Raw genomic sequence first — 47132 nt, 5'->3', positions numbered from 1 at the left:
ATATGGAGCATAATTGATGTCTCCTAAGAATCTCCCGAGCTCATCTTGATTAACCGCGTAAGGTTCTATTTTCGTGTCTCGTATGAACAACCCCGGAACTTATGTTGAATCGCGGGTTGCCCCTCCTCGCGTTCTGCCTCTTCTGCTTGCCTCTGGGTCCGTAACACGCCTTGGAAGAAGGCTGTGTAGAGAAGCGCCTCGCGTTCTTCGGGCGTCCTGATGTGTTTCGGCGACTGCGTGCTTTGCCGTCGGACAAATGTGGTGCTGGAAGTGGGGGTCTGTTCTTGCCCTATTAGCAAAAGTGGCGCTGCTAACAGCGCCACGACTAGAGCAGATATGAATGCCTTCATCAGTATGTCTCCAAGGTTGATCTTTGCTGCTACACAGCAACCAGCTTGGCCGCGAGAGCGGCTGGTCTGACACAACAACTGGAAACGGATCGGAAACATCGGCGAAAGACTACCAACCGTGGTGTCAACGCACAACCTTCAGCTCACAACACACTATTTCCTTTCCCGTAATGGGCCGCAACTCATTTCGAAATCGAGGTGGAGCGCGTGCGCCATTTGTTTCGTATTGACTAATCGTATTCACTGATCACGTACCCGCCGAGGCTGCCGCTTGCAGCGAAAAGCAGAGTTGCTGCACAATGCTGACTGGGCGCTTTTTTGTCCATGCTGCCTCACACCCACATGCGTTCACGCAAATTGCTGATCGTTATTGCCGCGCTGGTTCTGTGCACCAGCACTCTGGCGGGCCAGTCGCACCCGAAGCGCAAACACATCAATCTGCCGAATCGGCCGCCAAATGCGCCGTTCAGCGACGCCGTTATGGTGGGTGACTCGTTGTATCTGGCCGGGAGAATCGGTCTGGATGCGAAGACCGGCAAGCTCCCAACGGATGTGGACGTGGAGATTCGGAACTTGCTGGGCAGCTTCCAGGCATTGCTGGCGCAAGTTGGCATGTCCATGGACGACCTGGTGACGGTGCAGGTCTTTTGCCCGGATGTTTCGCTTTACGAACGCTTCAACGCCGCGTATCGACACGAATTCAAGAAAGACCTTCCGGCGCGCGCGTTCATAGGGTCGGGTCCGCTGCTCTTCGGGGCGCACTTCGAGATGCAGGGAATCGCCGTCCGGAACGCAGTGGAGGCACAGAAGAAGACCAACCGAAAGAACCGCCAGCCCTAGGGTACCCAGGTTAGCGCCGTGCTGTCCGGCGTTAACCTGGAGAACTTACTGGCCAGCACCGAGCAGGACTTAGCGTTGGGTGAACTGGCCGGATGCGTATTGGCCTGCTCCGTTCGGGGGAAGATCTGTCGGACTCGGCTTCCCGGCTGTGCTCTCATTTAAAATCAAGTTGTGCCTCTCTTCCGCAATATTGGAATCACGCTGGAAATGATCAAGTGGGAGCATTCGTTTCTGACGCTCCCGTTTGGTTTGACCGGCGCTGTAATCGCCGCGCAGGGAGTCCCGTCTGGGCGTGTTCTCCTCTGGATCTGTGTGGCCCTGGTCGCGGCGCGTTCGGCGGCGATGGCTTTTAACCGCCTGGCCGACGCCGACATCGACTCCGGCAATCCTCGCACGGCGGCGCGCGCTCTGCCGGCGGGCTTGCTCTCGCGGCAATTCGTTCTTGGGTTCGTGCTCGTGTCTTCGGCCGTGCTAATGCTCGCCGCCTGGCAGTTGAACCGGTTGGCCTTCTATCTATCGCCGCTAGCGCTGATCATCGTCTTCGTATACTCGTACACGAAGCGTTTCACGCGATGGGCGCACCTGTTTCTGGGACTGGCCATGGGCGTCGCGCCGGCGGCGGCATGGGTAGCGGTGCGCGGCACTTTCGACGCGCGCATATTGATCGTCACCGGGGCGGTGATGTTTTGGGGTGGCGGTTTCGACGTGCTCTACAGCTGTCAGGATTATGAGTACGACTGTCGGGCGAACCTGTATTCCGTGCCATGCGTCTTCGGTATTGAAAGGGCGCTGGTGATTGCGCGCGTGTTCCACGTCATAACGTTCGCGTTGTTTGCGTGGATGCTGGTCGCATTTGGGATGGGAACGTTCGCTGTCGCCGGTGTGGTGATCGTGGGACTGTTGCTGGCGTATGAGCATTCGCTGGTGAAGGCCGACGACTTGAGCAAGCTGAACGCGGCGTTCTTCACGACGAACGGATTCATCTCGATGTTGTTGCTGTTGGCGGTAGCGGGGGATTATCTCGTGCGGTAGGGGGCCGCGTGGCGTCGGGTTTACATATTCGCCAAATAACTTCGTGACTTCTTCTAGTTCACATCGCACCCTTGCGATTGCATGCCGTAGGTGAGTTGGCCCACCCAGAGCCCGAGTGGGTAAATGATCCGCTAGAATTCGGATATGGGCGCGACCGAAAAGGAAAAGATGCTCTCGGGCCAACTTTACCGGGCATCAGATCCTGAGCTGAAGCAGGCGCACGCTTCCGCGCAAAGGCGCATGCGGCGCCTAAACGCAATCGCAAATGAAGACGCCGTTGCGCGTTATGATCGGCTTCGTGATCTGCTGGGTAAAATCGGTGAAGACACAGTTTTCATGTCTCCATTTTGGTGCGATTACGGTGTTAATATCCGCATCGGCCGCAATGGCTTCGTCAACTACAACTGCATCTTTCTTGACTGCGCGTTGATCACCATCGGCGATGACGCTCAGATTGCGCCTTGCGTGCAGATCTACACCGCGCACCATCCGCTTGACGCTGCAACTCGCCGTAGCGGATTGGAGATGGCAACACCGGTCACAATTGGGAACAACGTGTGGCTGGGGGGCGGCACGATTATCTGTCCCGGCGTGACAATTGGGGACAACACGGTCATTGGGGCAGGCAGTGTAGTCACACGGAGTATTCCCGCAGGAGTGATTGCCGTGGGCAATCCCTGCCGCGTGCTCCGTCCGGCATCGCTGAAATAAACACATGCCGCAGACGTCGCCTCCTGCTGTGATTCCTTATTGCCGTGCGTTATCATCGAAGGGCAATGGCAGAATCTACGGTTGACACGGTTTCCGGTATGCACCCTTTCCAGACACATGATGCGCGGCTGGCGCGAATCGCCGAGAAGGTGATGGCGCGTGAGCGCCTGGACTTCGACGAGGCGGTTGCGCTGTATCGGTCGCCTGACATTCTTGCCGTGGGCTGGCTGGCGAATCACGTTCGCGAATGCATGCACGGCAATGTCGCGTACTTCAACGTTAACAGGCATATCAATCCCACGAACGTCTGTGTGGCGGCTTGCAGGCTGTGCGCCTTCGGACGAAAGAAGGACACGCCAGGCGCGTACACGATGTCGCTGGAGCAGGTGTGGGAGTCCGCTGCGTCCGGGTACACGGAAGCGATTACGGAATTCCACATCGTCGGCGGACTCCATGCGGAGCTGCCGTTCCAGTATTTTCTTGACCTGGTAACTGGCCTGAAGGAGCGCTATCCGGACGTACACATCAAGGCATTCACGATGGTCGAGGTGGCTTTCTTCGCAAAGCTGTACAGGATGTCGATCCGCGACGTGCTGCTCAAACTGAAAGCTGCAGGCGTGGATTCGTTGCCTGGAGGCGGCGCAGAAGTTTTCAGCGAGCGCGTACGCTCGATCATCTGCGATCACAAGATTGATGGAACAGAGTGGTTGGATACGGCTCGCGTCGCGCATGAGATCGGGCTGAAGTCGAATGCGACCATGCTCTACGGTCATATCGAAAATGACGAAGATCGCGTCGATCACTTGATTAAGTTGCGAGCTTTGCAGGACGAGACCGGCGGCTTTCAGACGTTTATCGGGTTGGCGTTCCATCCTGACAACACTCCGCTACAGCATCTGCCGAAGACGACAGGGATGCTGGATCTGCGGCAGATCGCGGTGTCGCGACTGGTGCTGGACAACTTCCCGCATATCAAAGCGTACTGGCAGATGCTCACGCCGAAGATTGCACAAATCGCGCTCAGGTTCGGCGCGGACGATATTGATGGAACCGTGGTGGAAGAGAAGATCTATCACGACGCAGGGGCTACGACTCCGCAGGGAATGACGCGACATGAACTGATACGGTTAATCACGGAAGCCGGAAGAGTGCCGGTCGAGCGCGACACTTTGTACAGACCGGTGACCAGGACGGAGACTTCGGTCACAGTAGCGGTATAAGAATCAAAGAAGAGTTTGTACTTGAAAGCCGCTGCCCATGGGATGTTTCGGGCAGCGGCTTTTTGCATTTAACCGTCGGTAAGAGCGACTTGGGAACCTGAGCTGAAGTGCTGCAAAAACGCGGTTAGAGCACGTTTTATGCCGCATTTGGGCGGGGCAAAAGCAACTCCCGTTTTGCCCCGTGCCTCTCTATAAGCGGGTGTAAAATTCCGCTTTAGGACAGTAGCTGCCGGGGATTGGACCTGTATTCCCAGCCGAGGCTTACGCATGAATGTGCATTTCAGCTACAAGCTGCCTAAAACCCCCGCCCTTGAGCAACACATTCAACAGCAGATTGACAAACTGCGCAAAAGGCTCCAGGTTTTTCGCCCCGAGCTGATTTCGCTGTACGGGACTGTCGAGGCAAACCAGAAGACAGGGACCGTAGTTTCTCTGAACCTGCGTCTCCCGTCGGGGCAGATGGCCGCACAAAGGATGGCCGACAGCGACGTAGGTGCAGTGAAGCGCTCATTTGAAGACTTGACCGAGCAGTTGACCAAGCACAAAGACCACCTTCGCAGAAAGCACACTTGGCCGCGAGAGCGTGGCGTGGAGCGAGAGCGTCTCGAGCCGCAGGTGCCCTTTGAGGAGACGATCGCGGCAATTCGTCCGGAGATGGTTTCTGTCGCGGACATCAGCAGCTACGTGGATGCGAACCTGCCTCGTCTGCAAAGATATGTCGAGCGCGAGTTGCGATATCGCGAGAACAACGGGCAGCTTCGCCCGGGAGAGCTGACGCCAGAAGAAGTTATCGATGAGGCGATTGCGAGCGCGCTCGATGACCGCTCGGAGAAGCCGGAAAAGATAACCTTGGAGCCGTGGCTGTATCGGCTGGCGAACAGCGCGGTCTCGCGGCTGCTGAACCAGACGAGGCAGGAGATCGGATCGGTACGGCTTGAGTCCACCCCGCGCAGCAGGGAAGAGCCGGGCAGCGATGAGCCGGTGTTGCAATTCCACCAACCGGACGAGTCGCTGACGCAGGAGAACCTGATCGCGGACTCGCGGCTTTCGACGCCCGAAGATGTGGCGGCAAGCGACGAGATGGTGGCGATGGTGGAAATGGCGCTACGCCATGCGAAGCCGCACGAACGCGAAGCTTTCATCCTGTACACGATGGAAGGTTTCACGGCGAATGAGATCGCGGTGATTACAGACCGCAAGTTGGAGGAGGTGCGCGCGTCGATCAAAGCTGCACGCGAACACCTGCGCAAGTCCTTTCCTGCCGCCAGTCCGATCAAGGACAAGCTGATCGAACACTCTAGAACGGCTTGATTTACGCGCACGACCCTTCCTACGGAATCATGAACGGCGTTGCTGAGGAGATGTACCTATGATTACGCGAGAAGCTATTCGCGAGCTTGCACAATTCGAATCACCAGAAGGTTGCGCCATCAGTTTCTTCTATCAGCCTGGGACTCCGCAGAACCAGTCGCATCGTGAGGAGGCGATCCTGGTTAAGGACCTGGTGCGCGCCGCACTGAAAACGGCGGAGAAAGAAGGCAGGAACGGCTGCGCGCGAGACGATCTGCAACGCATCCTGGATCTAGCTGATCAACTGCACGGAAATGGAGGACGCGCAAAAGCTATCTTTGCGGATGCAAAGCGGGGCGTCTGGAAAGAGTTCAACCTTCCGGCATGGCTTTCCGGAACTCAGCTCATTGTGAACAACCGCTTCCATTTAAGACCGCTTGCTCCCGTCGTGGAGAGACATCCGCGAGTGGTGGTATGCCTGCTGGACCGCACGAAGGCGCGACTGTTCGCTTTTCGCCATGATGAAATACGGGAACTCGTCGACTTCTTCAATGACCTGCCGAGGCGCGGGCGCAGTGATGGTTGGGCCGGTTACGATGCTGGACACGCCGAGCGCAAGGTTGCAAACGACGCAATGCAGCACTACAAATTTGTTGCCGATGCGCTGCTCGAGATGCATGACCGCGGCGGTTTGGATTCGCTCGTGATCGGTTGTCGCGATGAGAACTGGAACGAAATTGAATCGCAGTTCCATCCCTATGTACGCCAGAAGCTATCTGGGCGTTTCCGCATCGATCCCGCGACGGCAAGTCCAGAAATGATTCGTGAGCAGGTGCAGTTGATTCTCGACGAGCACGAGTTGAATCGGCGGCATGGATTGGTACACGAGGTGCTGGGGGAGGCGCAGCGAAACGCGAGGGGCGCAATTGGACTGCGTCGCGTGCTGCGATCGCTGGAGAAGGGCGAGGTTCAAACAATGTTAATCGGCGAGCACCTCAAGGCCCCCGGGTCGGAGTGCAGCAACTGCGGACATCTGGGTCTGAAACAGCACTCCGAATGCTCGATTTGCGGGCAAGAGACACGCGCGTTGGAGGACCTGGCGGATGCGATGATCGGAAACGCGCTGCGAAATGGGATTGAAGTGGTGTACATCCAGAACGATCCAGATTTCGAGAAGGCAGGAAATGTCGCGGCGTTGCTGCGGTTCAGGGCAGATCAGAACACGGCGATGAAAATGGCAAGCTAGGAGGATGTGAAATCGGACAATTGCGAATCTGATAAACGAAGGGCACGGCAGAGCGCCGTGCCCTTAACTGCAGGACCCGACTGCAAACGAATTCCTTCCATACTGCATACAACCAGACTTTAGCAGCCCCAGAGCTTATGCGCCCTCTGAAACGGTGACCGGGCTCCGTTGCTACTCTCAGGGCTTTTCAAAGATTCGCTGCGCTGTTATCGTGCCTTGTAATTTTCGAGCGCGTACAGAGACGCGCAATGCAAAACACTGGAGGCACGATGACGTTTTCTCGCCGCGATTTTCTGGCTACGGCGGCCATGGGTTCGGCTTCGCTGATGACGCTTGACGTTGAAGCACAGATTACGAAGACAGTCGATCATCAGGTGGCCAAGACAGAGCAACAGAAGGGCGGCGCGTGGAAGAAGCCGGTCATCATCAGTGCCGCAAACGGGTTCAACTTTATCGATGCCGGATACGAACGGTTGCGGCGTGGCGGCGATACGCTGGACGCGATCAACGAAGTGATTCGCGGACCGGAAGACGATCCGAACGACGATAGCGTCGGCTTCGGCGGCCTGCCCAACGAAGAGGGAGTGGTGGAACTGGATTCGTGCTGCATGCACGGGCCTTCGCGCAGGGCCGGCGCTGTGGCGGGCGTACACAACATCAAGAATGTTTCGCTGCTGGCGAAGACCGTGATGGAGCATACGGGACACGTGATGCTGGTCGGCGAAGGCGCGGAGCGCTTTGCTGTAGCTCATGGTTTTTCGAAGGAGAATCTGCTGACGGAACGCTCGCGCAAGACGTGGATGTTATGGAAAGAAACGATGTCGAACTCGGACTGGTGGGGCCCGGGGCTGGCCGACCCGAACTTCAAGTTCCCGGACGAGCAGACGAGCGCGGAGTGGCAGGAACAGCACATGAAGAAGATGGAAGAACTCGCGGCCGAGATCGGCATTCAGCCAGAGTTTCGCGTTGCGGCGATCAAGCGCGTGCTGAATCCGCCGACGGGAACCATCAACTGCTCGGCCCTCAGCGAAAAAGGCGAGATGAGCAGCGCGACCACGACCAGCGGGCTTGCGTGGAAGATTCCTGGACGCGCTGGCGACTCACCCATCATCGGCGCGGGCTGTTATTGCGATCAGGAGATTGGTGCTGCCGGCGCGACGGGCAACGGCGAAGAGAACATTAAAATCGTCGGCGCGCACACCATTGTAGAGAACATGAGGCATGGCATGTCGCCGGTAGATGCGGGCATGGACGCTCTGAAGCGCATTGCGCGGAACTACAACAACGACATGAAGAAGCTCCGTTATCTGAACATGATCTATTACATTCTGCGCAAAGATGGCGCCTATGCCGGCGTGACGCTTTGGAGCGGCCCCGCGGAACGACGCCGGAAATTCGCGGTGCATGACGGAGAAAAGCGCCTGGAAGAGTGCGCGTTCCTGTTCGAGGGGACAGCGCTGGGCTGGCCGCCGATGCCTGCGCGAAAAAGATAGCGTGATTTGGGGAACCATCGAGACCGATCGTTCGTAGAGATGACATAGGCGGTGCTCTGCCCTCCGTACAAGAACAGCGTACGGTGGGCTGGGTGTCTTGGGTGTTTGCTTTGGGAGGTTTGCTTTGGGTGGGTGTACACTACCGCCAATTCAGAATCCAGTCGGGGGAGTGAATGCGAAAAGCTCTAGTGTGCATCGCGCTTCTATCATTGGCGATGCCTTCCGCGGTCGCAGATCCCAGGGGTCCGTCCACGCCGGAAGAGCGCAAGCGCGCGCTCGACGTTATTGAGAAACTGGAGCAGAGCCCAATGGATCCGGCCCTGAAAAGGGACCGCGAATGGGTGTTCCAGTGGATCAAAGAGGTTCCCGATGTTCATGCGAATATGTGTTCGGCGATTGTTGGGCCACTGCTGAACGAGAAGAACACAGACGCTCGCAAGGCATTCACGCTCCAAAACATCCTGGCAAGCGCGGCCTTCCGCATGCAGCATCCGGAAGACAAGGACTCGGTCAAGATTTACCTGGCTGGCACACAAGGCATGCTGCGCGCCTATGAGAACGTGACCAGGCAGGACCCGACCAAGAAGTCTCCATTTCTTGAGCAACTAAAGAGCAAGGAGCAAATCGGGCAGTTGGAAGATTATGTTCGCCGAGGTGCCCGTCAGTGCAGTAAGCATCCGGCGACGACGCTGGCGCCCTAAGGGCGTGATTATGAAGGCCTTCCGCCATGGGCGGGAGGACCTTTTGCTTTGGTTGTCTGATGTGCGCGAGTGGGCCCGATGCCAGCCGGTTTGCGCTGCTGGCCGGGTGTTCGGCGGTGACTCTCGACATAGCGTCGAGCGAATATTGAACGGGAGATCTGAAACTGAGACGGCCTCCATGGCGGAGGCCGTTCCAGTGTGCTGCTTGATGGGCTGTTTACATGAAGCGAACTTTGACGTCCGGCCTCTTCTCCAGGTGGATGGTTTCGATGAATCGCACCTTGCCATTGGACATCTTCATGATCAGGGATGAGGTTCGAGTGCCTTCGCCGAAGAAGCGCACGCCTCTGAGCAGGGAACCATCGGTCACGCCGGTAGCGGCGAAGATGATGTTCTTGCCGGGCGCGAGTTCGTCGGCGGTGTAGATCTTCTTGATGTCATTGATGCCCATGCCCGCCATGCGCTCGCGCTGCTGTTCGGTGTAGCCGGTAAGGCGTCCGACCATGTAGCCGTTCAGGCAGCGAATGGCAGCCGCGGTGATCACGCCCTCCGGCGCGCCACCAGCGCCCATCACGGCGTGTACGCCGGTTCCGATAACGGCCGAGGCAATTCCGGGCGCCAGGTCGCCATCAGTAATCAGGCGAATGCGCGCGCCAGCCTTGCGAATGTCTGCGATAAGCTTTTCGTGGCGCGGACGATCCAGCACGATGACGACAAGGTCTTCTACGTCGCGATCGAGGCGCTTCGCGACGTTCTTAAGGTTGTCCTCAACGGGAGCGTCGAGATCGACAGCTCCGTGGCAGGAGGGGCCGACAACGATCTTCTCCATGTAGCAATCGGGCGCGTGCAGCAGGCCACCGCGTTCGGACGCTGCGAGCACGGTGATGGCATTCGGCGAACCTGTTGCGCAGAGATTCGTGCCCTCGAGGGGATCAACCGCAATGTCCACTTCCGGAAAGGTGAGTCCTTGAACGCGCGCTCGGCCAACCTTCTCACCGATGTAGAGCATGGGTGCTTCGTCACGTTCACCTTCGCCAATGACAATGGTGCCCTGCATGGGAACAGTGTCCATCACCTGGCGCATGGATTCGGTAGCGGCCTGGTCGGCGCGCTTTCGATCCCCCTGGCCCATCGTCTTGGCGGAGGCGATCGCGGCAGATTCTACGACGCGTAGAAATTCGAGTGCGAGATCGGCCTCGAGGTTGGTGGACGTTGACTGTGCCAGGTCTGTTGGTTGCACCTTTGTACCCATGAAAGCCTCCGCGAAGGCGCTTGCTGACCGCACGGCGATAACTGCCGGTACGATGCCAGCGAATGCGCAGCTTCGATTTTCCAGACTTCGACTTGCCAGACTTCGAGCCCGAGTTGACGCGATTGCCGTGGACCGGATTACCCCAGAATCAAAAACCCGGTCCTATGAGATGGGAGAAACATCTTTGCACCAGAGGTCAGAAAGCGTCAATGCCGGTGATCGACGAGCCCACAATCAGAGTATGGATGTCATGGGTGCCCTCGTAGGTTTTCACCGATTCCAAATTCATTATGTGACGCATGATCGGGTAGTCGTCAGCCACTCCGTTCGCACCCAGAATATCGCGTGCCATGCGGGCACACTCAAGGGCCATCCAGACGTTGTTCCGTTTCGCCATGGAGATGTGTTGGTGAGCGACGGTGCCGGCGTCCTTCAGGCGACCAACCTGCAAGACGAGTAGCTGGGCCTTGGTGATCTCATTGATCATCCATACCAGCTTCTCCTGCACGAGTTGATGGCCGGCAATCGGCATATCGCGGAACTGCTTGCGCAGCTTCGCGTATTGGAGCGCCGTGTCATAGCAGGACATGGCAGCGCCAACGGCTCCCCAGGCAATTCCGTAACGCGCCTGGTTGAGACACATGAGCGCGTTCTTCAGGCCTTCAGTCTTGGGCAGAATGTTGCCGGCCGGAATCCGTACGTCCTGAAGCGAGAAGCCGGACGTGACGGACGCACGCAGGGACCACTTGCCGTGCACGTCTTGTGCGCTGAAGCCCGGACGATCGGTTTCAACCAGGAAGCCGCGGATGCGGTCGCCTTCGTCCTCTACCTTGGCCCAGACGACGGCTACATCGGCGATGCTGCCGGAGGTGATCCACATCTTCTCGCCATTGAGAATGTAGTCGTTGCCGTCCTTCTTTGCGCGGGTGCGCATGCCATTGGGGTTAGAACCGAAATCAGGTTCGGTAAGACCGAAGCAGCCGAGCTTGTCGCCCTTTTGCATGGCGGGCAGCCACTTGTCTTTTTGCTCGTCGCTGCCGAACGCCCAAATGGGATACATGACGAGCGCCGACTGTACGCTGACGAACGAGCGAACGCCACTGTCGCCGCGCTCCAGTTCCTGCATGACAAGTCCGTACTCGACGTTGGACATCTCGGCACAGCCGTAGCCCTTGAGGCTGGCCCCGAAAAAGCCGAGGTCGGCCATGGGCTTGACCAGTTCGCGCGGGAAGCGTCCGTCGCGATTGCACTGCTCGATGATGGGGACGAGGTTGTCTTCGATGAACTGGCGCGCGGTATCGCGCACCATGCGTTCTTCGTCGGAGAGCAGCGAGTCGAACTGAATGAAATCGACGCCTTTGAACTTGATCGCGGACATGTGAATTCGCCAGTGGCCAGTTGCCAGTTTTGGGCAGCCGCAGAAATCTTTGCGGCGCTCAACGAGAACGCTTGAAGGTAGCAAGCGGGGAAGAATGGGTCAAACGGAAGGAGCACGAGTCGGCATACGCGATAGCCGGAGCGCTACCAACCCATACGGTTCCGCAACTCTGTTATGTGCGCGACATGGTGCTTGCCGTGCCAGGCGTACATGGCCACGTACCGGTCGAGTACAACTTCGCCGAGTTCAGGATGCCGGAGTTTACGGTCAAAGTCAGCGGGCTTCATGGAGCGCAGAATGGTGGTGAAGCGCTGATGCAAGCGGTCGAAGAGCTGCAGAGAGACTTCGACGGGCAGCTTGGAGTCTGGCTGTTCGGCCCACGCCTTCTCGTCGTACGGCTTCACCGTGGGCTCGTTCTCAGTCAGTGCGAGCTTGAACCGAATGTAGGCGTTCATGTGACTGTCGGCCACGTGATGCACAACTTGACGCACGGTCCATCCGCCTTCGCGGTAGGGCGTATCGAGTTGCTGGTCGGTGAGTCCGAAGACAGCGGCGCGAAGCTGAACGGGTGCTTGCTCGATTTGGTCGATATAGCACTTGCGGTCGGACTCGGTGTTCGGGCCGGCCCAGGTGAACTTGCCGATTGGGTAGCGAGCGTCGGTAGTTGGGTGCGTGCTCATGAAAGGGATTGTAATCGGGTAGTTTGGAAATTGTCGTTTGAAAACAAGGAGCACCTCTCGTTCCAGCGATTCTGTTTCAGTCGAATGCGAAAGCCATCCGCCTCTACAGGCCCAGCATCCGCTTAGAGCAACAAAATCCTCAGTGAGGCGACTCCGATGAAATTTCACTTGATCTCAGCCCTGCTTATTGGATTCTTGGCATGTACGATGGCGTTTGCGGCGGATAGCAATGTATGCCAAAAGACCTCCCAGGCAGCGTTACGTTCCTGCAATCGAGGAGCACAAAGCGATTATTGGCAAAGAGTGGGAACCTGCGACAACATTCCCGGGTGGGGCAAGCGAAGACAATGCAATGAGACAGCAGCCGCAGAAGCGAAGGATGCGTTTGATGAGTGCAAGTCTCAATTATCGGGACGTCAACAAGCTTGCCGACGGCTTGGTGGCGAGGCGTACGATCCTGTCATTGATCCTGCAAATTTTTCGACCGAGATAGACAATCCATACTTCCCATTGAAGCCAGGGACGATCTTCATCTATGAGGGGAAGACTCCTGACGGTGTTGAGCATAACGAAGTTGCTGTCACGCGCAAGACCAAGGTGATCTTAGGCGTCACCTGCGTTGAAGTCCATGACACGGTAAGGGTAAATGGCGAGCTCACCGAGAATACGCTCGATTGGTATGCCCAGGACAAAGAGGGCAATGTCTGGTATTTCGGAGAAAACTCGGAGGAATTGTCCGAGGGCTTGGTCGTCAGCCTGGAGGGTTCCTGGACAGCAGGCGTCGACGGCGCGAAGCCAGGAATCATCATGGAAGCTCATTCCGTAGTTGGGGATTTCTATCGTCAAGAATTCTCGCTGGGCACGGCCGAAGATCTGGCGGCCGTAGTCGGTCTGGACAAGACGGTCAGCGTTCCAGCCGGCAGCTTCCACCATTCCCTCGAGACAGAGGAGACCACGCCCCTTGAGCCGGGCGCCCGAGAGCACAAGTTCTACGCCCAAGGGGTCGGAAATACTCTGACCGTTGATCTGGTTACTGGTGAGCGGCTCCGGCTCATTCAGATCAAGACCGAATGACGCAGGCGGTTTGAAATTACAAATTCCAAATTTCCAATTACAATGAAGCTGCTACCCGGCGAGTGAGATTGGCGCAGTGCGCCCGTTGACTCGGATCGGCTCGTATTCTGGCGTCTTCCAAGGCGCTGGGCCGTCCCCGAAAATTGCTCCCGCAACAGCAAAGAACCGCTCCCGCAAGGGTTGACGGCACATTTCTGTCAGGAGAACCAGAATGGCGAAGATCGCAAAGACGGCGGACCGTAAAAAGGTCATGGATACCCAGAAGAGCACGGACTGTCCAAAGTGCGGCAAGGCGACCCGTATCGTGAAGCGAGTCAAGGACCGCGAGCGCAATGTTCCCGGCGGTGTTTACATTTCCTGCTCGGCCTGCGAATTTTTCGAAAAGCTTTAAAATCTAGTCGTATTCAAGAAATTCTGACGCGCCCATTTTGGGCGCGTTTTGCTTTGAAACGAGAAAACTAATCAGACGCTCGCGGCAGTGATTTCGGCAAGGATCTGGCGTGCGGTTTGGGCGGGATCGACGGCCTCGGTAATGGGACGTCCGACGACGATGTGGCTGGCCCCCGCCCTCATGGCTTGGGCTGGCGTGACTACGCGGGCCTGGTCGTCCTTCGTGCTGCCTCCCGGGCGGATGCCGGGAGTGACGATTGCGAAACCCGTACCGAGTTCACGGCGCAGTTCCCGCGCCTCGTGGGCAGAGGCGACGATCCCCCCGCATTTCTGCTCCAAAGCTAGGTTCGCCAGCCGGAGCACCTGCGACTGGACCGTGCCCGAGACGCCTACCTCCAGCAGGTCCTCGTCGGAAAGGCTGGTCAGAACGGTGACGGCCAGAATGAGTGGCTGCGTAGGAGAGGATTCGGAGGCTTCGGCTGCGGCGCGAAGCATCTTGGCTCCGCCGGATGCGTGGACCGTCAGCATGGCGACGCGCAACTCGGCGGCTTGCCGAACTGCGGCAGCCACTGTGTTTGGTATATCGTGGAACTTGAGATCCAGGAAAACTCGGCGGCCGCTGGCAACGAGTTCTCGGACGATCTGCGGGCCTTCCGCGGTGAAAAGCTGTTTGCCGACTTTGAACATTGAGACGGAGTCGCTCACGGCGTCGATGATGCGGTGGGCTTCCACGGCAGAGGAAACATCGAGCGCCACTATGAGGCGGTCGCAAGAAGCAGTCATGTACGCATGGTAATCGTGGGAGGCTTAATCGGGGAATCGGAAATGGTGAGAGGTTGATTCCCCCATCCACAGAAGCAAGTGATGGCGGCCACGAAGGGTAGTCCTTCGCTCGTGGAAGTCGATAGATAAAAGAGAAAACGCACCAGAGGTCGAGCTCTGGTGCGAATCATCTACGGGCCAGTTCTGGGCCGATTGGCGGGAGTCGAAGCCTCTAATGGCTTCCGATAACTTCCTGGGCCTGGGCGAAGGTATCGGGTTCCTTGACGACGTCGAGCCGCACGCGCTCGACGCCTTTGCGACGGAACTCGAGAATCTGCGCTGCTCCGTAGGAGAGGTCAATAATCCGACCTTCCACTACAGGGCCGCGGTCGTTCACTCGGACAATGACCGAACGGTCATTGCTTAGGTTCGTTACTCGAACCCAGGTTCCCAACGGTAGATTGGGATGGGCGGCGGTAAACCGGAACATGTCATACGACTCGCCGCTGGCGGTTGCTTTCCCGTGGAAAAACTTGCCGTACCAGGACGCCCTGCCGACTTGGTAGGGCTTGGCCGCCTTTTGTTTTGCGACCTGTTTGACGTGAACCGAGGTTCCCTTGGCCGTGGAGTCTGATGTTTTCTGTCCGGGTGCCGCTCCCAGGGTGCTGGCCAGAAGAACAGCCATCACGAATTGGGTCAGTACTCGTCCCATTAAACACCTCGCTTCAATGTCAAAGTCAACTCCTCGTCTTTCGCGTTCTCTCTGTACCCAGCTGGCTGGGCGGATTCTGTAATTGTATGAAGCTGCTGGACTTAGAGTCAATGACTAAAGCGCATACCCTAACTTTATGGTTGCGCTTGGGGCCGGTCCGTGTTAGGGCGTTGCGGGCGATGGACCTAGTCCCGAACAACGGCGAATCACCCCGTTTTGGAAGCGTTTCACCCTAGAACTGGGTTTTGGCCAGCTCAAAGCCGATTTGCCGCCTTCCCCTGCGACCCAAAGTTAGATGCGCCAGTGCTGGTTGTGAATAAGAATCTTGCTTTCGGAGGCACTTATTTTACGTGGGCAATCTCGACAGCATGCGCTCGGACGCCTGAGTTTATACGGGCTTGTGCTCGCGGTAGTGACTCGCGGCAGCAGGCGCACGGGTCTGAGCGGGGTAAGCTAGATGTTACCTAGTGTTACGCGGCTTGTTCCCCTCTTTAGACGTTCGGAGCTTTTCAGGCGGACAGCTTTGGAGTAGTTTTGGCGCATGAACATGAAGCAGACCGGCCCTGTGGTGCTCAGTATCGCTGGCTATGACCCGTCATCCGGGGCTGGCGTGACTGCCGACGTAAAGACGATAGCTGCCCATGGCTGCTACGCCCTGACCTGCATCACGTCGTTCACGGTCCAGAGCACGACCGGCGTTCGCAGGGTCGAGCCGCTGGCCCCTGCAATGGTTGCCGAGACGCTGACAGAACTGGAGTCGGATTTCAGGATTGCTGCCGTGCGAGTGGGAATGCTGGGGTCGCCGGGGGTGGCTGAGGCAGTCGCTGAGTTTCTGGACAGGGCGAAACTCGCGAACGTAGTGCTGGATCCCATTCTGAAATCCTCCTCCGGGGCAGACCTGCTGGAGCCACAAGGTTTCGAGGTGTTGCGGAGCAGATTGCTGCCGCTAAGCGAAATCATTACACCGAACATCGATGAAGCTGGCGTGCTTCTCGGGCGGGATGTTTCCAGCCTGGATGAGGCGAGGGCAGCCGGTAGAGATCTGCTGAACATGGGGCCGAAGGCCGTTGTCGTCACAGGCGGGCATTTGCCGGAAGCGGTCGAGGTGCTGGTATGGCGGGCACCGGGCGGCGCGGTCGAAGAACGGCTGTTCCGTTCCGAGCGTCTGAAGACGCTATCAACACACGGAACCGGTTGTGCGTTTGCCTCCGCGGTAGGCTGCGAATTAGCGCTGGGCAGGGAGCTACCCGAGGCAGTCGCCGGGGCCAAGGAGTACGTCAGGCGGGCGATCGAATCGGCCGAGCCGCTTGGACATGGCAACGGCCCACTCAACCACTTCTGGAACTTATAGTCTGATATTCGAAGGGAAGGCAGAAGTCGTAGGCGGTTAAGCCGCCTTTTCGGACGGAAGGACTGTGAACAGCAGATCCTTCGCTCCGCTCAGGATCACCCCGCTTGTTGCACGTGGTTTCTACTTTTCCGGCAGCCTCTTTCGCCAATTTGGTGGGCAGAAGCTTCAATTGGTTTGTCTAATCGTCTAGCGAGGAAGCTGCTGAGGCGGTTGCTGGTTCTGCTCTGGAGTCCGCTGGTCCTGCGTGGTTCCGCCTGTGCTACCCGAGTTCGCGGAAGGAGCAGCGGACGACGATGGCTGAGGCGTCCGGTCGGGATCGACGACCGGTGTGTTGTCGCGACGCCGCAGGAGAGCAGGGCCACCTTCGCGGCGCTTGGCCTCCAGGTCGGCTTCGGTCGCCGCAGCTACGGCGCGACCATTGCTGTCGGCTACGGTGCCAAGCCGCAGGCCCTCCAGTTCGCGGCGCGTCGCGATGGCCACCCTGGCATCCGAGCCGTCGGCTTCGCGTGCGCGCGAATAGAAGAAGTCAGCGGTTTCGCGGTCGCCATCCAGTTCGGCAAGGTAGCCCATGTTGTTCAGCGTGAATGCATTGCTCTCATCCAGTTTGTATGCCTGATCAAAGTATTGGCGCGCGAGGCGGCGATCATTGCGATTGATGGCCGAGACACCGCGCAGGTTCAATCGTGCGACTTTGGTGAGCACGTCCTCCTGCCTATCCATGGCATCGCGAACCTTTTCAGCGTTTTCTTCCGCAATTTCGCTGATGGGCTTGCCGCGCCACTTGCTGTTGACGGTGACGACGACGGGTTCGTTCGACTTGGCGTTAGCGGCCTTGGCATAGAAGTTCAGCGCCTGATCGAGTTCTCCTTCCTTCTCTTTGGCGAAGCCAAGATTGTTCAGTGTGAATGGATTCCTGGGATCGAGCGCGAGTGCCTTTTGCAAGGTGACGTCAGCCTCGGGAGCCCGATCCTTGAGCAACAGACCCATGGCATAGACGTTCATGCGATTGATCTGCATCTGCTGGTCGGCTGCGATACCGGCAACCTGGTTGACGGGCTTGCCTCTCATGTCCTCGCTGGTGGAGCGATCGACAACGGCGTCGGAGTGCTGCTCGGCGGCGAGCGCGTAGTAGCGTTGCGCACGATCGATCTCGCCTTCCAATTCCGCGATGTAGCCTAGATTGTTGAGCGTGAACGGGTCATTGGGGTCGAGAAGGTAGGCCTTATAGAAAAGCCTCTTCGCCTTGTTGTAATCGTGCTTCTGGACCGCTTTTACGCCATCCTGGTTGAGCTTCTGTACGGGTGTTGGTTTGCTGCGCTTTGGGATCTTGAGGCGAAAATCACCGGCACTGGCCGTGGTGGCAAGAGCGAGAACAAGACCACAGACCGTCAAACGCAGGGAACGGTGCGCTTGCATAAAAGGCATCCAACCTCCGAGAGCGAGGGCAAAGAGGCTGCGCACAAAACCGGCGCGCCTCTGCCCAATCACTTGGATGGAAATATTCGTGGCGGTGTTGCAGCCACTTGGGTTCCGTGATGGTTTTTGCACCCCGTGATGCCACCTGTCCGGACGGTTTGGGCATCCAACTCAGCCCAGAAACAGTTCTGCAAGCTTCGGCGTTTGCTCTTATCCGAATCCGAGGAGCGCGATGAAACGCAATTACCTGTTCAGGGTTGGGGCGCTGGCCCTTGCCAGCATGGCTGCCGTCGCACAAGAGGCAGGGCCGAAATCCACCAACAACTGGAACGAACCGGCAACAAAGATTCAATCGCAGAAGACGGGGCAGGCCGGAGCATCGACCACACAAGCGAGTCAGGCGGGTGCTCAGCCCGAAACGAAGCCTGTGGCGCAATCTGGAAACCAGCCGCAGACATCGGACGGACCGCAAACCGTGATTCTCCCGGCCACCGACGCGCCTGTGAGCGCGGACCCGTTGATAGAAGCAGCCGAGTCTCCGAAAGGGCCGCTGACGTTGATTGGTGGGACGGCTGTTAAGGTGGATCGAGTGCGCAACCGGCTCGTACTGCAACCCTTCGGCGGCGGCAAGAAGATGAGAATCGTGTTCGACGATCGCTCGCACATTTATCGCGACGGGCGCGAGACGACGGTGACTGGCATACGGGAAGGCGACCGCGTTTACGTCGATACGATGCTGGTCGGCGGCAGCATTTTCGCTCGAAACCTGCGCGTACAGACGCAGAGTGGCCCCGCAGAAGCGCGCGGACAGATCACCGCCTACAACCCCACGACCGGCATAGTAACGATGCAGGACCAATTGACGGCTCAGTCGGTTGAGTTTGTTGCCAATCCTGGGATGCCGGTGAAGGCGAGCCACGGACCCGCTACGGTCGCAGACCTGCGACCAGGTGCGCTGGTGGATGTAATCTTTCAGCCGGGACGAGGACGCGCCGGCGGAGCGCGGGAGATTTCCATTCTGGCGCTACCGGGTGCGAGTTATTTCTTTGCCGGGCGGGTGACCAATGTCGATTTGAGCGCCGGCTTGCTGGCGATCGAAAATCAAAGCGACAACAGGAACTACGAATTGCGCTTCGATCCCGCAAGACTGGGACGCCAGGAGATATTGGCGATTGGAGCCGAAATTACGGCGAATGCGACATTCGATGGTCGCGGTTACATGGCGCAGACGCTTTCGGTTTCTCAGCCAGCCGCACAACAGTAGGATTTTAGGATTTGCGACAAATGAAAACGCCTCCGCAGGGGCGTTTTCGTTTGTCGGACTTCAAACCACGCGACCGGTAAGTAACGCTGTCATTGCTCTGTTCGCTATTCGCCGCTTTTCCTTAACAAGATAGCGGCACCAAAGGCGACTAGAGCTGCAAGCATCCACTCAATACGCCATATCTGAACAGCCTGCCAATCAAGTACGGTGTTAGCCGTGTAGATGACCCCCGTCAGCATGGCGGCGAGGGCGCAGGCAAAGCCCACCACCATCAGCACGAGCGATGCGCTGCTCATGCCCAAACGCTCCTTGATCTGATCGAAATCCAGCATGCGGCTGAACGCCGGACGTACTCCGCCCATGCCCATCTGTGTTTCGCGCTCCGCGCCGCAAACGTGGCAGAAGCGGGCTCCCAGGGCGTATTCTGTCCCGCAGTTCGCGCATAGAACCTCAGTGGGCGAGGCATTCAGATTCGTGCGCGGCGGCTGCGCCGGCCTCCAGTATTCCTGGGTATCATTTCGTACAACGTCTGGCATTACAATCCCTCCCGGTGCTCCTCTTATGGGCAAGAGTGGGGCCAAAGTCCGGAGAAAGTTTTTGCTGCAAATACGGGTAGTTGCGAGGATTTGGCCGGGGCGGAATGGTGGGCGACGGAATAATTTACCCGCCCACCAGAAAAGATGCGTAGTGACCCTGCCCGGCAGCTTCGAAGGCTGTGGCTTTCTCAGGCTGCTGAAAAACTCTATATCGGGTCATCCTGAGGTCACGCCGCTTCTGCGGACCGAAGGATCTGCTTTGTTGTGAACAGCAGATCCTTCGCTACGCTCAAGATGACCCCGCTCAGTGCAAGTGGTTTCGATTTCTTCAGGAGCCTGTTCTGCCGCAATCCACAGCGTGGTTACGCACTAGTTGCCCCCGGCATTCGGAGGACCTTGGCGTTCGGCATGGAGTCACGCCAGAACTCGATGAGAACCAAATCGGAGGACGTGAATCTTAGTTCGGCGGGACGCGGCGTGCCGTCGTTGAAGATGTGTTCGTCGAGTATCCGGTGGAGCAACGTGAGCGAGACGCCGACGGCGTCTGCTATTTCTTGTTCGGTATAGAACTCTTTCACCGGCGGTTTCAGGTTATGCATACGTTGGCGCATTTCCCTCGGGGGCAGCTTCTTTGTACCTGTTTCAAACAGTCCGCACTATCGGGTAAACTGCTCATAAGCGAACATTCATGAAACCTTATCAATCTGCGGCCCGAAGGCTAATTGCCTTGTGCTGCATTACTCTGTTCTCGGTTTGCACCATCACCGTTGCCCTAAGTGCCACTTCAATACCTGCGGCTCCGGCAGGCTTCGTCGTTCCCGACAAAGACCCCATCGCGCGGCGTGGCTTCGACCACTTCTATAACCTCGAATACGATAAAGCGATCAAGGATTTCGAGTCCCTGCAGAAGGAACATCCAGACGATCCTTTCGTGACGAACTACCTGGTTTCCGCAGTCCTGTGGAAAGAGCTGTACAGGATAGGGGCACTCGATTCTGAGAGCTATGCAACGGATACCTTTCTGGACCAGAAGGCGCGGCGGCCTGTGGACCCGGTAGTGCGCCAGCGCGTTCTTGACTTAATCAACCGGTCAATTGCGTTAAGCGAGTTGCGCCTGAAATCCAATCCTAACGATGCGGACGCGCTCTACGCGCGTGGCGTGGCTCGCGGTATGCGCTGTACTTACATGGGGTTGGGGGAGAAGGCGTGGTTCGCTGCCGTGCGCGCGGCGCTCGGTGCGCGGGAGGACCATGAGCGCGTTTTGCGGTTGAATCCCAATTACGTGGATGCAAAGACCATGGTCGGCGTTCACACCTACGTCATTGGAAGCCTGAACTGGGCAGCCAAAATACTGGCGTCCATGGTTGGGGTGAGTGGCAATCGGCAACGAGGGCTAAACTACCTGCGGGAAGCTGCGGGGGCGAATTCGCATTCGAGCATGGACGCAAAGATCGCGCTGGCGCTGTTTCTACGACGCGAGCAGCGCTATCCCGAGGCGCTGGAAGTGGTGAAGAGCATGATCGACGCTTGCCCGCGCAACTTCCTCGTGGCCATCGAATATGCGAATCTTCTGAATGCGGCTGGCCATGGGCCCGATGCAATCAACGCATATCGAACGACCCTGACGAACTACCGGCAAGGGAAGTACGCGCTGGCAGAACCAGAATTAGCGGCATTTGGGCTCGGTGTTTCCCTTCGAGGCCAGCGACGGTTCGATGAAGCGGCGGAAGCGTTTGATAGTGTCCGCACGTATCCGAACGTTGAAAAGGAGCTGGCGCTGAGCGCGAGTCTTGCGGCAGGGCAGATGTATGACACGGTGCTGAAACGCGAGGCTGCGATCAAACTGTACCAGGAGGTTCTTGCGTCCGATTCCAAGGGTCCCTTGGCGGACATGGCACGCAAGCACATGAAAAAGGCTTACCACTACTGAATCCGCACAGAGCTAACCCGAGTAGTTGGCACTTACATTTTTAGGAACTTTCAGCGCAATTATTCGTATCTAATGATGAAAACCGGAGGGGAGACATGTACTGCAATTATTGCGGTAAGGTGATCCAGGAAGACGCAAACCTCTGTGCCTATTGTGGCACGCGCGTGACGGGCGTGATTGCGCGCAAGCGACTCGTTCGTCCCCGCAACACTCGCAAGATTGCAGGTGTATGTGCGGGTGTCGCCGAGTATTTCGATCTCGATATAACGCTGGTGCGGCTTCTGTGGGTCATCATCGCTATCTTCGGTGGCGGCGGACTGCTGGCCTATATCGTCGGCTGGATCGTGATGCCGGAAGAGCCGGAGTATCTGCCGGCAGTGCAGCCTCGTACCGAGCAGGTGCAGTCGCCTCGAACCTAGCGAAACATTGACGGGGGTTAGAATCGCGACATGTACGTGCGAAGCCGTGATGCCGAAATCTTCTACGATGTGGCGGGCAGCGGCCCGCCCGTCATCTTGTTGCATCCTTTCCCCGCAAATCATGAATTTTGGACGCCGGTGGCAGAAGCGCTCTCGACGCGCTATCGCCTCATCATGCCCGATTTGCGCGCGCATGCTGAGTCCAGTCTCGGCGAGGGAATCGCGACGATGGAGAAGCACGCCGATGACATCGCGCGGGTCTGCGATGAAGCGGGAGTCGGACGCGCGGTTTTCGCAGGCATCTCGATCGGCGGGTACGTTCTCTTCGAGTTCTGGAGACGGCATCGGGAGCGCGTTTCCGCCCTTGTGCTGGCGAATACGAAAGCCGCTGCCGATACGCAGGAAGCGCGCGCAGCGCGGTTGCAGTCGGCGCGAGAGGTCCTGGAGCAGGGCCCGGATCGTTTTATCGAGGGCATGATCCCGAAAGTGCTGGGTGAGACCACGCGGACGAACCGGCCCGACGTGGTGGACAGGGCACGCCGGATGATGATGAGCACCAGCGCAGAAGGCATCAGCCGCGCGCAGCAGGGCATGGCAGAGCGGCCGGACTCGGCGCCGACGCTGGCGCTCATCAACGTTCCCACGCTGATCATCGCGGGAGATGAAGACGTTGCCACTCCCATTGCGGACGCAGAGGCCATGCATAGAAGCATTCGCGGAAGTCAGTTGCGAGTTGTGGGAAAGGCCGGACACTTCGCGGCTTTCGAGAGGCCGGAAGAAGCGGCAGCGTTGCTGCGCGAGTTCCTTGGGCAATTGCCGCCCCGGTGAGAGCCGGGATGTGGTGACGAGCGTTTCGAGCGTCTTGGTGGCGCGGAGTAGAATCAGGTGGTCATGATCGATACAGTCCTGGTTCCGGAAGCTACCGTTATCACCGCTAAAGGCGATGGTGCGGCTGTCGATATCAGCGCAGCACAAAGTCGCGTATTTCTTCTCACTTTGAACATCACGGATGCGGTCGAACAGGAGTCCATCGAGTTGAGCGTGTTTGGCTCGCCGGACGGCACGGCTTGGGCGCCAAAACCATCGGCCGCGTTCCCACAGAGTTTCTACCCAGGGCAAACGCCCATACTGTTGGACCTGCGGAATGAGCCGGAGGTCAAGTCCGTGCGCGCTCATTGGGAAGTGAACCGCTGGGGTCGCGGTTCGGAGACGCCGCGCTTCGCTTTGGGCGTCACTATTCGGGAGATTCCACAGGATCTGCTGCGGGAAGTGCAGGCGCAAGCGAAAACTCGCGCGTAATTTCGTCAACTATGAAGGCCTCTATAGCAGAATGCCGTCGGCGATTGAAACCGACGGCATTTGTTTTATCGAGTGTTGCTATCTGCGCCCGCCGGAGGCTGCGAATGCGCGGGCGCGATTGAGTACAGCACGCGCAGTCTCCGCACCGGGGTTGGCAGGGTCCTTGCTCAGGAAGCGCTCTAGCTCCGTGACGGCTTCGTCGTAACGCTTCAGGCCTATGAGCGCATGAGCCTTCACCAGATGAATCGGTCCGTAGTCGTTGCTGGAGAGCGTTTCTGCGCGGCTGGCGTTCTTTTCAGCGGCTTCGAAATCGCCGAGCCCTATCGCGCTTCTGCTCATCTCGAAGTAAGCCTGCCAGGAGTTAGGCGCAAGCACGATGCCGCGCTCAATCGTGCGCTTTGCCTGTTCAAAGCGCCGCGCCTGGTTCATGGCCGCGCCCATGGCAATGTATGCCATGCCGTAGTTCGGATCGTACTTGATGGCATTCTGAAGGTCGGCTTCGCCTTCCTCGAGTTTGTTATCGTTGATGGCCAGTATCCCGCGGATTACGAGCGCTTCGGCATAGGTTGGGAAGAGCTCCAGCGCTTTATCTGCGTGCCGTCGCGCCTCAACAAGTTTGTTTTTGCCGAACAAGTCTCTCGCTTTCTCGAATTCCTTGCGCGCTTTACCGGGTACCTTGAATTGAGCCACCGAGACGGTTGCTGAACTGTCAGGGGCAACGCCATCGTGCCGCGCGATTCGCAGGCTTACGTTGACTTCCATCATCGTCAACTGGACGCGCTCGTGCGTTTCCGATAATCCGTAGGTCGCGACTACTTCGTATTGACCTGCCGGAATGTTGTACATTTCAAACATACCGTTTGTTCCGGTAAAGGTGGTCGTGATGGCGGCATTTGTAAGGGTATCGCGCAGTTCGACCCGAGCGTTTTCCACCCCTTGATCGTCGATGGTACGCACGGTACCAGTGAGCGAAGCCAAAGGGCCCGTGCCATTGCTTGCGTCCCCAGCACCCTGCGTTCCGAGACTGGGTGATGGGCTCCCTTGGGCTGCGAGCGAAAGAGTGGTGGCGACTACGACCAGCAATACAGCGAGCGATGCCCGGTAAGACATGCCATCACCTCGGGAACTTGATATGAGGGTGCTTTCTGCGGGCTCTAAGGCAGGGGCTCTGAGAACCTTTGCAATACCCCACTCGGCGCTTCTTGTTGTATGCGCTAGAACATCTGATGGCTGGGTTGAACTTGAGTTGGCTTTCTGAACACGTCGAAGCCGAAAATTTATACTTGTGAATCGGGCAACTTGCCGCGCAGCAGATGGAAAGCTGGTGAATTCGATGAAGGCACAGAGCGTCACAATCCGACCGGCACACAACGTCTGCGGCAGCGTCCGGCTACCGGGCGATAAATCAATCTCGCACCGATATGCACTACTGGCAGCAATCGCCGAAGGGAAGTCACGGCTTGAGAACTTTTCGTCCGCGACAGATTGCGCCAGTACGCTTGCGTGTGTACGCGCATTGGGCCGCCATGTAACGCTGGCAGACGGAGCGGTCGAGATCGAAGGATGCGGCGCGCAACTGCGTGCGCCCGCTGCTGCGCTGGATTGCGGGAACTCCGGATCGACCATGCGCATGATGGCAGGAATCCTGGCTGGGCAGGACTTTGCGAGTGAACTCGTGGGAGATGCATCGCTGTCGCGGCGTCCGATGGCGCGCATCATCGAGCCACTGCGCAGCATGGGTGCAACCATCGAGGCAGCAGAAGGCGAGCGGGCGCCGCTTGCTATTCGTGGCAGACGCTTGCGCCCCATTGAATACGCCTTACCTGTCGCGAGTGCACAGGTGAAGACCTGCGTTCTATTTGCGGGGCTCTTTGCTGACGGCGAGACGACGATCAGCGAACCGGTGGCGACGCGCGACCATGGAGAACTGGCTCTGCGTGCCTTCGGGGCAAGCGTACAGCGTGAGCGCAATAGCGTCACAATCGCCGGAGACCAGACGCTCCGGGCTATTAATGCTTATGTTCCCGGAGATATCTCGTCGGCAGCATTCTTCCTATGCGCAGCCATGCTGTTTCCGGATGCCAACCTGGTACTCGATAACATCCTGCTAAACCCCACGCGCGCCGTTCTGCTCGATGTGCTCACCGCGATGGGAGCGCGCATCAGCTTCCTTCAGGTCGCGGAGCGCCACGGCGAGCTGGTGGGCACGATCCGTTTACAAGCCGGTGCTTTGCTGGGGACGACAATCGCCGGCGCAAGTTCGGCAGCGCTGATCGATGAACTGGCGGTGCTGGCAGCGATTGCGCCGTACACGCGTGATGGGCTTGAAATTCGCGACGCGCGGGAACTGCGGGTAAAGGAATCCGACCGCATCGCCAGCGTGGCGCAGAACCTGCGCACCATGGGTGCCGTCGTGGAAGAGAGAGAAGACGGTATGCGCATCCCAGGCGGCCAGCAACTCAGGGGAGCGCAGGTCAATTCCTTCGGCGACCATCGAATAGCTATGGCTTTCAGCATCGCAGCATTGCGCGCCGAGGGCGCAACAGAGATCACGCACGCGGAAGCTGCCGGTGTTTCTTACCCCGGGTTCTACGCCGCCTTGGAGTCGTTGCTGGTGCGTTGATTGCGAGTTGTCCGCCAGAGAGAAGCCAGAGCTCAAAAGTTCATGGCTGTCGAGCCCACCTCTGCTGAGTCAGGGCCATCCAATGTCTCAGTCCCCCAAGTGCAAGGAGCAGCACTGTTGCCCCCTTGCATCCGTGTGACTGTTCAGCTTGGGACAGAGCGGAGACAGAAGACATGAAACTGATCGCTTTGGTGATGCTTGTTGCAGTGCTTTGTGTGCCAGCCATGTTCGCTCAGGATGAGGAGCTGAATCATGGCACTATTGGCGCTTTTATGAACTACTTCCGGCTTGAGCACGCCGATGCCAACATGATTGGCATTGGCGGCCGGCTCGGTGTCAACGTCCACCCCAATTTGCAGCTGGAAGGTGAAGCGGCTTACGACTTCGAGCGTAACTTCGATACGACTATTCCTCTTCCCGGTGGCGCTCCGAACACGTTTGCACGGTCGCCTCTGCGCCTGGTGCATGGTCTGTTTGGCCCTAAGCTCCAGGTTGGAACGGGTGCATTCCGGGCATTCGTGCTCGCCAAGGGCGGGTTTCTGAACTTCAGCAGGAACAAGAACTTCGCTGGCGCCATCGGAGCTGTTCCAAACGGTGACACGAATGGCGTGTTCTACCCCGGCGGGGGCTTTGAAGCCTACGCGGGAGCGATTGGGATACGCGTGGAAGCTGGCGATGAGATGTACTGGGATAACGGCGCGAACCATAATCTTCGCGTAACGGTTGGACCACAGTTCCGGTTCTAGGCAGCACCTCTGCGGAAACGCGGAACAATCAATCGGCCTCCGTGCTGCTTCTTTTATGCCCCACGGCCCGCAGGAACCCGCAAAACATCCGGTATCGAGGCTAGTGGAGCAGGCACTCGGAGCCACGCAGGAGTTCGCGTGCTTGCTCGTGACGTGTGTGCGTGAATGACAGAACGATAGCTCGGGTTGATCTGGCACGAGTGACCCGATGTGGGGTGACGCTTGTCACTGTCGGCTTCACTTGCGTGCGGCACCATATAGACATAGCGCCGTAACTTCACGCGGCAGCCCCGTTCTCAGGACTACATTTTCGATGAAGGCCCAGGACATGGGAAAGTACAACGTGTCATTTCCGACGATCTTGCTTTATGGTGCATGGTTCCCGGAGTGGAGCCGCCACGAGCACGACCAAAAGGGAATGCGCTTTCGGCTTGCGCGCCTCCCATTCGACCTGCATGAGGTGGGCGATGACGCAAGTATTGAAGCCGTTGTCATGCATGAAGCCAGTTTGCCGCCGGATGTCGATGCATGGGTGTCTAATCTGCGGGAAGTTCGTCCCAAAGTTGAAGTGTTGATCTGCGGAGAAGACCTCTCGCTGGTGGACCGCATGACTGCGAGCTTCGATGGCTTCGTCATTAATAGCGGAAAAGCAGACGATTTCGCTGATGCTGTGCGTTTGGTTCTGGCCCGTTGCTGCGCGAGAAAGCGGCGCGGCAAGACGAAGTGCCGCCACACCGGCAAAGCGGCGCACGCATAGCACTCCGCGAATTCGACAGTGTGATAAATTGTTTGTGTGTGGGCGCGTAGCTCAGTTGGTAGAGCAACGCCCTTTTAAGGCGTGGGTCCTGGGTTCGAGTCCCAGCGCGCTCACCAGTAGTGAAAGAGCATCGTCCGGAAAACAGGCTTGGTACTGGATTGAATGGGAGACAATCCAGTGCTCAACGCAAATCGCATTCCGACCGCTCGGCCATTAACCCCGCCGGAAACACCTCACCCGATCGTTCAGCTCGAAGACCTCTACAAAGCCTCGCCTGATCTTCTCGCCGTCGCGCGCCTCATTCTCGAAGTTCGCTCAAAAGACGAATTCGACTGGAAGTTCGCCATCATCCGTGAGGTTGCCCTATCAGCAATCGCCAAAGCGGAAGGGCGCCGCTGATGGCCGCCGCGCGCACCATCCCAACTCTCATTGTCCCAGGCGTCTGCCGGTACTGCGGCTGGACCGATCAAACCGTGTGCAGCAATCCGGCGTGCGTAAAGCAGCACGTCCTGACGGCCCGCAATTCAATCTTCGTTAGCAATGCCGAGGCCGCGCTTAGCAAGTTCGCTCCACTCTCGACATCTCGTCCGAAAGACGGTGCGCGATGAGGACCACCCGGATGAGCAAGGAATTCGTCCAGTCCTTCGCGCTGTGTGATGCGATCGAGTCAATCGAGTCGCTCATCGAATGCAACCTCAACACGGATCCCAAGCTGCGCACCGAACAAGAGATCGCCCTTGGGCGAATTTGGAATCATCGCCTGGAACACTACAGGTCACTGCAGCGCTCAGTGTCCAAGCACGTCCGCGGCAGAGTGCGTAGGGTCTTGCGGATAGAGCATCGACTCATCCAGGACCTGATCGACGTCGAAGCGCTCCCCGTAACGAAAGCCGGTGCAAGATGAGCGGCACAACGATCTGCAATTGCCAGTGCGTCCAGTGCATAGCCATCAGCAAAGGAAGCAACGATACCCACTGCGGCAGAGTGCTGTGTTGGAGCCCAGATCATCCCACTCCGACGAACACTCTCATATTGCTGCGCGGGATGTTGGACGATCATCAGCGGATGCACCCGCACCATCATTACCTGTGTGCGTTGTGTCTGAACGCTTCATTCGCGATCGCCGACATACAACGTATTGCGGGAGACGAGATGTCTGCCGCGATCACCGAATTCAACGCGCGATATCCAGTCGGTACGTCAGTTCGCTTCTGGTCTGGACTCCGTGAGGGCGAGGGCCAATTGGGCACGACCTGGACGGATGCGCAGATGCTCTCCGGTAACACCGCTGTCGTCTATGTTCGCGATTTCAACGGCAACAATCGCGGATCCATGTCGCTTACACACGTACAACCGCTGGAAAGCGAAGGCGGTGCACGATGGGCCTAGGACACTGTCGCGTTGTTCGCTACATCTGGGTCAACGTGTTCGCCTTCCTCTGTGGCTTCAATATCGGCCGCGGAAATCTTCTCGGTTTCGCGATGTTCCTCGGCGGCATTGTGTGTCTGACCGTCTGTGTCAATCGGATGCTAAACCGCCTGGAGTCGAGCAACCAGAACGGAGGCCGCTGATGATCGCCGTGCAAGTCCTGGAAGAGAAGCTCCGATTCACGAGCGAGCTGGAGCGCAAAGGCCTCGGAGCTAGAGCGGCGAAGAACCTCGCTAACGTCCACTGCTCGATCGCGATGGTCATGGCGAATGGCGAGCTGCGCTGCCGTGCTTGCGGCAAGACGGAAGGTCTGAGCCTACGCAGCGTCTTTGAGTACATCCAGAACGGATGGCCCGAATGCTGCGAACAAAGCATGTGTTACGAAGGCCCGACGCCGCTGACCGAGGCTGGTGCATGAGCGCGACGACCATAGCGGAAATGCCCAGCCAAGAAAGAGCGAAGAAGAGTCTGGTCCTGCGCGAGCCGAGCGCCGATGCCAAGTACTTGCTGCGCCAGGCGGCGAGCACACTGCAAAAAGAGGGATTCGATTACCGCGAGGGTACTGACCTGTTTCGCGTTTACTACATGGACGTCGCGTTGTTGATGGATGGGGGCGTGAAGAAGGCTGCTGCAAAGCGGATCGGGATCTCGCGCAACCATGTCCGCGATTTCTATAAGCGCGCGGTGGACGTGCTGCGATGAAGTACTTGGTGGATGCTGGGGAGATCGTCTCGGTGAACGGCGTGTCGCCACGCGACTCGGTCCACCTGGCGCTGACGGCGCTCGGCGATCGCGCCAGGTTCCCGGTCACGGTCCACGAGCTGGGGACAGGCAAGGCGTACTTGTTCGTCGAGCACGCCGAGTACGTCCAGGTCGATCCAGGAGATCCTCTGCCGGTCGGGGAGAAGAAGACACCAGGGCGCGTGAGCCGCGATGCCTACGAAAGAGTGAGGGCGTGATGCGTACCTTTGTGGCTAGGAACGGAGACACGATCGAGCGTCTCGAAGAGCTTTTGGAAGAGGAGGTCGCTGGCCTCTGCCAAGCTCGCGCCTCGTTGGACGATGCCGAGATGCGCGTCAAGCCACTCCGCCATGCCGTTACAGAGGCGGAGTCCAACTGTCTCAACATCAGTACTCGCCTGCGGTTCGCTCGGGAGGAGAAGAAACAAAGCGACCGCCGCGAGCTGGCTAAGGGAAATGTTGTAACGGCATACCGGGGGGAGTATGGCCACAGCGAAATGTGAGCGGTGCGGTGGGTGGTTCCTACGCCCATCCAATCGCGAGCCTGGAACCTGGCGCATGTGCAATGAATGCTGTCGCCATATTGCCGAGCAGTCATTGGGTCCGGATACGAACGTTGACAGAGATTCGCCAACAACGAGAGCCGGTGGGCTGAGAACGCGAGCGAGTGCCAGTGCGGGGAGCTACGGGGAAACCGCACCTTGTACCGAGTCGGAGGGCATCGGGGTAAGGCCGATGCAGGATAGGCCAAGCGTGGCCGCGTTAACTCACAGCGGAGTACATGCCGGACGGAGTGCCCAGCGGTGACCGATTAGCCGCTGGTTGTACTGGAGACACTGATGACGAGAAGCGAACATGTTCGATGGTGCAAGGATCGCGCGCTCATGTATGTGGACGACGGTGATCTGCAAAATGCTTACAGCTCCATGGTTTCGGATTTGCGGAAACATCCGGAAACTGAAAACCACGCGGGCATCGAGCTCGGCATGGGCCTGATGTTGATTGGGGGCTTAAACACCCCCGAGAAGATGCGAAATTTCATTGAAGGATTCAACTAGCCGGTGACGAGATGACGTTCAAGAACCCGATGGTCGACCTGGAAGGAAAGCGCGAGGAACCAGTGATCTGCGAGAACTGCGGAGCCGACGTACAGCCGAACAACGTGAAAGCCCATAAGCTCACGCCCGCCTGCATACGCAAGATGTTCGAAAGAGTTCTACCCGGGTACGACGTCGATGTCACTGTGACGCGACTGCCCTACGATCGGGCGCGCGTGAAGGTCAGCGCCAATTTGTCTGTTGAAGTCAAAACCGAAAGGAAGGAACGCCGATGCCGCCGACAGAAGAGGTGTACTTCATGAAGCATCATTTGCTCCGGCAGCGCGTAGCAGCGCGCCGCCGGACATACCTAGGTAAACAACTGAGGGACAACAGCAAAGAGCTTAGCACGGCTGGTCAACTGCATTCGATAGGCCGGCTCGTGCGCTGGTGGCTCTCGTGGTTCCCGGCTCCAGCCGGCAGCAGGGTGTGACGTAGGTAGTCAGGTGAAGCGGTCACTTTCAGAGAAGGAGGTCGGAAGCATAGCCTCTGCCGGGTTCGGTCTCTCCCAGTGTTTAGCCGGGCCCGGCAGTGAAATGCGATGCGGGTTATCTGTAGAGCTGAAAACCCGAGACGAGAGAACAGCAATGCCATGTGAATTCATAAATACCGGTAATGGACATTTCGCAATCGCATGCAGCCGAGGCCGCAAGTCCCCAGCTTGTAAGTTCTGTGGCAAACCGTCCACCAGGTTGTGCGACTTCGCCGTCAACGTCGGGGACATCGGCCATACGAAGACCTGTGACGCTCCCATGTGTGACGGATGTGCCACGAGGGTCGGCGCGAACACGGACTACTGCCCGATGCACAAGGATCCGAATCGCTGCGCTGTGTGCGGCTGGCCACTGGAACCTGCACAGGGCGGAGTTGGATGCTTGCGCGGCAACTGCTCCATGCGTCCGCGTCCCGCCATGTTGTACGACCCCCACAGAGCCGAGCAGGAGTCCACTGGCGAGAAGTCCCATGAATGCTGTGACCACCGCAGCGCGAACGTAACGACGGGTTGTCCTGATTGCGGCCGAGCCGTGGATGCGTGCGGTATGCCGATCAAAGGATGCGAATGATAACGATCACGATCGAGAAGACCGAGACGTTGACTTACACCGAGCAGCAGAACCTGGTCACTAAGGAAGAGCCATCTGATGTCGTCGAGGATAAGGACTACGGCGGCGGCAAGAGGGTCATCATGAAGCGCGAATACCAGGTGGTCGATCTGAAGAAGGCGCGCGAGGTGAAGACGGTCCTGGCATGCCAGAACATCGCTGACGAGAGCTCGTTCGACCTGGTCAAAGTCCTCAAAGCCGTTAACAACATAGAAAGCTAAACGATGAACAGCACGAAGATTGAGTGGACTCGTAACTCGGATGGCAGCGAAGGCAAGAGCTGGAACCCGATCCGTGCCCGATTCAAGGGTGACGGAAAACAAGGCTGGTACTGCCAGAAGGTCAGCCCCGGTTGCAAGAATTGCTACGCTGAGCGGCGCAATAAATGGATTGGCAACGGTGCGGCCTACAACGACTCCGACCTCCGGACCTTGGATGTGTACCTGGACGAGAAGGCGCTACTAGAGCCGTTGCGTCTGAAGAAGCCCACCAACATCTTCGTGTGCTCAATGACTGACCTGTACGGATCGTGGGTTCCGGACGAGTGGATCGATCGCATCTACGCGGTCATGGCGCTCTGCCCCCAGCACACGTTCATGGTGCTTACGAAACGGCCGGAGCGAAGGCTGGCATGGTTCAGCAGACCTAACAATCCGAACTTTTCGAAACGCATCAGCAATCCGTGTGCGTGGTATGTGTGGGTGCAAGTTGCTTCGGTCCAAAATGCTGTTCGTGTAGAAACATGCAATCCGTTCACTTGGGCGAAGTTCGCTGAGGACGACTCGGTAAAGCCTTGGCCCCTGCCGAACGTGCGCGAGATGGTGACTGTCGTCAACCAAGACGAGGTCGATAAGCTGATCCCGGTTCTTCTGGAAACTCCCGCAGCGTGTCGCGGACTTTCCATCGAGCCGATGCTCGGGCCAATCAACGCATCACGATACCTGTGGCCCGCGTGCGGGTGGTGGAGAGGAAACTACCGGTCATACGCGGAGGCTAAAGCCGCTGGAGCTGAATGCGGAATGAAGCCGCAGGCTCTAGTATTGGCTTCTTCAAAGTTCATCGACTGGGTAATTGTCGGCGGCGAGTCCGGTCCTCACGCGCGGCCGATGCATCCCGACTGGGCGCGATCACTGCGTGACCAGTGCCACGCGGCCGGCGTCCCGTTCTTCTTCAAGCAATGGGGTGAGTTCAGCCCGAATGAAGAAGGATATTCGCGTGATGGCGGAATCCCTATTGTTCGCTTCCCGGATAACGAGATCCTCTGGAAGCTCGGCAAGAAACTAGCGGGACGCCGCCTTGATGGCCGCGAGTGGTCTGAATACCCGGAGGCGATCGCACGATGAAGATCGTCATTGGCAAGTCCGCAGATGGACGTCAGGTCGGCTTCGACCTGGATACATTGATCACGACGCGTCTGCTCATCCAGGCGAACTCCGGCGCCGGAAAGTCGTATCTGTCTCGGCGCTTCATGGAGCAGTTGTTCGGACACATCCAGGTGATCGCGATCGATCCCGAGGGCGAGTTCGCGACGCTGCGCGAGCAGTACGGCTACGTGCTTGTTGGCAAAGGCGGCGAGACGCCGGCGGACGTCCGCTCGGCCGCGACCGTTGCCGAGAAGCTGCTCGAGCTGCGCGCCTCGGCAGTGTGTGACCTTTACGAGATGAAGCCCAGCGAACGGCATCGCTGGGTGCAAGCCTTCCTGGAAGCGATCGTGAACGCGCCCAAGGCGCTGTGGCATCCGGTGATTATCCTTATCGACGAGGCGCACGTTTTCTGCCCGGAGAAGGGCGCTGGCGAATCGGTTGCGTCCGAAGCCGTGATCGATCTGGTGACACGCGGCCGTAAGCGCGGTTTCTGTCCCGTGCTCGCAACGCAGCGCCTGTCGAAGCTGCGCAAGGATGCGTCGGCCGAGCTGCTCAATCGTCTCGTTGGCGGAACCTTCGAAGACGTCGACATCAAGCGCGCGGTGGACCTGCTGTCGATCGCTCCGGAGGACCGCCGGGACTTTGTAGCATCGCTACGCACGCTCGATCCGGGATGGTTCTATGCGCTCGGTCGCGCGGTCTCGAAAGAGCGCGTGCTCTTCAAGGTGGATCCAGTTGCGACGTCGCACCCGAAGCCGGGATCTGCGAAGCATGCCGCCGAGCCTCCCCCAACTCCTGACCAGGTCAAGGCGCTGCTGCCTAAGCTCGGAGATCTCCCGAAGGCGGCCGAAGAAAAGGCGCGCACGGTTGATGACCTGAAGGCGAAGATCCGGTCGCTGACAGCCGAGGTGGCAGCGGCGAAGCGTGAGAGACCTGCAGCGCCCGCGGCGGCCGTCGATCCGGAGCGGTTGAAGGCAACGATCGAGAAGTCTGTGCGGACCGCTCTGAAAGAGCGCGACCTGCATTGGACGCGATCGCTGCGCGATTACCAGCGCTCGATCAACGGAGCGATCGCTGAGGTTGGGACGACTTTAGCCGAGGCGGTGCGTTCCGTAGCGGTTCAGACACCTGAACCGATCGGCGAGATCTCGGCGGACGTCCAGGTGGTAGCAAAGCCGCCACTCACCGTGAAGGATCGAATCATCGAGGATCCTCCGCGGCGAATCCATCCTGACCAGGCGAACGCTGAATCGAACGGCGACATCACCCGGCCGCAATACAAGATTCTTTCCGCGCTCGCGCAGTTCGAAGCGATTGGGCGGACGTCGGTGCCAAAGAAGTGGGTCGCCGCGCTCGCGCAAGTAAGCCACACCTCCAGCGCGTACGGCAACAATCTCGGAGCGTTGCGGACGGGCGGTTACATCGAGTATCCCGCGCCTGGCGAAGTGGCGCTGACGGCCGAGGGACGCAGGAACGCTCCGCAGGTGGATCCACCGCGGAGCCCAGAGGAGATGTTCGATCGCTGCGCGCAGATCGTGACGCGTCCCCAGGCTGCGATTCTCGATGTGCTTCGCCAGAAGTATCCGCACGCGATGGACAAGCAGGCCGTAGCCGATCTCGCCGGCGCGTCGGCAACGTCGAGCGCTTATGGCAACAACCTAGGCGCGCTCCGCTCCGCTGGCATGATCGACTATCCGGCGCCCGGCAAGATCCGCGCCGCAGACTGGCTGTTCCTGGAGGAGTCGTAGGCATGGGGGTAGCTAGGTGAGAACGATCTCGGAAGTCGTGAAGTGGTGTGCTGGCGCGCTGGTCGAACACGGAGATCCAGCGGTCCCGGTGTGCCAGCTCTTCTTTCGCTGGGTTGAAACGCCGGCTGCGTATCGCGGTGATGAACTGGTCTGCGGCGTCATGGATGGCCAATTCGGTATTTGGTTATGCCCGGGCGAAGCGATCGCCATGCCTATCGTCGAAGGCGCGGCCGAGTTCGGAATGCTTAATGCGATCGACAACTTCGGTGCAACGAAGATTGCCAACGGTGTGTGGTCGCTCAGCCCATCTCTCAATTTGCCTGATCTCATACACGGCTTTGTTGTGTTGTACGACGTCCCGGATCCGGCTCCCTGGGAGCGCAGGATCATCTTGCTAAGCGAGGAACTCATTGCATGAAGATCACGATCGAGAGCACGTCGAAGATCGTCGAGCTGAACGGCGTGCCCATGCGCATATGGGAAGGCGAGACGAGCGACGGCATTAAGGTGCATTGCTATGTCACGCGCATTGCCGTGCGACATGAGGACGATCAAACGCAGTTCCAGCAGGAGCTGCGGGAACACCGCGCGCCATCGGCCGAGGTTGAAGCTATCCCGCTGAGGATGGTGCTCTGACCAAGATGGCCCGTCGCGCAAAGCATTTCAAGTTTTCGTGCTCCGCGTGCCAGGACACCGGCCTCGAGCAGGCTCCAGAGGAAGTGTATCGAGTGCGCCTCTGCACGAAGTGCGACGGCGCCGGCAAACAGAAGCTAACGATCGCGGAGAGGATGGAGCAGCTTGAGCATTCCAGATAGCGTCGCGTCCACGGTCGAGATTGTTTATTCGAATATTGGAGAACATCAGGGATGATATTCAAAAGCCGCGATGAACTCCCAGCAACGTGCAAGTGTCTTCTGTGCGACAAGGATAAGCCTCTTGTCGAAATCATCGTCGTCCGCCATCGCAAGAGCGGACATTTCCAAGTTCGGCCCCGCTGCAAGCTGTGTCACAACATGCGAGAGCGTGGACACCGGAGAGAGTACAAGACGAAGTATCTCCGTCGCTGGCGGACGTACAACTCCGAAGTCAATGAAAGCTACTGGCGGACTTCCTCCGAGCAGAACCGAGAACAGATAAACGCTCGAGCGCATGCACGGTTTATTGCGAATCACGACGCCATTCTCATCCAGGGACGGCTTCGCCGGCGGGCTGGAATGCGTGTCAGTCTCGCGGAAGCGAAGAAGTTGCTCAGCCGTTTCGGACGTTGCTATCCGACCCGATACGGGCTTACTCCGGACGGACTGAAGGAGTGCGAGCGGATCCGGTCGCGCATGCGATCTGCTGGTCAAAAGGTGTCCGCTCTAGATATCCGGATGATGGTGTACGAAGACGGCTTCTACCTGAAGCCTTCGCGCCAGCCGGTTCCGTATAGGACTGCTTCAAACAGACTGCGCCGCTGGCAGGCAAAACAACGTATGCGAGCAGCCGCTGCATGACTCTCCGCGGCTTTGCGAACGAATGCTTTTCGAAAACGAGTCAGTTCTCGGCAGGAATCGAGATGAACAAATCGAGGTTAACAGGTAAGATGAGCGGCACACCCAGAGCGTTAGTACAACAGATGAACCTCGCAAGTGAAGGGGATCTGATGCCGGTAGCGGAGGGCCAGTCATAGCCTCCAGGTCCAAACCCGGATCCAAGTATCAAGCCGTGATGGTCCCGACGCAGAGCGGTCTCTACGTCGCTGGCGTTCCCGCGCAGACGCGACAGTTGCCGCTTCCCGCATGGCTGTTCCATGCTCTCGGTGAAAAGGTGACGGCGCATAAGGCCAAAGCTGAGACGCGACGAGCTGCTAAGGATAAGCAGGCGACGCTCCTACTGGGCAGCGCGGCCATTGTCCTTGATGTACTGCCCCACGATGGCGGCAGAAAGCTCCACGTAAAGCAGAAGTCGCTCAGCGATATTGCGCCGGCGATGGGCTATAAGCACGCGGCCACCGCGTCCAGAAAGATCAGCCAGGTCTCTCCGGATCTGATTAAGACCACGCCGACGTACAGCTCGAATAAGTACACATGGGGAGTTCCAGAGTCCTCCAAGAGACGGTACAAAGATTCCGAGCATCACGACCCCAGCTCCGCCGAACTCGCCAGGATCGAAACATTAGCCAGGCATTTTTCGCAGGACGATTTGTCCAATACTTTCTTCCGGCACTTCGCGGCAGTCATAAACCATCCCAACATCCCGCTGACGAGCACCGAGCGCATTGTCCTGCTCCACTTGTATGCGCATGGACTTCTCGTTCGCGATCGCGCCTCGGGGTTGTGGAAGGCTGGAAAGGTGCAGCAGTCGCAGGAGTCGATCGGAGCCAAGACGGGGCTGCATCGAGACACCGTGCGCTGGGCTCTCCGCAGGATGGCTGTGGAGTGGACCGGACGCGATGGCGTGACGCACAAGGGCCTGGGACTCCTGAAGTTTATCGGTAAGCCTGGTCAGTGGTTCAAGGATGGGCAGCCGGTCAAGCACAAGTGTCCTGGGGCCGTGTGGAAGCAGCAAGAGTCGAACGAGTACATAGGGGTTGCTGACTTCATCGAGAGCGACAAGGAACGCTACGATCGCTGCATGGTGTCGGTACGGGCGACTCGGCAGGCCGCGGCGGAACTGATGGACCAGATCTACGGCGACACGCGCGACGAGTGGTTAGCAAAGAACGGGCAGGTGCAGTCATTTTACAAAGAGTGCAGAAGCAGGATGCTGGCAAGAGGGGTTAATAGCAGCCTGATCGACGTCGCGATCCCGCGACCACCTACCTAGGGAACACTTTCCACAACATGCAAAAGCGGATTCAAGGGCCAGGCCGAAGTGTGCCTGGCCTCTTTTCGTTTCTGAGGTAAGAAACACGCCCACTTAGGAGGATGGCTCTTTTTGCGTGCACACTCTAGTTGTCACGGTCAGATCTTCGGGAGCAGGACTCGTGCACACTCTAGTTGTCACGGCGTCTGCGAGCATCCAACATGCACACTCTAGTTGTCACGAGGCGATTCACAGGTGCAAAAACGTTGCTCTCGTCATGATTGGAAGCAGCACCAAGAACTTTTCCCCCATGATTGAAAGCAACAAGGTGGATACCTGGAAGCAGCAATTAGTATTTGGGACCCGATTCCGGCCTCGCATTGCGGTTCCCCATACATACACGTCGCCGCCGTAGATTTACTTTGTGGACGCTGTGGATTGTTGAGGAGGCGCGCACGCGCGCGTCGGGCCTTCGGCCTTCTTCTTGAAAGGCATTGAGGTGCGATCGCAAAGAACGCGATCGAATCAAAGGCCTCGATCATTTGTGTTGGATAGGGGGCTGCGCCCCCTCCAAACCAACCCCGCTCTCTCCAAGAAGGGAAAAGCAAGTCTTGAACCAAAGTGCACAGCAGAACACGAACATGGAAAAGATATCGAGATGGCAAAGACAACGGCAAAGGCAAAACCAAAATCACGCGAGCGTAGGCGAATCAACACTCCAAACGACAAGCTGTAGGGCAGAGACTGAGTCCGATCGGGCGTCGGTCGAAGTTCGTCCTGGATGATCCCCAGGATCGCGCAGAGGTTCCCTACTGTGTTCTTCGAGGACGTCCGCCCTCGCGTCCGTTGATCCGAGCAGCCTCGGCCTTGGCGTCGGATGTGGCGGAGCCGCCGATCGCGCCGTTGAGGCGAGCAGCTATAGTCTTCGCGGCGGACGAAACGCTGCCGCCTTTTCGTCCGGCTGCAGCTCGAATCTCCGATAATGAGCTAGGTTTCTTCATATCTACTCATCCACGCCCACGCCAAGCATCGCTCGAAATCACCGAGCCACGCTGCAGCCTCTGGATAGAAGGGCAGCCCGACGTCCAGCCGCACAGCGCACCACGGCTCGCCAGGCACTTCGTTCGGAGATGTAGCGTATTCCATACTCCCCGTTTCGTGCAGCATCCGCCATACCGCGGCGCCACGCAGTGAGTGCGCGGCAACACCAATCGTGACGAGTGGCATTCCGTCAGGAGTGTAGATTGTCGCGATCATGCACCGGCCCTCGTCGGTGATGTTGATCGTGTAACCTGGTCGCCCCGGAATTACGGATTCGCGCGCGTGCAATGCCCAATCGATTACGTTCTCAAGCTCTGCGACGACCTGGTCGCTGACCTCACTTCTAGGAGATCGGCGACCGTGTCCAGTCGTGAGGGTGACGTGCCAGATGTAGTCTTTTTTGGCCATCGGACTACATCATATTTGCTTTGATTGGGTTTGTTAGCAGGTTTCTGTTATTTGTGTTTAAGAATTCAAGTGTTCACGCTCTCGGTCCATGCTGTAGATTTGTGCGCTGAAAAGGATGGACTGAAATGGACAGACACCTAGAGGCACTGCTGGCGATCGCCCACGAACTTAAGGCGATTCGCATCCAGCTCATGAAGGCAGATGAGAAGAGCCCCCAAGCGCGATTCAGCATGGAACGTCAAATCGATTACATCGTCGGCATCGCCGATAGCTGCCTGAATAGTGCGAGCAGTGGCAGGAAAGTGTAAGGAACTGCAATGGCGCTCCGAACGAAAAAGACCAGGCTGAAAGATGTGATTGCACGCACACCACGCCGGCGATCGAGACGGACCACCAGTCCTGACTTCCTGAAGCAGATCCGCGAGCTGCTGAACGGCTACGCCGATGACGTGGACAAGAGCGACCTCAGCACGCACTCCAAGGCCATGTACATTGGCCACGCCGATAACTTCGTGCGGTGGATCCACGGAGAGTTCACACCAGGCTCAGTCGGCACTCGCGATCGCAAATCTCTTCCGTTCAAACCGGCGCCGGCAGAACCTGAAGAGACAAATTCATTACAGGAAAACCCCGTTACTCTTTAGGTGACAGGCTGGCAGAACATCGTTATACCGATCCGATTTCTTTGTTCGCAAAGAGAATCCTGTTGCATCGCACGCAGAGTTGTAGGTACGATTTGGCACCTGCTACTTACATCTCTTCTTCGGGTCCTTCCCGAACGCTGGCCTTAACAAGCCTCCGCTGAGCGAATCCGGCCGCAGTACTCAACGTCACAAGTGTTTGTACACTCCCCCGCATTTGCGTTCGGCCCCCACTACAGGACGATATGGCAAGACACGTTCATCGTGCGGTAGTAGTTTCCGCAAACGGCGACCGACTCAAATCCATCAGTGAACGCGAAGCTTATGCACTGGTTGAGAGCGGCCAGGCAACGCGCCTGACGACATCGCGCGAACTGGCGAAGGGCAAGCGCCTGGTGATCATGATGAAAATTCGTCGAAAGAGTTGCCGAGTAGTGGCGACGCTGACGAAACGCGACATGGTCAACAACGCCGAGGCGCACGAAGAAAATCGCAGGTGCTTTTCGCGAGACAAAGTGGAGAGCTGGCCTGAGATCCATGACACCTTTGCGGTGACGATCGTCGCCGGCCGTGTGTGGATCCCGAGCGAGACGGCCGCTGCAGCAAGGGCTGCAGCATGCAAACCGAGATGACGAACATGGTTACGGCATTGGGCACCGCGGCGGTCGAGGATGCGAAGTAACTCTGCGCGTGATGTTGCGGATGCCGTGCTCAGCGGTAAGTGGATCCCTGGAAGCAAGTCGCCGGCGGTCGACGAAAGCCGGCTCGAGCTCAAGCTTTGCGAATGGTGCCCGCGCATATTTGTGCGGGCGATAGGTACCGATGAAAGATACTGCGCTCACTGTCGGCCAGGAAGTCACAAATGCAGAGCGCGCAAAACCGCGGACCTGCGTCGGCCTTCGAGAAAGATCGTCGACCGAAAGGCTATTGCCGCCGCTCGAATGTCCAGTCTGTTCGGGTGATCAGCTCGAGTGGGCGTGGAAAGCGGAAGATCCTAAGTTCTACGCCGGCGCAATCATCTGCCGGAGCTGTCGTAGTGTGTTGAACGTCGACCATCAGTCTTAATCGACAAACCAAAACAAATTCCCATATCGAAAGTGTCGCGGGCTAAACGGCCCGCGAGTGCACGGTCGTGCGCGCTGCATCGCTGCGCAGGCGGCACGCGCGACCGTTCGCGCCGAGGAACGAACATGACAGACGGACAGACGATGGTCGCAGTGACAGTCGCGGTCCAGATCATCAGTGCAGCGATACACGTCGGAATCTCGAAGCGCGCGCAGACCGAGACTGACCGGCGCTTGGAAAATGTGGAGGGCGACGTGATGAATCACGAGGGTCGGATCTCTAACGTCGAAGGGAAGCTCTCGATCGCCATGCCTGCGAGAGCCGGGCGATGAGCGCAGTCGCAGCAGTGGTGCTGTCGATGCCGAAGCACGATCTCGCGCGCTTTTGCCTGGTGCACGGTGCCGAGCTGCAGACTGCACTCATAAAGTCCGACGATGGATTCGGGAAACCCATCGACGCTCCGCTGTTGCTATGGGCGATGGCCGGCAGGGAATCGAGCTTCGGAAAGAACCTGAAGCCGAGGCATGAGCCTGCTTATGACATCGGCGGGAAGTATGCGGATACTAAGGCACTGAAACGTTGTGGATCCGCCTACGCGTGCTCTTACGGACCGCTGCAAATCATGGCGTGCAACGCGCTCGATGTCACGCTGGACGAATTGGCGTCCGAGCCGGAGAAAGCGATGAAGGCCTCGGTGGATCGGCTTCGCATGTGGGTCATCGGCCGGCAGAAGGCGGACACGATCGAAGAGATCTGCGATGCCTGGAACACCGGTAACTTCCGCGACCGGATCGTGCCGCATGAGTACATCGCCGAAGTGAGGCACTACTACATAACCGAAGTGATTGGATGAACCTCAAGGACGGATCGCTTGCGCACACAATCGCCTGCTGATATGCGCGCCCGGCGTGTGGCGCCACTAAGTGACCGGGAGCTCACTGTCCTCCAGCTCGTGGCATACGGCAAGCACTACTCCGACATCGCAGAAGAGCTGTTTATCACTCTCGGGTACGTGAAGGCGCTAGGCAGTATGGCGGCGCAAAAGCTAGGCGCTGGCGGAATCGCACACGCCGTCGCGATGGCGCTGCGGCGCGGAATCATTGAATGATGCTGCACTTCTAACGAGGTGGTCGAATGAACCTCAAGGATCTGATTCTCTCAAAGCGCGTGGTCGGCGTCGCGGTCGGACTGCTGTTGCGTGTGCTTGCGCAACACGGAGTCATCGTCCCAGACGAAACGCAGGAAGATCTCGTCGCGGGGCTAATCGATGTTCTCACTGCACTCTGGGTAATTGTGACGAAGATCCTAGACCAGCGAAGGGCTCAACGTCTGTTGCAATCGGCCCAATAACTCGAATCACCAAGCATCAAGGAGGATGCAATGAAGAAGGTGTTCTCAGTACTTGCGGTGCTCACGATCCTGTTGGTGGCGTGCGCATTCACCGGTTGTCCTGACCAAACGAAGCCGATCGAGGTCATCGCGCGCGATGGCGTCGCCGCGGCGAAGGGCTTCATCGAAAGCGAACAGAAGCAGCACCTCGAGGAATGCCAGGCGGCGCCGACGAAACCGGTGTGCATAGCCATTAATAAAGCGATCGCATCACAAAACCTCGTTATCGACGCGATCGAAGTCTACTGTGCATCACCAGAGTTCGCGACTGGTACGAAGCCATGCGTACCGCATCCTAACGCCGAGACACAATTGCGTGAGTCACTGCAGCTACTGAACGACGTGGTGAAGCAAATCAAGACCCTTACCGCGGGCGTTCGACCAGGTCCCGATGATCCGATTGTGCTGAACGCAGGTGTTGGGTTCCTGACGCTGTTGGATATGGCGCTTGCCATTCTGTCCGGCCTACTGGTCTCGCTCGGATCCAATCCAAAGTTCGTAGGCGTCGTTGCCAGTATCGAGCAGGCCGTGTCGTCGCTGAGCAAAGCCAGAGAGGAAGTCGTGACCAAAGACAACCTCGAGGCCTTGCGTACTGAACCTAAGTGGTGAAGTTGTGCCCATAGCTCCAAGGCGTCCGTGCACTCATCCAGGATGCAGGGCTCTCACGACGGATGGGCGTTGCAGTAAGCATCGCGGCGGTCCGCCCAGACTGTCGGCCGCGCGGCGTGGCTACGATCGACAGTGGCGCAACTTCAAGATTGGGTACCTGCGGAGGCATCCGAAGTGTGAGGCCACGAAGGGATGCTCCAGGGCGGCCACTGAACCACATCACATCGTCCGCCTGGTAGACGGCGGGGCCAAGTACGACGAGCAGAACCTGCAGCCGCTCTGCGATCCGTGTCACAACTCGCTCGGCGGACGCGGCGGACTGGCGTAGAACCGATCCAAACAGTCCAGATTTGTATAAATCTCCCGATTTTCATAGACCGGGGGTGGGTCGGATCTCTACGCGCGCCTTGCGGAGACCGTCCCGCCAGTGCTTTTCACGCTTCCGCAAAATTCGTGTTTTTTTAAAGCTTGTCCCGGGCCGCTAATTCGTTGCAACGAAAGAAGCGCGATGACGCTGCCCGGGGCGGGACGAGGCCGAATGCTATGGCGCGACCGAGAAAACCAACGGCACAACTCGAGAGATCGGGCGCTTTCAAGCACGATCCGCAGCGAGCGCGAGAGCGCGAGAACGAGCCCGTGCCGTCGGGACCGCTCGGAGATCCGCCGGAGAACCTGAAAGAGTTGCAAGTCGAGATATGGAACGAACTCTCAGGCCAGGCAGCGGAAGGAGTGCTCACCGTCTGTGACCGGATGTACCTGGAGATCACTTGCGGCCTGATGGCCCGTCATCGCGCCGGTGAACTTCTGAAGGCTGCCGAGTACAACCTGATCATTTCCTGTCTTGGGAAGATGGGGATGACGCCCGCGGATCGAAGCAAAATCAATGCCCCGACCAAGCAAAAGCAGGAAACAGAATCCGAGTTCCAAAAGCTCGCAGCCGCCGCGCGGGGCAAGCGAACAGAAGTCAACTAACGAACTCTGTCCGTTTCCCGAATGCGGCCGTCCGGCCGAGCACGAGGGCGAGCACAAAATAGGCCGCGACTACGTTGCGATCGCAAAGCAGTATGCGTCAGATGTGATCAAAGGCAGGATTCCGGCATGTAAGCAGGCGATACAGGCCTGCCAACGATTCGAGAACGACCTTCGGCGTTCGAAGGGAAAAAAATTTGAGTTCGTCCTAAGCGACGAATCGGCTGAGTACTGGTGCCGCCTGCTCGAGGCCTTCACTCATGTGAAAGGAAAATGGGCGAAGCGCAAAGAGCGCCTGGTCCTCGAGCCCTGGCAATGTTTCTTCGTTGTCAACGCCTTCGGTTGGGTTGAGAAGGCAGAACCGACACGTTACCGGTTTCACAAAGTTATTTTGATCATTCCCCGCAAGCAGGGGAAGACCTTCCTCAGTGCCGGCATCGGCCTTGGGAAAGGATTTGCCGACGGCGAATATGCGGCGGAGGTGTACTTCGGAGCGACGAGCGAAGAGCAGGCCAAGCGCCTGGGGTTCAAATTCGCTCGCGCCATGGCATTGCGATCGCCGGAGTTCTGCCGTGCGTTCGGCGTCAAGGTCAACACACACAACCTGGTGAAGGAAGAAGACGGCTCGATATTAAAGGCTGTCATCGCCAAGCCTGGGGACGGCGACTCACCATCATGTTTCATCGGTGATGAGGTCCATGAGTACCTCACTTTCGAACTGATCGACACGATGGAACAAGGCATGGCGGCGCGCGAGAATCCGTTGAGCGTGATCATTTCTAGCGCCGGTAGCAACACAAGCGGTCCGTGTTATCTGATTCAGCGCGACCTCGAGCGAATCCTGGCAGGCAAAGTCGTAAACGAACGTGTATTCGGAATTATCTACACCATCAACAAGGGAATGGACTGGAAGAGCGAAGACGCTCTCCGAATGGCCTGTCCGAATTACGGAATCTCGGTCGAGCCGTCGTTTCTATTAAACCAGCGCGACTCGGCCGTCGCATCGGCACATAAACAGAACGCGTACAAGCGCAAGTACTTGAACATCTGGGACGGTGCGAGCGCCGGCTGGATGAACATGGAGAAGTGGAAGGCGTGCGCGGATCCCACTCTCCGAATTGAGGATTTCGAAAGCGAAGAATGCATCATCGGCCTCGACCTGGCGAGCCGCAAGGACATTGCTTCCAAGGTGTATCTGTTCCAGCGCCTCATCGATGAGAAGCGGCACACCTACATGTTTGCGAAGCACTACGTCAGCGAACTGGCCGTCCAAGAGAGCACGAACGAGAACTACAAAATCTGGGCCGAGCAAGGGTTACTCACCGTTACGCCCGGAAATATCACGTCTTTCGGGCATATCAAAAGGGACCTGATCGAGGACCGGAAGCGGTTTGTCATTCGTGAAATTCCGCTCGACATGACTCAGGCAATCGCGCTCATCACCCTCATCCAGGAAGAGCCGGAGTGGGACGAATCAATAGAGTTCGTCGAGACTGCGCAGAACTCCAAAACATTTTCGCCGGCAATGAAGGAAGTTGAAGCCGACGTATTTGACGGCTGCCTCCACTACGACGGCGACGCGGTATTCGACTGGATGATGTCGAACGTCGTCTGCCGCACCAACCAGCGCGAAGACATTATGCCGGAGAAGGAACAGCCGGAGAACAAGATCGACGGCCCGGTCGCGCTGTTCATGGCGCGGCGCCGCACGATCGTGCTGCAACCGCAACCCACGCACGAAAGCGAAGGATTGATGATCGTATGAACCGACTGCAGAAGATGGCTAGCTGGATGTTCGAGAAGGCCGTTGGATTTCCGGTGTGGCCGGTTAGTCAGCAGATGCCGGGGGCGTTTCGTCAGTTCTTTGGAATTACGGACGGCGCCGTCACCGGACTCTCAGCGCTGCAGTTGTCTGCCGTGTGGACCTGCTGCAATCTGCTGGGCCGCGTGACGAGCACGCTGCCGATCGACGTCGTCAAAAGCGACGGCGGCGTGAGTCGGCCGATCGATCACTACATTAGCGAAGTACTCGAGCGCCCGAACGAATACATGAGCAAGGTTCCTTTCTGGGAAGCCATGCTCCTAAGCCTAAACCTGCACGGCAACGCCTACGCGGAGATCGTGAGGATAGGGAAGAGAATCACGGCGCTGTGGCCCTTACCATTCGAACGCACGCGCGTGCACTTCAAGAACCGCAATCTTCTGTACGACGTCTCCATTCCGGATGGAACGATAGCGCGGTTCGCGCCCAAAGACATTCTGCACATCCGCAACTTCTCGATCGATGGCATCAACGGCATGTCGCCGATATCGGCCAGCCAGGTAATTGCGCGCACGATGTCAGCCTCGAAGTTTCAGACGGCGTTTCTAAGGAACGGAGCGCGGCCTTCAGTCGCATTCGTTGCTCCGAAAGACGTGAAGTACAGCCCTGAGGCAAAGGACCGGTTACGTGAAAGCGCCGAGAAGCTTTATACGGGAGAGGAGAACGCCGGTCGAATTCTGTTCATGTTTGACGGCATGGAACCGAAGCCATTCTCCGTCTCGCCGGCCGACGCGCAGATCCTCGAGCAGATGCGGGCAGGATCAGCAGAGATCGGTTCGATGTATGGAGTTCCAATGTATTTCCTGAATGACTCCCAAAACGTTCCAACATTTGCCAGTGCCGAGCAGTTCAACCGGAACTTTGTGGACTACGGCGAGGGGCCACTGTGCGTCCGCATCCAGGACGCGGTCAAGCATTCGTTGTTAGCGAGTGACCAAGGCGTGAGCATCAAGTTCAATCTCGATGCGCTCATGCAAGGCGATTCGATTAGTCGCATTAACTACATCCGCACCGCTGTGTTCGCCGGCGTGATGACTCCGAACGAGGGGCGCGCCAAGCTCAACCTTCCTCCGAAGCCAGGCGGCGACGACCTGATCGTGCAATCGAACAACACGCTGCTGAGCGCGCTCGAGGATCTCGCCTCCGCCGCGGCAGCGAAACCCCAACTATCTGCTGGAGGTCGAAATGTCCCGGTCAACTAAGGATTTCAAGTTCTACATGAAGGCCGTAGACGATAGAGGTACTTTCGAAGGCGTCGCTGCTGTGTACGGCAACGTAGACCTGGGCGGCGACGTCATCGAGTCGGGCGCGTTCACCCGGACGATCAAGAACAACGGCGGCGAAGTCCCCATCCTCTGGCAGCACGACTCGCATGAGCCGATCGGCATGGGAAGGCTCGAAGACTCCAAGGAAGGCCTGCTGATTCACGGCGACCTGGTCATGGAGTCT

General features: G+C 58.0%; 59 protein-coding genes and 1 tRNA gene (1 of these 60 only partly in view). 47 read left to right on the top strand and 13 right to left on the bottom strand.

Features of this window, described 5'->3' with window-relative positions; genetic code table 11:
- The first annotated feature begins 692 nt into the window (after positions 1 to 692).
- The 8 genes from VN622_11265 to VN622_11230 all read left to right on the top strand — a co-directional run bounded on the left by VN622_11265 (position 693) and on the right by VN622_11230 (position 8883).
- Complete coding sequence (locus VN622_11265) at positions 693 to 1190, top strand: RidA family protein (GenBank protein HWR36437.1); 498 nt, start codon at positions 693 to 695, stop codon at positions 1188 to 1190.
- Positions 1191 to 1361: 171 nt separating this feature from the next.
- Positions 1362 to 2222 carry a UbiA-like polyprenyltransferase gene (locus VN622_11260; GenBank protein ID HWR36436.1) on the top strand — a complete coding sequence of 287 codons (861 nt, stop codon included), beginning with the start codon at positions 1362 to 1364 and terminating at the stop codon, positions 2220 to 2222.
- Positions 2223 to 2366: 144 nt separating this feature from the next.
- Positions 2367 to 2933 (top strand): sugar O-acetyltransferase, encoded by a 567-nt coding sequence (locus tag VN622_11255; protein ID HWR36435.1) that lies wholly within the window; start codon positions 2367 to 2369, stop codon positions 2931 to 2933.
- Positions 2934 to 2998: 65 nt separating this feature from the next.
- The gene (mqnE, locus tag VN622_11250) at positions 2999 to 4153 is read left to right on the top strand and encodes an aminofutalosine synthase MqnE (GenBank protein HWR36434.1); all 1155 of its coding nucleotides are present in this window, start codon (positions 2999 to 3001) and stop codon (positions 4151 to 4153) included.
- A 267-nt stretch (positions 4154 to 4420) separates the two neighbouring features.
- Positions 4421 to 5464 (top strand): hypothetical protein, encoded by a 1044-nt coding sequence (locus VN622_11245; GenBank protein ID HWR36433.1) that lies wholly within the window; start codon positions 4421 to 4423, stop codon positions 5462 to 5464.
- A gap of 58 nt (positions 5465 to 5522) precedes the next feature.
- Positions 5523 to 6689, top strand: coding sequence for a hypothetical protein (locus VN622_11240; protein HWR36432.1), 1167 nt, complete (start codon positions 5523 to 5525; stop codon positions 6687 to 6689).
- Positions 6690 to 6937: 248 nt separating this feature from the next.
- The gene (locus VN622_11235) at positions 6938 to 8182 is read left to right on the top strand and encodes a N(4)-(beta-N-acetylglucosaminyl)-L-asparaginase (protein ID HWR36431.1); all 1245 of its coding nucleotides are present in this window, start codon (positions 6938 to 6940) and stop codon (positions 8180 to 8182) included.
- Positions 8183 to 8355: 173 nt separating this feature from the next.
- A complete protein-coding gene (locus tag VN622_11230) occupies positions 8356 to 8883 on the top strand; it encodes a hypothetical protein (protein ID HWR36430.1) in 528 nt (175 codons plus the stop codon).
- Between the two features lie 217 nt (positions 8884 to 9100).
- Here VN622_11230 and glpX read toward each other — a convergent pair whose 3' ends face one another.
- The 3 genes from glpX to bstA form a co-directional block, all read right to left on the bottom strand.
- Positions 9101 to 10135: a class II fructose-bisphosphatase gene (glpX, locus tag VN622_11225; protein HWR36429.1), complete on the bottom strand. Its 1035-nt coding sequence runs from the start codon at positions 10133 to 10135 to the stop codon at positions 9101 to 9103.
- A 196-nt stretch (positions 10136 to 10331) separates the two neighbouring features.
- Positions 10332 to 11513: an acyl-CoA dehydrogenase family protein gene (locus tag VN622_11220; GenBank protein ID HWR36428.1), complete on the bottom strand. Its 1182-nt coding sequence runs from the start codon at positions 11511 to 11513 to the stop codon at positions 10332 to 10334.
- 143 nt (positions 11514 to 11656) lie between these two features.
- Positions 11657 to 12193, bottom strand: coding sequence for a bacillithiol transferase BstA (gene bstA, locus VN622_11215; GenBank protein ID HWR36427.1), 537 nt, complete (start codon positions 12191 to 12193; stop codon positions 11657 to 11659).
- Between the two features lie 156 nt (positions 12194 to 12349).
- Here bstA and VN622_11210 point away from each other — a divergent pair, with 156 nt between their 5' ends.
- Both VN622_11210 and VN622_11205 read left to right on the top strand, forming a co-directional pair.
- Positions 12350 to 13267, top strand: a complete 918-nt coding sequence (locus VN622_11210; GenBank protein HWR36426.1) for a hypothetical protein — start codon at positions 12350 to 12352, stop codon at positions 13265 to 13267.
- A 211-nt stretch (positions 13268 to 13478) separates the two neighbouring features.
- A complete protein-coding gene (locus VN622_11205; protein HWR36425.1) occupies positions 13479 to 13658 on the top strand; it encodes a hypothetical protein in 180 nt (59 codons plus the stop codon).
- A 71-nt stretch (positions 13659 to 13729) separates the two neighbouring features.
- Here VN622_11205 and pyrF read toward each other — a convergent pair whose 3' ends face one another.
- On the bottom strand, positions 13730 to 14440 hold the full coding sequence (gene pyrF / locus VN622_11200; GenBank protein HWR36424.1) for an orotidine-5'-phosphate decarboxylase: 711 nt from the start codon (positions 14438 to 14440) through the stop codon (positions 13730 to 13732).
- A 211-nt stretch (positions 14441 to 14651) separates the two neighbouring features.
- On the bottom strand, positions 14652 to 15131 hold the full coding sequence (locus VN622_11195) for a septal ring lytic transglycosylase RlpA family protein (protein ID HWR36423.1): 480 nt from the start codon (positions 15129 to 15131) through the stop codon (positions 14652 to 14654).
- 541 nt (positions 15132 to 15672) lie between these two features.
- Here VN622_11195 and thiD point away from each other — a divergent pair.
- Positions 15673 to 16482 (top strand): bifunctional hydroxymethylpyrimidine kinase/phosphomethylpyrimidine kinase, encoded by an 810-nt coding sequence (thiD, locus tag VN622_11190; GenBank protein HWR36422.1) that lies wholly within the window; start codon positions 15673 to 15675, stop codon positions 16480 to 16482.
- Between the two features lie 186 nt (positions 16483 to 16668).
- Here thiD and VN622_11185 read toward each other — a convergent pair whose 3' ends face one another.
- Entirely contained in the window at positions 16669 to 17907 is a 1239-nt protein-coding gene (locus VN622_11185) for a tetratricopeptide repeat protein (GenBank protein HWR36421.1), read from the bottom strand.
- A gap of 223 nt (positions 17908 to 18130) precedes the next feature.
- Here VN622_11185 and VN622_11180 point away from each other — a divergent pair, with 223 nt between their 5' ends.
- On the top strand, positions 18131 to 19162 hold the full coding sequence (locus tag VN622_11180) for a hypothetical protein (protein ID HWR36420.1): 1032 nt from the start codon (positions 18131 to 18133) through the stop codon (positions 19160 to 19162).
- A gap of 104 nt (positions 19163 to 19266) precedes the next feature.
- On the opposite strand, the gene VN622_11175 is transcribed toward VN622_11180, so the two are convergent.
- Both VN622_11175 and VN622_11170 read right to left on the bottom strand, forming a co-directional pair.
- Complete coding sequence (locus VN622_11175; GenBank protein HWR36419.1) at positions 19267 to 19698, bottom strand: zinc ribbon domain-containing protein; 432 nt, start codon at positions 19696 to 19698, stop codon at positions 19267 to 19269.
- A 362-nt stretch (positions 19699 to 20060) separates the two neighbouring features.
- On the bottom strand, positions 20061 to 20297 hold the full coding sequence (locus VN622_11170; protein HWR36418.1) for a hypothetical protein: 237 nt from the start codon (positions 20295 to 20297) through the stop codon (positions 20061 to 20063).
- A 128-nt stretch (positions 20298 to 20425) separates the two neighbouring features.
- Between VN622_11170 and VN622_11165 the strand changes: the two genes are divergently transcribed.
- From VN622_11165 to VN622_11150, 4 genes are all read left to right on the top strand, one after another.
- The gene (locus tag VN622_11165; GenBank protein HWR36417.1) at positions 20426 to 21628 is read left to right on the top strand and encodes a tetratricopeptide repeat protein; all 1203 of its coding nucleotides are present in this window, start codon (positions 20426 to 20428) and stop codon (positions 21626 to 21628) included.
- Positions 21629 to 21723: 95 nt separating this feature from the next.
- Positions 21724 to 22047 (top strand): PspC domain-containing protein, encoded by a 324-nt coding sequence (locus VN622_11160; GenBank protein ID HWR36416.1) that lies wholly within the window; start codon positions 21724 to 21726, stop codon positions 22045 to 22047.
- Positions 22048 to 22077: 30 nt separating this feature from the next.
- Positions 22078 to 22875 carry an alpha/beta fold hydrolase gene (locus VN622_11155; GenBank protein HWR36415.1) on the top strand — a complete coding sequence of 266 codons (798 nt, stop codon included), beginning with the start codon at positions 22078 to 22080 and terminating at the stop codon, positions 22873 to 22875.
- Between the two features lie 63 nt (positions 22876 to 22938).
- Positions 22939 to 23346: a hypothetical protein gene (locus VN622_11150; protein ID HWR36414.1), complete on the top strand. Its 408-nt coding sequence runs from the start codon at positions 22939 to 22941 to the stop codon at positions 23344 to 23346.
- A gap of 78 nt (positions 23347 to 23424) precedes the next feature.
- On the opposite strand, the gene VN622_11145 is transcribed toward VN622_11150, so the two are convergent.
- Positions 23425 to 24456 (bottom strand): tetratricopeptide repeat protein, encoded by a 1032-nt coding sequence (locus VN622_11145; GenBank protein ID HWR36413.1) that lies wholly within the window; start codon positions 24454 to 24456, stop codon positions 23425 to 23427.
- Between the two features lie 223 nt (positions 24457 to 24679).
- On the opposite strand from VN622_11145, the gene aroA reads away from it, so the two are divergent.
- The 18 genes from aroA (at position 24680) to VN622_11055 (ending at position 35588) form a co-directional block, all read left to right on the top strand.
- On the top strand, positions 24680 to 25969 hold the full coding sequence (aroA, locus tag VN622_11140) for a 3-phosphoshikimate 1-carboxyvinyltransferase (protein HWR36412.1): 1290 nt from the start codon (positions 24680 to 24682) through the stop codon (positions 25967 to 25969).
- 173 nt (positions 25970 to 26142) lie between these two features.
- A complete protein-coding gene (locus tag VN622_11135; GenBank protein HWR36411.1) occupies positions 26143 to 26715 on the top strand; it encodes a hypothetical protein in 573 nt (190 codons plus the stop codon).
- Between the two features lie 328 nt (positions 26716 to 27043).
- Positions 27044 to 27472 (top strand): hypothetical protein, encoded by a 429-nt coding sequence (locus tag VN622_11130; GenBank protein HWR36410.1) that lies wholly within the window; start codon positions 27044 to 27046, stop codon positions 27470 to 27472.
- Between the two features lie 40 nt (positions 27473 to 27512).
- Positions 27513 to 27588 (top strand) — tRNA-Lys (locus VN622_11125).
- A gap of 46 nt (positions 27589 to 27634) precedes the next feature.
- The gene (locus tag VN622_11120) at positions 27635 to 27871 is read left to right on the top strand and encodes a hypothetical protein (GenBank protein HWR36409.1); all 237 of its coding nucleotides are present in this window, start codon (positions 27635 to 27637) and stop codon (positions 27869 to 27871) included.
- Positions 27872 to 28091: 220 nt separating this feature from the next.
- Positions 28092 to 28376: a hypothetical protein gene (locus VN622_11115; protein ID HWR36408.1), complete on the top strand. Its 285-nt coding sequence runs from the start codon at positions 28092 to 28094 to the stop codon at positions 28374 to 28376.
- Positions 28377 to 28624: 248 nt separating this feature from the next.
- Positions 28625 to 28861 (top strand): hypothetical protein, encoded by a 237-nt coding sequence (locus VN622_11110; protein HWR36407.1) that lies wholly within the window; start codon positions 28625 to 28627, stop codon positions 28859 to 28861.
- Between the two features lie 181 nt (positions 28862 to 29042).
- On the top strand, positions 29043 to 29318 hold the full coding sequence (locus VN622_11105) for a hypothetical protein (GenBank protein HWR36406.1): 276 nt from the start codon (positions 29043 to 29045) through the stop codon (positions 29316 to 29318).
- Complete coding sequence (locus tag VN622_11100; GenBank protein ID HWR36405.1) at positions 29315 to 29602, top strand: hypothetical protein; 288 nt, start codon at positions 29315 to 29317, stop codon at positions 29600 to 29602. The genes VN622_11105 and VN622_11100 overlap by 4 nt, the downstream gene beginning before the upstream one ends.
- Positions 29599 to 29859: a hypothetical protein gene (locus VN622_11095; protein HWR36404.1), complete on the top strand. Its 261-nt coding sequence runs from the start codon at positions 29599 to 29601 to the stop codon at positions 29857 to 29859. Before VN622_11100 ends, VN622_11095 begins: the two co-directional genes overlap by 4 nt.
- Positions 29859 to 30143 carry a hypothetical protein gene (locus tag VN622_11090; GenBank protein HWR36403.1) on the top strand — a complete coding sequence of 95 codons (285 nt, stop codon included), beginning with the start codon at positions 29859 to 29861 and terminating at the stop codon, positions 30141 to 30143. Before VN622_11095 ends, VN622_11090 begins: the two co-directional genes overlap by 1 nt.
- Positions 30144 to 30479: 336 nt before the next feature.
- Positions 30480 to 30698, top strand: a complete 219-nt coding sequence (locus tag VN622_11085) for a hypothetical protein (protein HWR36402.1) — start codon at positions 30480 to 30482, stop codon at positions 30696 to 30698.
- Between the two features lie 11 nt (positions 30699 to 30709).
- Positions 30710 to 31000 (top strand): hypothetical protein, encoded by a 291-nt coding sequence (locus tag VN622_11080; protein HWR36401.1) that lies wholly within the window; start codon positions 30710 to 30712, stop codon positions 30998 to 31000.
- A gap of 797 nt (positions 31001 to 31797) precedes the next feature.
- Positions 31798 to 32061: a hypothetical protein gene (locus VN622_11075; protein HWR36400.1), complete on the top strand. Its 264-nt coding sequence runs from the start codon at positions 31798 to 31800 to the stop codon at positions 32059 to 32061.
- Positions 32062 to 32064: 3 nt separating this feature from the next.
- A complete protein-coding gene (locus VN622_11070) occupies positions 32065 to 33183 on the top strand; it encodes a phage Gp37/Gp68 family protein (protein ID HWR36399.1) in 1119 nt (372 codons plus the stop codon).
- The gene (locus VN622_11065) at positions 33180 to 34952 is read left to right on the top strand and encodes a DUF87 domain-containing protein (GenBank protein HWR36398.1); all 1773 of its coding nucleotides are present in this window, start codon (positions 33180 to 33182) and stop codon (positions 34950 to 34952) included. The genes VN622_11070 and VN622_11065 overlap by 4 nt, the downstream gene beginning before the upstream one ends.
- 16 nt (positions 34953 to 34968) lie before the next feature.
- Positions 34969 to 35370, top strand: a complete 402-nt coding sequence (locus tag VN622_11060) for a hypothetical protein (GenBank protein HWR36397.1) — start codon at positions 34969 to 34971, stop codon at positions 35368 to 35370.
- Complete coding sequence (locus tag VN622_11055; GenBank protein ID HWR36396.1) at positions 35367 to 35588, top strand: hypothetical protein; 222 nt, start codon at positions 35367 to 35369, stop codon at positions 35586 to 35588. The genes VN622_11060 and VN622_11055 overlap by 4 nt, the downstream gene beginning before the upstream one ends.
- Before the next feature lie 224 nt (positions 35589 to 35812).
- Here the strand turns inward: VN622_11055 and VN622_11050 are convergent, their stop codons facing one another.
- Positions 35813 to 36124, bottom strand: coding sequence for a hypothetical protein (locus VN622_11050; protein ID HWR36395.1), 312 nt, complete (start codon positions 36122 to 36124; stop codon positions 35813 to 35815).
- 535 nt (positions 36125 to 36659) lie between these two features.
- Here VN622_11050 and VN622_11045 point away from each other — a divergent pair.
- Positions 36660 to 37760 (top strand): hypothetical protein, encoded by a 1101-nt coding sequence (locus VN622_11045; protein HWR36394.1) that lies wholly within the window; start codon positions 36660 to 36662, stop codon positions 37758 to 37760.
- Between the two features lie 788 nt (positions 37761 to 38548).
- Here the strand turns inward: VN622_11045 and VN622_11040 are convergent.
- Positions 38549 to 38740 (bottom strand): hypothetical protein, encoded by a 192-nt coding sequence (locus tag VN622_11040; protein ID HWR36393.1) that lies wholly within the window; start codon positions 38738 to 38740, stop codon positions 38549 to 38551.
- Complete coding sequence (locus VN622_11035; protein ID HWR36392.1) at positions 38727 to 39188, bottom strand: hypothetical protein; 462 nt, start codon at positions 39186 to 39188, stop codon at positions 38727 to 38729. Before VN622_11035 ends, VN622_11040 begins: the two co-directional genes overlap by 14 nt.
- A 125-nt stretch (positions 39189 to 39313) precedes the next feature.
- Between VN622_11035 and VN622_11030 the strand changes: the two genes are divergently transcribed.
- The 8 genes from VN622_11030 to VN622_10995 all read left to right on the top strand — a co-directional run bounded on the left by VN622_11030 (position 39314) and on the right by VN622_10995 (position 42892).
- Positions 39314 to 39496: a hypothetical protein gene (locus VN622_11030; protein HWR36391.1), complete on the top strand. Its 183-nt coding sequence runs from the start codon at positions 39314 to 39316 to the stop codon at positions 39494 to 39496.
- A gap of 9 nt (positions 39497 to 39505) precedes the next feature.
- The gene (locus VN622_11025; protein ID HWR36390.1) at positions 39506 to 39832 is read left to right on the top strand and encodes a hypothetical protein; all 327 of its coding nucleotides are present in this window, start codon (positions 39506 to 39508) and stop codon (positions 39830 to 39832) included.
- A 242-nt stretch (positions 39833 to 40074) separates the two neighbouring features.
- On the top strand, positions 40075 to 40461 hold the full coding sequence (locus tag VN622_11020) for a hypothetical protein (protein HWR36389.1): 387 nt from the start codon (positions 40075 to 40077) through the stop codon (positions 40459 to 40461).
- A gap of 558 nt (positions 40462 to 41019) precedes the next feature.
- Positions 41020 to 41226: a hypothetical protein gene (locus VN622_11015; protein HWR36388.1), complete on the top strand. Its 207-nt coding sequence runs from the start codon at positions 41020 to 41022 to the stop codon at positions 41224 to 41226.
- Entirely contained in the window at positions 41223 to 41747 is a 525-nt protein-coding gene (locus VN622_11010) for a hypothetical protein (protein ID HWR36387.1), read from the top strand. The genes VN622_11015 and VN622_11010 overlap by 4 nt, the downstream gene beginning before the upstream one ends.
- An 18-nt stretch (positions 41748 to 41765) precedes the next feature.
- The gene (locus VN622_11005; GenBank protein HWR36386.1) at positions 41766 to 42002 is read left to right on the top strand and encodes a helix-turn-helix transcriptional regulator; all 237 of its coding nucleotides are present in this window, start codon (positions 41766 to 41768) and stop codon (positions 42000 to 42002) included.
- 26 nt (positions 42003 to 42028) lie between these two features.
- A complete protein-coding gene (locus VN622_11000; protein HWR36385.1) occupies positions 42029 to 42244 on the top strand; it encodes a hypothetical protein in 216 nt (71 codons plus the stop codon).
- Between the two features lie 30 nt (positions 42245 to 42274).
- On the top strand, positions 42275 to 42892 hold the full coding sequence (locus tag VN622_10995) for a hypothetical protein (GenBank protein ID HWR36384.1): 618 nt from the start codon (positions 42275 to 42277) through the stop codon (positions 42890 to 42892).
- Here the strand turns inward: VN622_10995 and VN622_10990 are convergent.
- Entirely contained in the window at positions 42882 to 43187 is a 306-nt protein-coding gene (locus tag VN622_10990) for a hypothetical protein (protein HWR36383.1), read from the bottom strand. The genes VN622_10995 and VN622_10990 overlap by 11 nt on opposite strands.
- Positions 43188 to 43435: 248 nt before the next feature.
- Here VN622_10990 and VN622_10985 point away from each other — a divergent pair, with 248 nt between their 5' ends.
- The 4 genes in view from VN622_10985 to VN622_10970 are tightly spaced (each overlapping or abutting the next) and all read left to right on the top strand, a layout consistent with a single transcriptional unit that may run on beyond the window.
- Entirely contained in the window at positions 43436 to 43864 is a 429-nt protein-coding gene (locus tag VN622_10985; protein HWR36382.1) for a hypothetical protein, read from the top strand.
- The gene (locus tag VN622_10980; GenBank protein ID HWR36381.1) at positions 43776 to 45626 is read left to right on the top strand and encodes a terminase TerL endonuclease subunit; all 1851 of its coding nucleotides are present in this window, start codon (positions 43776 to 43778) and stop codon (positions 45624 to 45626) included. The genes VN622_10985 and VN622_10980 overlap by 89 nt, the downstream gene beginning before the upstream one ends.
- Positions 45623 to 46885, top strand: a complete 1263-nt coding sequence (locus VN622_10975; GenBank protein HWR36380.1) for a phage portal protein — start codon at positions 45623 to 45625, stop codon at positions 46883 to 46885. Before VN622_10980 ends, VN622_10975 begins: the two co-directional genes overlap by 4 nt.
- On the top strand, positions 46869 to 47132 hold the beginning of the coding sequence (locus VN622_10970) for an HK97 family phage prohead protease (protein ID HWR36379.1). Its footprint extends 432 nt past the window's final position; 264 of the gene's 696 nt are visible here — the first part of the coding sequence; its start codon is at positions 46869 to 46871; its stop codon lies beyond the right edge, outside the window. Before VN622_10975 ends, VN622_10970 begins: the two co-directional genes overlap by 17 nt.

This window comes from Clostridia bacterium (assembly GCA_035561135.1).
GTDB lineage: Bacteria > Acidobacteriota > Terriglobia > Terriglobales > Acidobacteriaceae > DATMYA01.
This window is presented reverse-complemented; position numbering and strand designations above follow the sequence as displayed.

Bases quoted from the DNA above. Each gene is read 5' to 3' on its own strand.
- VN622_11265 (HWR36437.1), top strand. From the start codon at position 693: ATGCGTTCACGCAAATTGCTGATCGTTATTGCCGCGCTGGTTCTGTGC.
- VN622_11255 (HWR36435.1), top strand. From the start codon at position 2,367: ATGGGCGCGACCGAAAAGGAAAAGATGCTCTCGGGCCAACTTTACCGG.
- mqnE (HWR36434.1), top strand. From the start codon at position 2,999: ATGGCAGAATCTACGGTTGACACGGTTTCCGGTATGCACCCTTTCCAG.
- VN622_11245 (HWR36433.1), top strand. From the start codon at position 4,421: ATGAATGTGCATTTCAGCTACAAGCTGCCTAAAACCCCCGCCCTTGAG.
- VN622_11240 (HWR36432.1), top strand. From the start codon at position 5,523: ATGATTACGCGAGAAGCTATTCGCGAGCTTGCACAATTCGAATCACCA.
- VN622_11235 (HWR36431.1), top strand. From the start codon at position 6,938: ATGCAAAACACTGGAGGCACGATGACGTTTTCTCGCCGCGATTTTCTG.
- VN622_11230 (HWR36430.1), top strand. From the start codon at position 8,356: ATGCGAAAAGCTCTAGTGTGCATCGCGCTTCTATCATTGGCGATGCCT.
- glpX (HWR36429.1), bottom strand. From the start codon at position 10,135: ATGGGTACAAAGGTGCAACCAACAGACCTGGCACAGTCAACGTCCACC.
- VN622_11220 (HWR36428.1), bottom strand. From the start codon at position 11,513: ATGTCCGCGATCAAGTTCAAAGGCGTCGATTTCATTCAGTTCGACTCG.
- bstA (HWR36427.1), bottom strand. From the start codon at position 12,193: ATGAGCACGCACCCAACTACCGACGCTCGCTACCCAATCGGCAAGTTC.
- VN622_11210 (HWR36426.1), top strand. From the start codon at position 12,350: ATGAAATTTCACTTGATCTCAGCCCTGCTTATTGGATTCTTGGCATGT.
- VN622_11205 (HWR36425.1), top strand. From the start codon at position 13,479: ATGGCGAAGATCGCAAAGACGGCGGACCGTAAAAAGGTCATGGATACC.
- pyrF (HWR36424.1), bottom strand. From the start codon at position 14,440: ATGACTGCTTCTTGCGACCGCCTCATAGTGGCGCTCGATGTTTCCTCT.
- VN622_11195 (HWR36423.1), bottom strand. From the start codon at position 15,131: ATGGGACGAGTACTGACCCAATTCGTGATGGCTGTTCTTCTGGCCAGC.
- thiD (HWR36422.1), top strand. From the start codon at position 15,673: ATGAACATGAAGCAGACCGGCCCTGTGGTGCTCAGTATCGCTGGCTAT.
- VN622_11185 (HWR36421.1), bottom strand. From the start codon at position 17,907: ATGCCTTTTATGCAAGCGCACCGTTCCCTGCGTTTGACGGTCTGTGGT.
- VN622_11180 (HWR36420.1), top strand. From the start codon at position 18,131: ATGAAACGCAATTACCTGTTCAGGGTTGGGGCGCTGGCCCTTGCCAGC.
- VN622_11175 (HWR36419.1), bottom strand. From the start codon at position 19,698: ATGCCAGACGTTGTACGAAATGATACCCAGGAATACTGGAGGCCGGCG.
- VN622_11170 (HWR36418.1), bottom strand. From the start codon at position 20,297: ATGCATAACCTGAAACCGCCGGTGAAAGAGTTCTATACCGAACAAGAA.
- VN622_11160 (HWR36416.1), top strand. From the start codon at position 21,724: ATGTACTGCAATTATTGCGGTAAGGTGATCCAGGAAGACGCAAACCTC.
- VN622_11155 (HWR36415.1), top strand. From the start codon at position 22,078: ATGTACGTGCGAAGCCGTGATGCCGAAATCTTCTACGATGTGGCGGGC.
- VN622_11150 (HWR36414.1), top strand. From the start codon at position 22,939: ATGATCGATACAGTCCTGGTTCCGGAAGCTACCGTTATCACCGCTAAA.
- VN622_11145 (HWR36413.1), bottom strand. From the start codon at position 24,456: ATGTCTTACCGGGCATCGCTCGCTGTATTGCTGGTCGTAGTCGCCACC.
- aroA (HWR36412.1), top strand. From the start codon at position 24,680: ATGAAGGCACAGAGCGTCACAATCCGACCGGCACACAACGTCTGCGGC.
- VN622_11135 (HWR36411.1), top strand. From the start codon at position 26,143: ATGAAACTGATCGCTTTGGTGATGCTTGTTGCAGTGCTTTGTGTGCCA.
- VN622_11130 (HWR36410.1), top strand. From the start codon at position 27,044: ATGGGAAAGTACAACGTGTCATTTCCGACGATCTTGCTTTATGGTGCA.
- VN622_11120 (HWR36409.1), top strand. From the start codon at position 27,635: ATGGGAGACAATCCAGTGCTCAACGCAAATCGCATTCCGACCGCTCGG.
- VN622_11115 (HWR36408.1), top strand. From the start codon at position 28,092: ATGAGCAAGGAATTCGTCCAGTCCTTCGCGCTGTGTGATGCGATCGAG.
- VN622_11110 (HWR36407.1), top strand. From the start codon at position 28,625: ATGTCTGCCGCGATCACCGAATTCAACGCGCGATATCCAGTCGGTACG.
- VN622_11105 (HWR36406.1), top strand. From the start codon at position 29,043: ATGATCGCCGTGCAAGTCCTGGAAGAGAAGCTCCGATTCACGAGCGAG.
- VN622_11100 (HWR36405.1), top strand. From the start codon at position 29,315: ATGAGCGCGACGACCATAGCGGAAATGCCCAGCCAAGAAAGAGCGAAG.
- VN622_11095 (HWR36404.1), top strand. From the start codon at position 29,599: ATGAAGTACTTGGTGGATGCTGGGGAGATCGTCTCGGTGAACGGCGTG.
- VN622_11090 (HWR36403.1), top strand. From the start codon at position 29,859: ATGCGTACCTTTGTGGCTAGGAACGGAGACACGATCGAGCGTCTCGAA.
- VN622_11085 (HWR36402.1), top strand. From the start codon at position 30,480: ATGACGAGAAGCGAACATGTTCGATGGTGCAAGGATCGCGCGCTCATG.
- VN622_11080 (HWR36401.1), top strand. From the start codon at position 30,710: ATGACGTTCAAGAACCCGATGGTCGACCTGGAAGGAAAGCGCGAGGAA.
- VN622_11075 (HWR36400.1), top strand. From the start codon at position 31,798: ATGATAACGATCACGATCGAGAAGACCGAGACGTTGACTTACACCGAG.
- VN622_11070 (HWR36399.1), top strand. From the start codon at position 32,065: ATGAACAGCACGAAGATTGAGTGGACTCGTAACTCGGATGGCAGCGAA.
- VN622_11065 (HWR36398.1), top strand. From the start codon at position 33,180: ATGAAGATCGTCATTGGCAAGTCCGCAGATGGACGTCAGGTCGGCTTC.
- VN622_11055 (HWR36396.1), top strand. From the start codon at position 35,367: ATGAAGATCACGATCGAGAGCACGTCGAAGATCGTCGAGCTGAACGGC.
- VN622_11040 (HWR36393.1), bottom strand. From the start codon at position 38,740: ATGAAGAAACCTAGCTCATTATCGGAGATTCGAGCTGCAGCCGGACGA.
- VN622_11035 (HWR36392.1), bottom strand. From the start codon at position 39,188: ATGGCCAAAAAAGACTACATCTGGCACGTCACCCTCACGACTGGACAC.
- VN622_11030 (HWR36391.1), top strand. From the start codon at position 39,314: ATGGACAGACACCTAGAGGCACTGCTGGCGATCGCCCACGAACTTAAG.
- VN622_11025 (HWR36390.1), top strand. From the start codon at position 39,506: ATGGCGCTCCGAACGAAAAAGACCAGGCTGAAAGATGTGATTGCACGC.
- VN622_11020 (HWR36389.1), top strand. From the start codon at position 40,075: ATGGCAAGACACGTTCATCGTGCGGTAGTAGTTTCCGCAAACGGCGAC.
- VN622_11015 (HWR36388.1), top strand. From the start codon at position 41,020: ATGACAGACGGACAGACGATGGTCGCAGTGACAGTCGCGGTCCAGATC.
- VN622_11010 (HWR36387.1), top strand. From the start codon at position 41,223: ATGAGCGCAGTCGCAGCAGTGGTGCTGTCGATGCCGAAGCACGATCTC.
- VN622_11000 (HWR36385.1), top strand. From the start codon at position 42,029: ATGAACCTCAAGGATCTGATTCTCTCAAAGCGCGTGGTCGGCGTCGCG.
- VN622_10995 (HWR36384.1), top strand. From the start codon at position 42,275: ATGAAGAAGGTGTTCTCAGTACTTGCGGTGCTCACGATCCTGTTGGTG.
- VN622_10985 (HWR36382.1), top strand. From the start codon at position 43,436: ATGGCGCGACCGAGAAAACCAACGGCACAACTCGAGAGATCGGGCGCT.
- VN622_10980 (HWR36381.1), top strand. From the start codon at position 43,776: ATGCCCCGACCAAGCAAAAGCAGGAAACAGAATCCGAGTTCCAAAAGC.
- VN622_10975 (HWR36380.1), top strand. From the start codon at position 45,623: ATGAACCGACTGCAGAAGATGGCTAGCTGGATGTTCGAGAAGGCCGTT.